The 55,998-nt window shown below is 60.5% G+C and carries 58 protein-coding genes and 1 pseudogene (2 of these 59 cut by a window edge); 25 read left to right on the top strand and 34 right to left on the bottom strand.

Going from position 1 to position 55,998, the window contains the following annotated elements; genetic code table 11:
- Both FHS92_RS11890 and FHS92_RS11885 read right to left on the bottom strand, forming a co-directional pair.
- On the bottom strand, positions 1-324 hold the 5' portion of the coding sequence (locus FHS92_RS11890; RefSeq protein ID WP_184080862.1) for a DUF2924 domain-containing protein. It extends 120 nt beyond the left edge of the window; only the first 324 of its 444 coding nucleotides appear in the window; the start codon lies at positions 322-324; the stop codon falls past the left edge of the window.
- Positions 321-629, bottom strand: a complete 309-nt coding sequence (locus FHS92_RS11885) for a DUF3489 domain-containing protein (protein ID WP_246351952.1) — start codon at positions 627-629, stop codon at positions 321-323. Before FHS92_RS11885 ends, FHS92_RS11890 begins: the two co-directional genes overlap by 4 nt.
- Positions 630-1,041: 412 nt before the next feature.
- On the opposite strand from FHS92_RS11885, the gene FHS92_RS11880 reads away from it, so the two are divergent.
- The 13 genes from FHS92_RS11880 to FHS92_RS11820 all read left to right on the top strand — a co-directional run bounded on the left by FHS92_RS11880 (position 1,042) and on the right by FHS92_RS11820 (position 14,330).
- Positions 1,042-1,953, top strand: coding sequence for a hypothetical protein (locus FHS92_RS11880; RefSeq protein ID WP_184080858.1), 912 nt, complete (start codon positions 1,042-1,044; stop codon positions 1,951-1,953).
- A gap of 5 nt (positions 1,954-1,958) precedes the next feature.
- A complete protein-coding gene (locus FHS92_RS11875; RefSeq protein WP_184080976.1) occupies positions 1,959-2,462 on the top strand; it encodes a DUF2141 domain-containing protein in 504 nt (167 codons plus the stop codon).
- 3 nt (positions 2,463-2,465) lie between these two features.
- Positions 2,466-3,647, top strand: coding sequence for a glycosyltransferase (locus FHS92_RS11870; protein WP_246351951.1), 1,182 nt, complete (start codon positions 2,466-2,468; stop codon positions 3,645-3,647).
- Between the two features lie 183 nt (positions 3,648-3,830).
- Entirely contained in the window at positions 3,831-4,607 is a 777-nt protein-coding gene (locus tag FHS92_RS11865) for a DUF2334 domain-containing protein (protein ID WP_184080856.1), read from the top strand.
- The gene (locus FHS92_RS11860; protein ID WP_184080854.1) at positions 4,604-5,713 is read left to right on the top strand and encodes a glycosyltransferase; all 1,110 of its coding nucleotides are present in this window, start codon (positions 4,604-4,606) and stop codon (positions 5,711-5,713) included. Before FHS92_RS11865 ends, FHS92_RS11860 begins: the two co-directional genes overlap by 4 nt.
- 97 nt (positions 5,714-5,810) lie before the next feature.
- Positions 5,811-6,362, top strand: coding sequence for a thermostable hemolysin (locus FHS92_RS11855; protein WP_184080852.1), 552 nt, complete (start codon positions 5,811-5,813; stop codon positions 6,360-6,362).
- On the top strand, positions 6,363-8,414 hold the full coding sequence (locus FHS92_RS11850; protein ID WP_184080850.1) for an AMP-binding protein: 2,052 nt from the start codon (positions 6,363-6,365) through the stop codon (positions 8,412-8,414). It begins immediately after the preceding gene.
- Positions 8,401-9,156, top strand: a complete 756-nt coding sequence (locus tag FHS92_RS11845; RefSeq protein ID WP_184080848.1) for an SDR family NAD(P)-dependent oxidoreductase — start codon at positions 8,401-8,403, stop codon at positions 9,154-9,156. The genes FHS92_RS11850 and FHS92_RS11845 overlap by 14 nt, the downstream gene beginning before the upstream one ends.
- 16 nt (positions 9,157-9,172) lie before the next feature.
- The gene (locus FHS92_RS11840) at positions 9,173-9,820 is read left to right on the top strand and encodes a tetratricopeptide repeat protein (RefSeq protein ID WP_184080846.1); all 648 of its coding nucleotides are present in this window, start codon (positions 9,173-9,175) and stop codon (positions 9,818-9,820) included.
- 11 nt (positions 9,821-9,831) lie between these two features.
- Positions 9,832-10,461, top strand: a complete 630-nt coding sequence (locus FHS92_RS11835; protein ID WP_184080844.1) for a methyltransferase domain-containing protein — start codon at positions 9,832-9,834, stop codon at positions 10,459-10,461.
- Between the two features lie 9 nt (positions 10,462-10,470).
- Positions 10,471-11,118 carry an RNA polymerase sigma factor gene (locus FHS92_RS11830; RefSeq protein WP_184080842.1) on the top strand — a complete coding sequence of 216 codons (648 nt, stop codon included), beginning with the start codon at positions 10,471-10,473 and terminating at the stop codon, positions 11,116-11,118.
- Positions 11,108-12,040 (top strand): FecR family protein, encoded by a 933-nt coding sequence (locus tag FHS92_RS11825; protein ID WP_246351950.1) that lies wholly within the window; start codon positions 11,108-11,110, stop codon positions 12,038-12,040. The genes FHS92_RS11830 and FHS92_RS11825 overlap by 11 nt, the downstream gene beginning before the upstream one ends.
- On the top strand, positions 12,000-14,330 hold the full coding sequence (locus FHS92_RS11820) for a TonB-dependent receptor domain-containing protein (protein WP_184080840.1): 2,331 nt from the start codon (positions 12,000-12,002) through the stop codon (positions 14,328-14,330). The genes FHS92_RS11825 and FHS92_RS11820 overlap by 41 nt, the downstream gene beginning before the upstream one ends.
- Positions 14,331-14,529: 199 nt before the next feature.
- Here the strand turns inward: FHS92_RS11820 and FHS92_RS11815 are convergent, their stop codons facing one another.
- From FHS92_RS11815 to FHS92_RS11795, 5 genes are all read right to left on the bottom strand, one after another.
- On the bottom strand, positions 14,530-15,276 hold the full coding sequence (locus tag FHS92_RS11815) for an HvfC/BufC N-terminal domain-containing protein (RefSeq protein WP_184080838.1): 747 nt from the start codon (positions 15,274-15,276) through the stop codon (positions 14,530-14,532).
- Positions 15,273-16,085 (bottom strand): MNIO family bufferin maturase, encoded by an 813-nt coding sequence (gene bufB, locus FHS92_RS11810; protein WP_184080836.1) that lies wholly within the window; start codon positions 16,083-16,085, stop codon positions 15,273-15,275. Before bufB ends, FHS92_RS11815 begins: the two co-directional genes overlap by 4 nt.
- Positions 16,086-16,143: 58 nt before the next feature.
- Positions 16,144-16,410, bottom strand: coding sequence for a BufA2 family periplasmic bufferin-type metallophore (bufA2, locus tag FHS92_RS11805; protein ID WP_184080834.1), 267 nt, complete (start codon positions 16,408-16,410; stop codon positions 16,144-16,146).
- An 85-nt stretch (positions 16,411-16,495) separates the two neighbouring features.
- On the bottom strand, positions 16,496-17,137 hold the full coding sequence (locus tag FHS92_RS11800; RefSeq protein ID WP_184080832.1) for a DUF1109 domain-containing protein: 642 nt from the start codon (positions 17,135-17,137) through the stop codon (positions 16,496-16,498).
- Complete coding sequence (locus tag FHS92_RS11795; RefSeq protein WP_184080830.1) at positions 17,138-17,674, bottom strand: sigma-70 family RNA polymerase sigma factor; 537 nt, start codon at positions 17,672-17,674, stop codon at positions 17,138-17,140.
- 174 nt (positions 17,675-17,848) lie between these two features.
- Here FHS92_RS11795 and FHS92_RS11790 point away from each other — a divergent pair, with 174 nt between their 5' ends.
- Complete coding sequence (locus FHS92_RS11790) at positions 17,849-18,112, top strand: BufA1 family periplasmic bufferin-type metallophore (protein WP_184080828.1); 264 nt, start codon at positions 17,849-17,851, stop codon at positions 18,110-18,112.
- Between the two features lie 91 nt (positions 18,113-18,203).
- Positions 18,204-18,668, top strand: coding sequence for a DoxX family protein (locus FHS92_RS11785; RefSeq protein WP_184080826.1), 465 nt, complete (start codon positions 18,204-18,206; stop codon positions 18,666-18,668).
- A gap of 354 nt (positions 18,669-19,022) precedes the next feature.
- On the opposite strand, the gene FHS92_RS11780 is transcribed toward FHS92_RS11785, so the two are convergent.
- The 4 genes from FHS92_RS11780 to FHS92_RS11765 form a co-directional block, all read right to left on the bottom strand.
- The gene (locus FHS92_RS11780; protein WP_221231022.1) at positions 19,023-20,858 is read right to left on the bottom strand and encodes an ATP-dependent nuclease; all 1,836 of its coding nucleotides are present in this window, start codon (positions 20,856-20,858) and stop codon (positions 19,023-19,025) included.
- Positions 20,859-21,254: 396 nt separating this feature from the next.
- A complete protein-coding gene (locus tag FHS92_RS11775) occupies positions 21,255-22,022 on the bottom strand; it encodes a sulfite exporter TauE/SafE family protein (RefSeq protein WP_184080822.1) in 768 nt (255 codons plus the stop codon).
- Between the two features lies 1 nt (position 22,023).
- Positions 22,024-22,554 carry a rhodanese family protein gene (locus FHS92_RS11770; protein ID WP_184080820.1) on the bottom strand — a complete coding sequence of 177 codons (531 nt, stop codon included), beginning with the start codon at positions 22,552-22,554 and terminating at the stop codon, positions 22,024-22,026.
- Entirely contained in the window at positions 22,551-22,883 is a 333-nt protein-coding gene (locus FHS92_RS11765) for an ArsR/SmtB family transcription factor (RefSeq protein ID WP_184080818.1), read from the bottom strand. Before FHS92_RS11765 ends, FHS92_RS11770 begins: the two co-directional genes overlap by 4 nt.
- A 64-nt stretch (positions 22,884-22,947) precedes the next feature.
- On the opposite strand from FHS92_RS11765, the gene FHS92_RS11760 reads away from it, so the two are divergent.
- Entirely contained in the window at positions 22,948-23,814 is an 867-nt protein-coding gene (locus tag FHS92_RS11760; RefSeq protein ID WP_184080816.1) for an MBL fold metallo-hydrolase, read from the top strand.
- A gap of 198 nt (positions 23,815-24,012) precedes the next feature.
- Positions 24,013-24,828, top strand: coding sequence for an HNH endonuclease (locus FHS92_RS11755; protein ID WP_221231021.1), 816 nt, complete (start codon positions 24,013-24,015; stop codon positions 24,826-24,828).
- Positions 24,829-25,011: 183 nt separating this feature from the next.
- On the opposite strand, the gene FHS92_RS18165 is transcribed toward FHS92_RS11755, so the two are convergent.
- Both FHS92_RS18165 and FHS92_RS11745 read right to left on the bottom strand, forming a co-directional pair.
- The gene (locus tag FHS92_RS18165; protein ID WP_221231020.1) at positions 25,012-25,761 is read right to left on the bottom strand and encodes a hypothetical protein; all 750 of its coding nucleotides are present in this window, start codon (positions 25,759-25,761) and stop codon (positions 25,012-25,014) included.
- Between the two features lie 141 nt (positions 25,762-25,902).
- Complete coding sequence (locus FHS92_RS11745; RefSeq protein WP_246351949.1) at positions 25,903-27,384, bottom strand: S8 family serine peptidase; 1,482 nt, start codon at positions 27,382-27,384, stop codon at positions 25,903-25,905.
- 141 nt (positions 27,385-27,525) lie between these two features.
- Between FHS92_RS11745 and FHS92_RS11740 the strand changes: the two genes are divergently transcribed.
- Positions 27,526-28,053 carry an RNA polymerase sigma factor gene (locus FHS92_RS11740; RefSeq protein ID WP_184080812.1) on the top strand — a complete coding sequence of 176 codons (528 nt, stop codon included), beginning with the start codon at positions 27,526-27,528 and terminating at the stop codon, positions 28,051-28,053.
- A gap of 4 nt (positions 28,054-28,057) precedes the next feature.
- Complete coding sequence (locus tag FHS92_RS11735) at positions 28,058-28,795, top strand: hypothetical protein (RefSeq protein WP_184080810.1); 738 nt, start codon at positions 28,058-28,060, stop codon at positions 28,793-28,795.
- 106 nt (positions 28,796-28,901) lie between these two features.
- Here the strand turns inward: FHS92_RS11735 and FHS92_RS11730 are convergent, their stop codons facing one another.
- Positions 28,902-29,189 carry a hypothetical protein gene (locus FHS92_RS11730; RefSeq protein WP_184080808.1) on the bottom strand — a complete coding sequence of 96 codons (288 nt, stop codon included), beginning with the start codon at positions 29,187-29,189 and terminating at the stop codon, positions 28,902-28,904.
- 125 nt (positions 29,190-29,314) lie between these two features.
- Between FHS92_RS11730 and FHS92_RS11725 the strand changes: the two genes are divergently transcribed.
- Positions 29,315-30,181 (top strand): transporter, encoded by an 867-nt coding sequence (locus FHS92_RS11725; protein ID WP_184080806.1) that lies wholly within the window; start codon positions 29,315-29,317, stop codon positions 30,179-30,181.
- 52 nt (positions 30,182-30,233) lie between these two features.
- Here the strand turns inward: FHS92_RS11725 and FHS92_RS11720 are convergent, their stop codons facing one another.
- Entirely contained in the window at positions 30,234-30,623 is a 390-nt protein-coding gene (locus tag FHS92_RS11720) for a type II toxin-antitoxin system death-on-curing family toxin (RefSeq protein ID WP_184080804.1), read from the bottom strand.
- A gap of 1 nt (position 30,624) precedes the next feature.
- Positions 30,625-30,852, bottom strand: a complete 228-nt coding sequence (locus tag FHS92_RS11715; protein WP_184080802.1) for an AbrB/MazE/SpoVT family DNA-binding domain-containing protein — start codon at positions 30,850-30,852, stop codon at positions 30,625-30,627.
- Positions 30,853-30,932: 80 nt separating this feature from the next.
- On the opposite strand from FHS92_RS11715, the pseudogene FHS92_RS11710 reads away from it, so the two are divergent.
- Positions 30,933-31,565 (top strand): annotated as a pseudogene (locus FHS92_RS11710) (tyrosine-type recombinase/integrase).
- Positions 31,566-31,769: 204 nt separating this feature from the next.
- Here the strand turns inward: FHS92_RS11710 and FHS92_RS11705 are convergent.
- The gene (locus tag FHS92_RS11705; protein ID WP_184080800.1) at positions 31,770-32,024 is read right to left on the bottom strand and encodes a helix-turn-helix domain-containing protein; all 255 of its coding nucleotides are present in this window, start codon (positions 32,022-32,024) and stop codon (positions 31,770-31,772) included.
- Positions 32,025-32,184: 160 nt separating this feature from the next.
- Here FHS92_RS11705 and FHS92_RS11700 point away from each other — a divergent pair, with 160 nt between their 5' ends.
- Positions 32,185-33,051, top strand: coding sequence for a hypothetical protein (locus tag FHS92_RS11700; RefSeq protein ID WP_184080798.1), 867 nt, complete (start codon positions 32,185-32,187; stop codon positions 33,049-33,051).
- Positions 33,052-33,163: 112 nt separating this feature from the next.
- Here FHS92_RS11700 and terL read toward each other — a convergent pair whose 3' ends face one another.
- The 10 genes from terL to FHS92_RS11650 all read right to left on the bottom strand — a co-directional run bounded on the left by terL (position 33,164) and on the right by FHS92_RS11650 (position 47,025).
- Positions 33,164-34,672, bottom strand: a complete 1,509-nt coding sequence (terL, locus tag FHS92_RS11695) for a phage terminase large subunit (protein ID WP_184080795.1) — start codon at positions 34,670-34,672, stop codon at positions 33,164-33,166.
- Positions 34,662-35,243, bottom strand: a complete 582-nt coding sequence (locus FHS92_RS11690; protein WP_184080793.1) for a hypothetical protein — start codon at positions 35,241-35,243, stop codon at positions 34,662-34,664. The genes terL and FHS92_RS11690 overlap by 11 nt, the downstream gene beginning before the upstream one ends.
- Positions 35,240-36,640, bottom strand: coding sequence for a site-specific DNA-methyltransferase (locus tag FHS92_RS11685; RefSeq protein WP_184080791.1), 1,401 nt, complete (start codon positions 36,638-36,640; stop codon positions 35,240-35,242). The genes FHS92_RS11690 and FHS92_RS11685 overlap by 4 nt, the downstream gene beginning before the upstream one ends.
- A 571-nt stretch (positions 36,641-37,211) precedes the next feature.
- Complete coding sequence (locus FHS92_RS11680; RefSeq protein WP_184080789.1) at positions 37,212-39,815, bottom strand: molybdopterin-dependent oxidoreductase; 2,604 nt, start codon at positions 39,813-39,815, stop codon at positions 37,212-37,214.
- Positions 39,812-40,153 carry a nitrite reductase small subunit NirD gene (gene nirD, locus FHS92_RS11675; RefSeq protein WP_184080787.1) on the bottom strand — a complete coding sequence of 114 codons (342 nt, stop codon included), beginning with the start codon at positions 40,151-40,153 and terminating at the stop codon, positions 39,812-39,814. The genes FHS92_RS11680 and nirD overlap by 4 nt, the downstream gene beginning before the upstream one ends.
- 1 nt (position 40,154) lies before the next feature.
- Positions 40,155-42,617, bottom strand: coding sequence for a nitrite reductase large subunit NirB (nirB, locus tag FHS92_RS11670; RefSeq protein WP_184080785.1), 2,463 nt, complete (start codon positions 42,615-42,617; stop codon positions 40,155-40,157).
- A gap of 11 nt (positions 42,618-42,628) precedes the next feature.
- Complete coding sequence (locus FHS92_RS11665) at positions 42,629-43,879, bottom strand: alginate export family protein (RefSeq protein ID WP_184080783.1); 1,251 nt, start codon at positions 43,877-43,879, stop codon at positions 42,629-42,631.
- A 66-nt stretch (positions 43,880-43,945) separates the two neighbouring features.
- Complete coding sequence (locus tag FHS92_RS11660; RefSeq protein ID WP_184080781.1) at positions 43,946-44,749, bottom strand: ABC transporter ATP-binding protein; 804 nt, start codon at positions 44,747-44,749, stop codon at positions 43,946-43,948.
- Between the two features lie 11 nt (positions 44,750-44,760).
- On the bottom strand, positions 44,761-45,723 hold the full coding sequence (gene ntrB / locus FHS92_RS11655; protein WP_221231019.1) for a nitrate ABC transporter permease: 963 nt from the start codon (positions 45,721-45,723) through the stop codon (positions 44,761-44,763).
- 9 nt (positions 45,724-45,732) lie between these two features.
- Positions 45,733-47,025 carry an ABC transporter substrate-binding protein gene (locus FHS92_RS11650; protein WP_184080779.1) on the bottom strand — a complete coding sequence of 431 codons (1,293 nt, stop codon included), beginning with the start codon at positions 47,023-47,025 and terminating at the stop codon, positions 45,733-45,735.
- A gap of 58 nt (positions 47,026-47,083) precedes the next feature.
- Between FHS92_RS11650 and FHS92_RS11645 the strand changes: the two genes are divergently transcribed.
- Positions 47,084-47,254, top strand: a complete 171-nt coding sequence (locus tag FHS92_RS11645; RefSeq protein WP_184080777.1) for a hypothetical protein — start codon at positions 47,084-47,086, stop codon at positions 47,252-47,254.
- A gap of 101 nt (positions 47,255-47,355) precedes the next feature.
- Here the strand turns inward: FHS92_RS11645 and FHS92_RS11640 are convergent, their stop codons facing one another.
- The 6 genes from FHS92_RS11640 to FHS92_RS11615 form a co-directional block, all read right to left on the bottom strand.
- On the bottom strand, positions 47,356-48,561 hold the full coding sequence (locus FHS92_RS11640) for an ABC transporter substrate-binding protein (RefSeq protein WP_184080775.1): 1,206 nt from the start codon (positions 48,559-48,561) through the stop codon (positions 47,356-47,358).
- A 2-nt stretch (positions 48,562-48,563) separates the two neighbouring features.
- On the bottom strand, positions 48,564-49,142 hold the full coding sequence (locus FHS92_RS11635) for an ANTAR domain-containing protein (RefSeq protein ID WP_184080773.1): 579 nt from the start codon (positions 49,140-49,142) through the stop codon (positions 48,564-48,566).
- Positions 49,143-49,473: 331 nt separating this feature from the next.
- The gene (locus FHS92_RS11630; RefSeq protein WP_184080770.1) at positions 49,474-49,683 is read right to left on the bottom strand and encodes a hypothetical protein; all 210 of its coding nucleotides are present in this window, start codon (positions 49,681-49,683) and stop codon (positions 49,474-49,476) included.
- Entirely contained in the window at positions 49,673-50,401 is a 729-nt protein-coding gene (locus FHS92_RS11625) for a spermidine synthase (protein ID WP_184080768.1), read from the bottom strand. Before FHS92_RS11625 ends, FHS92_RS11630 begins: the two co-directional genes overlap by 11 nt.
- A gap of 24 nt (positions 50,402-50,425) precedes the next feature.
- Positions 50,426-50,761: a DUF6481 family protein gene (locus FHS92_RS11620; protein WP_184080766.1), complete on the bottom strand. Its 336-nt coding sequence runs from the start codon at positions 50,759-50,761 to the stop codon at positions 50,426-50,428.
- Between the two features lie 14 nt (positions 50,762-50,775).
- A complete protein-coding gene (locus FHS92_RS11615) occupies positions 50,776-50,982 on the bottom strand; it encodes a cold-shock protein (RefSeq protein ID WP_184080764.1) in 207 nt (68 codons plus the stop codon).
- A 394-nt stretch (positions 50,983-51,376) separates the two neighbouring features.
- On the opposite strand from FHS92_RS11615, the gene FHS92_RS11610 reads away from it, so the two are divergent.
- The gene (locus tag FHS92_RS11610) at positions 51,377-51,637 is read left to right on the top strand and encodes a type II toxin-antitoxin system ParD family antitoxin (protein WP_184080762.1); all 261 of its coding nucleotides are present in this window, start codon (positions 51,377-51,379) and stop codon (positions 51,635-51,637) included.
- A complete protein-coding gene (locus FHS92_RS11605; protein WP_184080760.1) occupies positions 51,634-54,846 on the top strand; it encodes a PAS domain S-box protein in 3,213 nt (1,070 codons plus the stop codon). The genes FHS92_RS11610 and FHS92_RS11605 overlap by 4 nt, the downstream gene beginning before the upstream one ends.
- A 44-nt stretch (positions 54,847-54,890) precedes the next feature.
- Here the strand turns inward: FHS92_RS11605 and acs are convergent, their stop codons facing one another.
- Positions 54,891-55,998: the 3' portion of an acetate--CoA ligase gene (acs, locus tag FHS92_RS11600; protein ID WP_184080758.1), read on the bottom strand. Its footprint extends 836 nt past the window's final position; the window shows 1,108 of its 1,944 coding nt (coding positions 837-1,944); the start codon falls outside the window, past its right edge — the gene reads right to left on this strand; it ends in the stop codon at positions 54,891-54,893.

Here is a 55,998-nt window from a genome sequence, read left to right as displayed (position 1 = left end):
AAAGCCATCGTCGAGAACCAGGACGTGATAGGTGCGCCCCTGCCATGATCGCACTAACCGGGTCCCGCTCTTGATCGTTAGATCGCGGGGGCTGGCAACCTCGCCGGTCTTCTCCAGCCGGGTAAGATACTTGTCGATCGCGCGCCGTGTCGCGACCGTCAGTCCACCTTGGACCCGCGTCTGCATGCGCCAGGCGATTCCGCGTCGGAGCAGGTCGGGGCCGATATCGGGAGCTGGCGATCGATATTGGACACGCCATGCCGCGCGCAGCTGCGAGGGTGTCATCTTCGCCAACGTGGCCATTTCATCGTCTAGATTGATCATGGAGCAATAACCTCCGGCACCGTCGGGGAGATACGATAGGCGCCGGAACCATCAGAACGCTGTTCCTTGGTCAGCTCCTTCCCCTTCTTGCGCAAGCCTGTCAGGAACGCTCGGCAGCTATGCGGCTGCCAGCCCGTGGCTCCACCGATCTCTGCCAGCGTTGCGCCCTTGGCCCGTGATAGCAGTTTCGTCACAGCCGCGGATTTTGTGGTGCGGTACTTGGTTGCGGTTTTTGTGCCGGAGAGGGGGGCAACATAGGCGGTGGCAGTGGTCGTAGATAGTTCTGTCGTTTCGATATTTTTCATGGGGTGATCTCCGTTCCGGAGCAGCATCGTGCTGCTCCCACCACCCACAGCCCCGCCGATCGATCGGTCAGGGCGGCGCCAGCCTCCTGGCCCGGCGCTAATCAGTCCGAACAGCAATGCTCCTATTACACAGGAAGTCGAGTGGAATGTCAGTTATGTCGGACGATCCGGAAAGTCCGCTATTCCATGATGCAGGCAGCTTAGCGGACTATCATTGTACTTATTTCCGATCACTAGGTCGGATGAGCAAGCGTCACATCCCTTTCATACCACGCTGGCAAAGGGCGCCCGGGTCGAGGGCGTACACAAGAAATACAGATCGCTACTGCGGAAGATCTGCGCTGGCGGCGTCTCATCCAAAATACTGGGTCGGCCGGGTGTTCGGCCATGCGCATCGAGGGTCACACTGTTTATGGACGAAAGCATTGCAGCGATTGCGCCCCTGATCGATCCTGCCCCCTTGCTGAGCGACGAACGCAGGTGGACCCGCATTGCCGGACCGCTAGTCTCGTTCCTCATCCTGCTCAGCGTCGTCTATCAATTGAAGTCGCTCAATGTCGCAGAACTAGAAGCGATTTTCCCGCGCCATCCGGGATTCTGGTTGCTCTTTTCTGCCTATTATCTGATGTCGCCCTTTTCGGAATGGATCATCTTTCGCCGCCTGTGGATATTGCCGGTCGGCGGTTTTGCGGCCCTATTGCGCAAGCTGATCAGCAACGAGATTCTGCTCGGCTATCTGGGCGAAGTCTATTTTTATGCCTGGGCGCGTCGGCATGCGTATGTCGTCGCAGCACCGTTCGGAGCGATCAAGGATGTGACGATCCTCTCGGCGCTGACAGGCAATATCGCGACGCTGATCCTGTTCCTGCTGGCCGCGCCCCTGCTGGGTTCGCTGCCCTTGGGTGTCAGCTCGCACACGTTCGTGCTCTCGGCAGGCTGCGTGCTGGCGACATCCTTTCTGCTAATGGTGCTTCGCAAGTCGCTGTTCACGCTGCCGCGCGACGCGCTCTGTTTCATCGGCGCGGTACACATGGCGCGGATTCTGGCCTGCGCGCTATTGGCAGCGCTAATGTGGCATATCCTGCTGCCCACGATGGCCCTGAGCTGGCTGCTGGTCCTGTCGGCCATGCGCCAGCTGCTGTCCCGCCTGCCACTGCTGCCGAACAAGGATCTGGTATTTGCGGGGCTGGCCACCTTTGTCGTCGGTCGTGACACAGAAATCGTAGCCGCCATGGCGCTGATGGCGAGCCTGATTCTGGCGGCCCATTTGGTCGTCGGCGCGTTGCTGGCGAGTAGCGAACTGCTACAGGAACGATCGGCGTGACGGGTATGCTCGCCGTTCTGACTGCGGGAGCGGCGCTCGCTTCCTCACCTGATCTGGGCAAGGCCGAAGGCCGTTGCGGTGCCGTGGAGAGGGGCCCTGCATTTCTGGTCGGCGTGAAAGGGCTGAAGGATCGGGCCGGGCAGCTCAAGCTGGAGCTTTACCCCGACAACGACACCGATTTTCTGGCGGATGACAATGTGCTGGTTGCCAGCGGCAAGACATTCCGCCGGGTCGAGGTCGCGGTTCCCTCAACCGGAGACGTTCAGCTGTGCATCCGGGCCCCCGCCCCCGGTGTCTATGCACTAAGCCTGCTGCATGATCGCAACGGCGACCGGCGCTTCAACCTGAACAGCGATGGTATCGGGTTCCCCGGCGATCCCAAGCTGGGCTGGTCGAAGCCACGGGCAGCGCTCGCACGGGCGGTAGTCGGTACGGTCCCCGCCCATATCGCGATCACGCTGCAGTACCGCACGGGACTTTTCCACTTCGGCCCGCTTAAGGAACGATGAAAGATGACGATGCGCATTGTGGATGTCTGCGCCTTCTACTCTCCGCATGGCGGCGGCGTAAAAACTTATGTGGAGCAGAAGCTGCGCGCGTCACGACCGGGAGAACAGCAGATCGTTCTGGTGGTACCAGGCGCACAGGACGCTGTTATTCCCCAGGAGTCGGGCGGGTTCATTCGCGTCGTAAAGGCACCGCTGTTTCCGCTCGACCGACGGTATCGCTATTTCCGGGACGAGACAGCGCTGCACGATGTTCTCGATGCGCTGGCGCCCGATTTGGTCGAAGTGTCCTCACCATGGAGCAGTCCCGCGATGGTCGCGCGTTGGCGAGGCCGGGTACCGCGCGCCCTTATTATGCATGCCGATCCGCTGTCTGCTTATGCGTATCGCTGGTTTTCCGGCGTAATGAAGCGCAACCAGATCGATCGCCAATTCGACTGGTTCTGGCGTCATCTGCGTCGTCTCGACGATCAGTTCGACATCGTCATTTGCGCCAACGGGCATCTGGGACGACGACTGGTCGAGGGTGGGCTGAAGAAAGTTCAAGTCGTCCCGATGGGAGTGCAGCCGAATCTGTTTTCGCCCTGTCTTCGCGACATCAGATTGCGTGCGAGGATGTTGGCGCGGTGCGGGCTGGACGAGCGCGCTACCTTACTGGTCGCCATGGGGCGGCATGGGAAAGAGAAACGATGGCCGATGGTTTTCCAAGGCGTAACGGCGGCAGGATTTGGCAATCCGGTCGGCCTCATCCTGTTCGGCGACGGACGATCGCGCGCCAGCGTGGTGCGGGCCGCAGCGCATAATCCTCATATTCACCTCGCCGCGCCTGTAAGTGACCGGCACATGCTGGCATCCATCCTCGCGAGCAGCGATGCGCTGGTCCACGGGTGCGAAGCCGAGACATTCTGCATGGCGGCAGCAGAAGCGCGCGCCAGTGGCTTGCCGATCGTCGTGCCAAACTACGGCGGCGCGGCCGACCAGTTCGTTCCGGGGCAGGGAGCCCTATTCACTGCCGGGAGCGCTGCATCGCTGGCCGACGCCCTGCGACACTTTCTTGCGGGTAATGTCTTCGGCGCGCGAGAGGCCGCAGTGGCGCAAGCGGACAGCATCCCATCCATGGACATGCATTTCCAGCGGCTTTTCTCCCTGTACCTCCAGCAACGCGATCGGATCAGCAATGCGGCATAATTCTATTCTTCACACGGGGCAGGTTCCCTTCGTACCGCGCGCTGCCAATGACGAGGCGGTGATCAATCGCCCTGCGCGAAGCATACACCGTCTGTCACATTGTGGTCTGAAAGCGCATGGGCACTGTAAAAGCTGGTCCATGTTCGCGCGAATTTTGTGGTTCCTGCTGAGAGCCCGAGACTGATGCCCCTGCAGAACCTTAAGACGACGCCCCGACCACATCTGCTGGTTTCGATCCACGACGTTAGCCCACGCACGCAGCCTGCGGTCGAACTGCTGCTCGACCGGCTGGCAGCACGAGTGCCCGTCACGAAGGTCGCCATGCTGGTAGTGCCCAACCACTGGGGTGAGGCACCGATCCTCCCCGGTTCGCCATTCGCAACGCAGCTGCGTGACTGGGCCGCCGATGGACGGGATATATTCGTGCATGGCTGGTATCACAGGGACGACAGCACGCACCGCTCGGCGCTTCACCGGGTAAAGGCGGGCTTTATGACGGCACGTGAGGGAGAGTTTCTCGGGCTGGACGCGTGCACCAGCCTGTCGCGTATGATAGATGGCAAGGCGCTGGTCGAACGCATCATCGAACGACCCGCGGCGGGTTTTATCGCTCCGGCCTGGCTCTATGGTGAAGAAGCGCGGACGGCGCTGATCCGGGCGGGCTTCGCTCTGGCCGAAGATCATTGGCGGGTCTGGCAGCCCCAATGCGGAACCGTCCTTTTCAGGGGCCCGGTGATTACTTGGGCGAGCCGCAGCCGCGCCCGTATCGCGTCCTCCCTGCTGGCGGCCCGCGCATTGCCTCAACTGTTGCGATCCGCTCCCGTCATCCGGGTGGCCGTCCACCCCGGCGACACTCATGTGCCCTCACTGATGAACAGCATCGACCGCACGCTCGAATATCTGGCCCGATACCGGATCATCAGCCGCTACATCGATCTCGCAAGCGAGGCCAAAGCTTGAAAATCCTGACCTTTCTACACAGTTTCGAACCGGGCGGCGTCGAGCGGATCGCGTTGCGTCTGGTACGACACTGGCGCAGCTCGGGGATCGAAGCATCCCTGTTCATGGGACGCGCCGATGGCGCTATGGCCGAGGATGTAGGAAAAGACCTTGATTTTTTAGCACCTCGCCAGCCCTTTTTCGATACGGCGGCTTGGGAAACACTATGGATGATGGTCACCTTGCCGGGCCATATTCGGCAGGAAAGGCCCGACATTCTGTTCTGCGCAGGGAATAGCTACACCGTGGTCGCAGTGGCACTGAAACTGATCCTCGGTGCCCGCTGTCCGCCGATCATCGCCAAGATCAGCAATGACCTTGATCGCCGCGACATGCCATTACCCTTGCGACTCCTGTATCATCTGTGGCTGCGAATTCAGGCGCCGTTTCTGGATCATGTCGTCGCGTTGGCCGATCCGATGACGCTCGAAATCAGCGGGCGCATGGGCAAATCCGACGCGCATGTGAGCGTTATTGCCGATCCGGCGCTTTCGCTGGCCATGATCGATACCGTGCGGGGAAAGGCGGCGCGATGCGGCGCCTCCGCCGGGCGCCATTTCGTGACCATCGGTCGGCTCGCGCCGCAGAAGAAATTGTCGGTGATGCTGGAGGCATTTGCACTGGGGCGGAAAAAAACGGACCGGCTGACTATCATCGGCGACGGTCCAGAGCGCACCAAGCTCGGCGCGCTAGCCGCGCGACTGGGCATCGCCGACATCGTAGAATTTAGGGGACACTGCGCCGAACCTGCCCTGTCACTGCGCGATTATGACATATTCCTGCTGTCGTCCGATTATGAGGGGGTACCCGCCGTTATAATCGAAGCCCTCGCTGCCAATCTGGTCATCATCGCGACCGACTGCAGCCGCAGCATGAAAGCGCTGTTAGGCCATGGCACCTTGGGTATGCTGGTTGCCCCTCGCGATGTCGCTGCCATGGCACAGGCGATCAACACAGCCAATCCAGCCAGCCAGAACGCGGAAGCGAGCCTGCTTCAGGCACGGTACTATACAATTGAAAAAGCGTCAGAAAACTACCTCCGACTCTTCCGCGCCTGCCTGCGGTAACGATGGATCTGCGAGGCCCTCCCGAAATTTTCTTTTCTATCGGACTGCGGAAAGCGGCGCGGCGCGGCGTCTTGCCTGTGTAACCTGGGAGCACCGCATGTTAGAAGCCGTGAGCAGACCATTGATCCAGCGTCGCTATCAAGAGGTGTTCGGTGCCGCCCCCGCGCCGGGCTTCAGTACATATATGACGGCGGGCAAAGACCGGCGGTGCAGTGCCGCACTGGGGTATCGCCGCGCCGACACTGCGCCGCTATTCCTCGAACGCTATCTCGACACAAGCATCGAAACACGGGTCAGCGCCGCTCTGGGTCGGGATGTCGCGCGCGGACAGATTGTCGAGATCGGCAATCTCGCTGCTGAAAATGCCATGGCGATGATTGCTCTATGGGGTGCAGCCGCCAATGATCTGGGCGGGTCCAGCGAAATCGCGGTGGCGACCCTGACGACGCCCCTGCGCGGCATGTTTGTGCGGATCGGCGTGCCCATCATGGAGCTCGCTCTTGCGCTGCCGGAGCGTCTGGGGGAGGACACGGCCGAGTGGGGAGCCTATTACTCCCGTGACCCGCGCGTGTGCATGGGCGTAATCACGCAAGGGCAACAAGCGCTTGCCACGTTCCTAGGCCGCCGTTCGCTGCGCAAGGTTGCCTGAATGTTGCTCGGGACACTCAGGGACCATGCTACCACAGCGCCGGACCGCATTGCCGTTGATCCGGTTTCGACCCCGCCCCTGACCTATGGTGCGCTGGCAGTAGCGGTCGAGGGTTTGGCTGAGCGCCTGATCACCCGCCATGACGCGGGGCGCCCGGTTGCGATGCAGACTGACCATGGCATCACAGAGCTTCTGCTGGAGCTGGCCTTGCTTGAAGCCTCAACCCCCGTGCTTTCGCTGCCGTCCTTCTTCACCACTGATCAGCTTCGCCACGCGATTGAAACATGCGGGGCGCAGGCGCTGTATCGCTCCGCCGATCCCGACAGTTTTGCGCCATGCGACGCGGTGCCGATCGCGCTGCCGACTGGCACCGCGCGGATCACTTTTACGTCCGGGTCCAGCGGGACGCCCAAGGGCGTGTGCCTGTCGGCAGCGCATATGATGGAAGTCGCCGCGGCGGTTGTCGATGTGGTCGGGCAGGACCATGCCGGGCGGCATCTCGCGCTATTGCCACCGGGCATATTGCTGGAGACAGTGGCGGGAATGTTCGCTACCCTGCTTGCAGGTGGCACCTATCTGTGCCCGCCCCAAGCGATGGTCGGTATGGCTGATCCGTTCCGTCCCGATGTTCCCGCGATGGTACGGGCCATCACGGAATGGAATGTCACATCGCTCATCATCGTGCCCGAATATTTGGCCGGGCTGGTCAGTCATATGGAGGCTCAGGGGACACGGCTGCCCACACTCACCATCGTTGCGGTGGGCGGTGCCCGCACGCCGCGCTCACTGCTCGATCGCGCCCGCGCGGTCGGATTGCCGGTGCGGCAGGGGTATGGGCTGACGGAGTGCGCCTCGGTCGTCTCGCTTGAGGACGCAGATGATGCTGCCCCAGGCAGTGTCGGTCGCCCCCTCTCCCACATGCACGCATCCATAGCAGTTGATGGGGAAGTGATGCTCGATGGACCGGTATGCCTCGGTACGGTGGGTGCGCTGCGTGACGCAGGGCCGTTCGCGACCGGTGATATCGGCCGTATCGATTCGCAGGGCCGCTTGTGGATCGAAGGACGCAAGTCGACCATGATCGTCACGAGCTTTGGCCGTAACATCTCCCCCGAATGGGTCGAGGAGGCGCTGCTGGCGCAACCCGGGATCGAACAGGCAATGGTGCATGGCGACGGCAGACCAATGCCCGAAGCCTTGTTGACACCCGCCTTCCCTGACGCCGATTTGGCCGCCGCCGTAACGGCCGCGAATGCGCTGTTGCCGCCCTATGCCTCCATTGGCGCATGGCGTGAGGTGGCACATTTCACGCCTGCCAATGGAATGCTGACCGGCAATGGTCGTTTGCGCCGAGGAGCGATTGCGCAGGCGTGGCTCTCGGGCGAGCCTACCTTTTTTCTGGAACTGGAAGCGGCAACGACACGCGAGCGGTTGCGCTTTCTGCAGATCCGACAGATTCAAGCGGGCCTCAAAGGCACGATCGACCGGAATGGCTATCTCGCCTACCTCGCCCAGGCCTATCATCATGTTCGCCATACCGTGCCGCTGCTGCAAGCCGCACGTGCTGGCCTTGCTCACCGGTCCGATCTTGCGGCCGCGCTTGACGAATATGTCGCGGAGGAAACCGGGCATGAGGAGTGGATCTTGTCCGACATTGCCATGGCGGGCGGGGATGCGGAGGCCGTGCGCCACAGTGCCCCCGCCGAACCGACCCGGGCAATGGTCGATCATGCCTATGCGCAGATTACTGCGGGCAACGCGATCGCATTCTTCGGCATGGTCTATGTGTTGGAAAGTGTGAGTGTGGCGCTGGCTTCACGCGGAGCGTCAGCGGTGGCGCAGCATCTTAGTCTGCCGCCGGAAGCCTTTACCTATCTCACATCGCACGGCACGCTCGATCAGGACCATATGCGCTTCTTCGCCCAGTTGGTGAATGGCCTCTCCGACCCTGCCGATCGCGCCGCAATCGTCCAGATGGCGAAGGATATTTTCTCCCTTTATGGCGCGGTGTTTGCGTCAGTTTCTCTGGAGGCTGCCCATGTCCCGGCTTGATGGCAAACATGTCGTGCTCACCGGCGCAGCGGGTGGATTGGGCACGCCGGTCGCGCGGATGCTGCGGGAACACGGCGCCCATGTCACCGGTATCGATCGTATCTCAAGTCCAGCCTGCCATGACAGCTTGATCGCCGATCTGTCGGATGAAAGCGCGCTGACTTTGCTGATGGACCGTCTGGCCAATGATGTGCCGGATATCGTTATCAACATGGCCGGAGTGATGAGCTTTGGCCTGCACGAAGCCCAGGATGTGTCCGCGTTGGCGCTGTGCTATCGGGTCAACCTGTTGGCTCCGTCGGTCATTGCCCGCGCCGTTGTCGGCCCCATGCGTGCGCGGGGCAGCGGGCAAATCGTCAACATCGGTTCCGCTCTGGGCGCGATCCCCTACCCGTGGTTCGCCGCTTATTCAAGCAGCAAGGCGGGGTTGGCAGGCCTGAGCCATGCGCTGCGCCGCGAACTGGCCGGGACCGGGATTGCCGTCACCCATATCAGTCCACGCGCCGCGCGAACACCGTTCAACAGCGCGCGCGTCAACCGCTTTCTGGACATCACCGGGATGAAAGCGGATGAGCCCGAACAGGTCGCTCGCTGCATTGTTCGCGCAATCCTCGCGCGCCGCAGCACCGTTACCATTGGCTGGATGGAAAGAATCTATACCGGGCTAAACACGCTGGCGCCAGGCGTCATCGACCGGGGCATTGCCCCGCAGATCCGGCGCGTGAACGCCGAATTTTCCTGACTATCGGAGAGATGAAATGAAAGAGCAGCTTCGCCCGCTAACCGCAGCCGTCTTGGCCGGCTTGTGTGTGGCACTTCCCGCCCCGGCCTTCGCGGGATTAGCAGAGGACGTGAAGGCGGTGAATGACAGTTGGGCACTCATTTCCTATCAGATGAACGGTTCCAGCCATCAAGCCGCCGCGCTCGCCCGGCTCGACAAGGTCGCTGCGGTGGTCGTCGCCCGCTATCCCAATCAGGCCGAGCCCTTGTTGTGGCAGGGTATCGTCCTCAGTGAGGAGGCGAACCGGGCCAATTTTTTTCATAAACTGGGGCTGGCGACACGCGCGCGGGATGTTCTGGCGCATGCCTATCAGATCGATCCGCGCGTGGCGAATGGCGGCGCAGCAATGAGCCTTGCGGTGCTCTACTACAAGGTTCCGGGATCGCCCATTGGCTTTGGCGACAAGAACCGTGCGCGCCAACTGCTGCAACAGGCGCTGGCACTCGACCCCGATGGTCTCGACACCAATTATTTTTGGGGCGACTTTCTGTCCGATCAAGGCGATGTCACCGGCGCGCGCGCGGCGCTGCAAAAGGCATTGCAGGCGCCGCATGATCCCGACCGCCCAGTATGGGACGCCGGTCGACGCCACGAAATACAGGCGCTGCTCGCCAAGCTGCGCTGAGCAAACCACCCGTGGATTGGGCGCGTAACATAGGCGAGCAGCTTGCCCATCCGGACGGCCTGTTCGGCAGCCTCGTCGGGTCGGTCATGGATGCGGCGAACCGCAAGCCAAGCCGGCTGGCCGTTGGCATTCTCAATGCTCGTGACGGCGAGCGGGTCCTTGACGCCGGTTGCGGAACTGGGGCCACGATGGCGCAGATGTTACGGAAAGGACGTTGCCATGTGACGGGTGTAGATCGCTCGGCCACCATGATACGCCGAGCCCGAGCACGCATGAAGGCGCTGGGCAAAACAAGTCTCTGTGAACTGGCGGTCGGCGAGATCGGGCACTTGCCTTTCGTGTCGAACAGCTACGACGCTGCGCTTGCGCTCAATGTCTTCTATTTCTGTGGCGACGATGGCGCGATGGTGACGGACCTGCGGCGCGTGTTGCGGCCCGGTGGACGGTTGGTCGCCTATGTTACTCATCGCCGATCGATGGCTGGCTGGTCCTTCACGAGCAAGGGCACTCACCGCCTGTTCGATCAGCGGGAGCTGACAGCCCTACTGGTGCAAGGCGGCTTTGATCCCACCCACATTCATGTAGAAGTCCACGAGATCGCACATAAAGTCGCTGGCCTGTTCGCGCTGGCGAGGGCATAATCACGGACGATGAACGGCACGCCCAACCGACCAGCGGAAGATACGGACGCGCCCGGGAAGGGGGGTGGCCTCGCCGCACTCTTCGAGCTGCATCGCGCAGAAATCATCCGCTTTTTGAGGGCGCGTTGCGGCGATTCCACCCAGGCCGACGATCTGATCCAGGAATTATGGATCAAGCTGGACCGGCACGCCAGCGGCCCCATCGCCAATGGCCGCGCCTATCTGTTCCGTATGGCCAACAATCTGGTGTTGGATAGCGCAAGGGCGCGGCAAAGGGCAATGGCGCGCGACCGGCAATGGCTGAGCGCCGACGACGGCGAGGACATCCATCCCGCAAACCGTGCGGATCCCTCCCTTCGGCAGGATGAGGCACTGGCCCGGGAGCAGGAGGAGGCATTGGTCCGTGACGCCGTCTCAGCGCTACCGACCGGCGCACAGCGCGCGTTGAGATTGCACCGGTTTGAAGGACTGGGCCATGCCGAGGTCGCTAACATCATGGGCATCAGCAGAAGCGGGGTGGAAAAGCATCTCGCCGTCGCCATGAAAAATTTGCGCGCATCGCTGGCGGACTGCGGATGGTTCGTGTCGGTGGCGTCTCAGGTACGTACCGATGAAGCAGGGGGAACACCGGAAACGGAAAACGGTCATGAACGGTGAGGACAGCATCATAGATCAGGCCGCCACCTGGCACGTCGCCAGCACGGATGACGCCATGGACTGGGACGGCTTTACCGCATGGCTCGAAGCGGACCCCCGTCACCGTGCCGCCTATGACGAGCTAGCGCTGGCCGGCAGCCTGTTCGACGAACATCGCAAAGTGTTGGGTACTGTAACCGAGCCTGCCGCGCCGGTTGCCGCACCTACAACCCGCTGGCGCGGCTGGGCCGCGGGTGCGCTGGCGGCCTCGCTCGTCGCCGGCCTCACCTTGCCATCGCTTTTGCGGGATGACGACCAGATTTATTCTACCGGTACAACCGGGCGGACGGTCACACTGGCCGATGGATCCAGCGTGGCGATGGCACCCCACAGCCGATTGACCGTTTCCGGCAAGGACGGTGAACGTATCGCCCTCTCCGGCGGCGCGTATTTCTCCATTCGCCATGATCCGGGCCGTTCACTGTCAATCAGCGCCGGTCCAGCGGAGATCAGCGATATCGGTACAGTCTTCGACGTCCAGAGTAGCGGTCAGGCGGTCCGCATCGGCGTTGCCGACGGGCAGGTGAGCGTGAAATTTGCCAATGTGTTCGGCGAGCCATCGGTCGTGGGCAAGGGCGGCACACTGTCATACGAAGGGGCAGGAGGGCGCGTGCTCATCCGCACCGCCGATACATCCGACATTGGCGGCTGGCAGAAAGGCCGGTTAAGCTATCAGGATACGTCGTTGCGGCTGGTCGCGGCGGATTTGGAGCGCTATGCGGGGGTCAATCTTGTTGTGCCGGACACCTTGCAGGGGCGGCGTTTTTCGGGGACCCTGGTAATCGGGAATGGGCAGGCGGCGCTTCGAGATCTTTCCCAGCTTATGGGGCTGGAGCTGGCGCGTGACGCTGGGCATTATCGCCTCGTCGATCGCGCTCACTGACGGTTTCGCCCAAACACCCCGTCCACCGCGTATCGACATTGACGTTCCCGCCCAGCCATTGCTGGCCGCCCTTGCGGAACTCTCGCGCGAAACCGGCATATCCATTGGGACTGAGGGCAGCTTGCCACTGACGCGGGCAAACACCGTCCATGGGCATATCACAGTGGGTGATGCTCTGAGCCGCATGCTGGCCGGATCCGGCCTTGCCGCCCGCCATGTCGGCCCCACGGCCTGGCGGATCGAGCGGATGATCGCCAAACCTCTGTCAGACAAATGGATGGCGCCAGCCCTCCAGTCTGCGGTGTCAGAAATTATCGACCCTGCCCCGATTATCGTAACCGCGACCAAACGCGACATCGCCCTACTCCGCCTGCCCCGAGCCCTTTCCATCGTTCAGATCGGTACTCTGCAAGGGCGCGATCCCGGCACCGGAACCGCTGGTGTGGCGGAAGCAACCGAGGGGCTTGCAATGACGGCGTTGGGGCCCGGGCGCAACCGCATGTTTCTGCGCGGCGTCGCCGACAGCCCGTTCAATGGCGACAGTCAGTCGACCGTAGCGATCATGCTCGACGACACTCGCCTCACCTATTCCGCACCGGACCCTGACCTGCGGCTGGTCGATATCGAGCGGGTGGAACTGCTTAAAGGGCCACAAGGTTCGCTCTACGGTTCCGGCGCGTTGGGTGGGGTCTATCATATCGTCACGCACCGTGCGGTGATCGACGAGACCAGCGCCACGGCATCAGCCGGGGTGAGCACGGTTTCGGGCGGCGGCACTGGCTATTCCGGGACAGCGGTCGCCAACATCCCGTTGCTCGCGTCCCGCGCGGCGCTGAGGACGGTGGTCTACTTCGCGCAGGAACCAGGGTGGATCGATACCGGCCCGCGCCGGAATACGAACAGGCTGGGGCTGCTTGGTGGCCGCATGGCGCTGGGCGTGGAGACATCCGGAGGCTGGCGCGCCGACCTGACCGGACAGTTCCAGTTGCTCGAAGCCAAGGATAGCCAATATGTCTATGCTTCAGGCGCACGAACCCGTCCCGCGCAACAGCAAGAACCACACGACAATGATCTGAGCCATTTTTCCTCGCGCATAGCGGGACGCGTGGGGGCTGCCGATCTGGTACTTGCAAGTGGTGTGACCTGGCACGAGGTGCGCGACAGCCTTGACGCGACGATCGGCGCGGACAGTTTTGGTCTGCTCGATCCTGCGCTGTTGATCGACACGCGCCGGTATAGGCTGTGGGATAGTGAGGCGCATCTGGCCGGCCATTGGGGCCTTGCCAGCTGGCTGATCGGCGTGTCGCATATTCAAGCACGACAGCATGTGGAACGCACCCTTGTTGGCATCTCGACCACTCAACTAGCAATTGAAAACAGCCGCAGGGTTGCATCGGACAGCGCGGTGTTCGCGGACATCACCGTCCCGGTTGGTTCCTCGCTGGACATCGAAGCGGGCGCGCGCCTGTTTCGTGGGGTTATCAGCGATAGCCGGGCAACCGGTGGGGCAACCGACGCGGGCGAGTTGCGCAAGACGGGCCTGACTCCGAGCATCGCACTTTCGTGGCATCCCGGATCGGACAACCTGCTGTTTGTGCGCTATGGGTCAGCATCGCGCCAAGGCGGACTGGAAAACAACAGCGGGAGGCAGCCAAAGCACTTCGCGGGAGACGAGCTGGCGACGCTGGAAGCGGGATGGCGTCAGCTGAGCAGTGGCGGTCGGGTGGTCGACATCAGCAGCTATTTTACGTGGTGGGACGACATGCAATCCGACGAATTGCTGCCCAACGGGATTACGCGAACCCGCAACGCCGGGCGTGCGCAGATCATCGGGCTGGAGGGGGCCGTCGATCAGCCGCTTGGCAATGGTTGGAAATTCACCGCGGGCGCAACCGTTCAGGACGCTCGGCTGGTTCGCAATAATCTGGGAACGGAACTGCGAGACCGGAGATTGCCCGTCATTCCCCAATATACCATCCGGGGATCCATGGAAAAAACGTTCCGTGTGACGAACACAACAGGCGCGGTTAAATTCGGACTGCGCTATCTCGGCCCTGCCCGCCTCAGTTTTGATCCCGCGCTTGACCGCCCGATGGGTCGCGTGCTGGATAGCCGTATCGAAGTCCATTTTGACCTTCACGGGTGGACGTGGGGGATCGTTGCAGAGAACATCCAGAACGGCCATGACGACAGCTTCGCCTTCGGCAATACTCTGCGCGCCGCCACGATGAGCCAGTATATTCCGCAGCAACCCCGCGAGCTGTCCCTCACCCTCGCCTGCCATTTCTGATGACGGACGAAGGGATCGATGCACAAATCATAACGCACCGACTTTGAAGCAACACCGATACTTCCCGAATGGAGCAGCTTCTTCCTGCTATTAACGGCAGCTATTAACTAGATTAATAGAGACGTGGTATGGCCGCTATGTTGGCGTTGTTCGCGAAGAAATTGCAGTGCTGTCTTGCTGTATCTCGTTAATTCATGACCTAAGCGATGTTAATCAGCAGTCCATCTGTTGTCCAACGGCCGAGCCAATTGCCCGCAGTCATTATCCCCTCTGCGTGGCCTAACGCCGAGATCAGTCGGCGGCAGACGTCAACAAACGCTATGCCATTGTCCATGTCGCCCATCAGTTCGTCCTCGATCCGATCCAGCGCGCGAAAGCAAGATGTGTATTCCGCACGCCAGATGAGCAACTGCGCGGGTGTTGTCAGGGCAGCGGCGGCTGGAGGATTTTGATCCGATGCAAGTGCCGACCAGATTGCCGCTGCATTGGTGGTGACGGTCAGCATTCGCGCGGTGGGAACGAGGCGCAGCACGGCGGTGTCCCAGTTGATGTGAGAAAGATCATCGGCGGTGAGCGCGACGGCATCCGGTCCAACAAACGCTTCGGTAAGCGCCTGCTCTAGCGTCGCCAGCTCCGCCACTTCGGGATCGTCCGGCAGCGCTTTCGCCAGAGCCACAGGAAAATGCGCGGCATAATGATCGAGCGACCAGCTGTCCGGCGGTCGGGCATCGATGAGCGTGGCGGCGACGGACCGAAACGCTCGACCGCCTATCCACGCCAAGGTCCGGGGGAAGCTTTCCTCCAGACAGGCCATGAGCGATGCGCGATAATTGTTTTGGTAGACCAGAAGCCCGGGCTGCGCCTCTGGCGCGAAGGCGGAAGAGGCTTGTGCCGAGCCGGTTTCCAGCCACGCACGAAAATCGCTCTGGAGCACGAGAAGGCTCATGCCGCCACCTTACGGGGTAACAGCGCCCGCGCCATGACCAATTCGGCCAGCAGGTCAGTGAGCGGTGGGATATTGTCATCCCTCTCAATCATCACGGCTACAGGTCCGGCCCGCTCGATGACATGGGCGAACAGCGACCAGACAGGAGCAGGCACCGGCTTGTCATGGGTGTCGATCAAGAGATTTTCGCCCTGACTGTGCCCGGCGAGATGGACCTGTCGCACGCGATCCAAAGGCAGCCCCGCGACATATGCGACGGGATCGAACCCGTGATTGACTGCGCTGACGTAGATATTGTTGACGTCGAGCAGAAGGTCGCAGCCGGTGCGGTCGCTGACAGCGCGAAGGAACTCCCATTCGGTCATCTCGGATTGTGCGAAGCTGACGTAGCTGGATGGGTTTTCGATCAGCATATTGCGGCTCAGAGCGTCCTGCGCCTGGCCAATGTTGGCGCACACTATCGACAGTGCCTCAGCAGTATAGGGTAGCGGCAACAAGTCATGAGAATTGAAACCCGGCGTGCTTGACCAGCTTAAATGGTCGGATACGAACAGCGGTTCGATCTCGCCCACGAGCGCCCGCAACCGCGCGAGATAACCGCGATCCAGACCCTGTGCGGAACCGATCGACATCGAAACGCCATGCAGAGCCACCGGGTAGCGTTCCCGCACCTGACGCAAAATATCCCGCGGGCGTCCGCCATCAATCATGAAGTTTTCTGAAATGACCTCGACGAAATCGACCGGAACCTCTGTTCCCAGAAATTCAGTGTAGTGCGGTTTGCGCAGGCCAAGACCGAAAGAGTGCATGAAAGGGCTCCGGGCAGAGCGTGCCGCTGCCCATACGGACAACGGCACGAGACAAGACTTATTTCGGTTCGGTCAGGCTGCCTCCAGCGGCTTTGCATTGCTTCACTGTCATGGCCTTGAACCCATGCCCCTTACACTCGTTCATGCCCTTGCAGTCATTGTGCGCGGTCTTGCAGTCCGACGTGCCCTTGCAGGTGTTGACGCCATAGCAATGGATCTGCTTGGCTCCATCTTCAGCAACAGCCGGGGTCACCGCTGCGGCGGCGGCAACGGCAATGATCGCGGCGGTGGCGGCAAAGCTGATACCGGAATTGAGCGTTGTCATAATGGGTCTCCTGAAAAATGCATATGCCGGGTGCGGCATCTGTTATTCGGGAGCATCGGGAAGATAGTTACAGCGCCCGGAAAAATTACCAGCGCATCAGGCGTGGACCAATTATGGCGCCCAGCAGCGCGGCAAGGCCGATCCCCAGCGTATACCATGTCAGGACGAAGATGGCGGACACTTCCGGGCAGTGAAGGCAATAGAGCGTTGCCGCCCATGCACCCGCCGTCAGCCCTGCGGTCGCTCCGGCAGCGCGAAGGCGCGTGGGTGCAAGACGACGGAAGGACCAAAGCAGACCGCCGAAGATCGGCAGCGACAGCAGGAAAACGATGGATGAGCAGACGCTCCAGCTCGTCCCCAGCCACATGGCGAGCCATTGCCCGGGCGGCACCCGGCTCATCTCGACAATGCCGATGGCCGCGAGAGAACCCACGGGGAGCGCCATGACCCATAGCCAGCCCAGCTTTCCGCCATCGGGTCGCGCCAACCGCATTGTCGCCACCACCGCACAGACGCCGAGCGACAGGGTATACCCCCACTTCATCCAGAACGAATAGTGGCGCATCGCGACATCGAGTTGCGGATTGAAGCCAAGCCACAGACAAATTAAAAGCAAAGTGCCGAGTACGCCGACGGCCAATCCGGCAACAAGGCGTTGTCCAACCGCATGGCGGTGCACGGGCGCCACATCCTTGGCCAAGGCCTCGATCAGTTGGTCTGTATCCATTTACACTTCGCCTCTTATGCGGGCCGCCAGCGCTTTCAGGCCGCGATGCACCGATATTTTTACGTCCGATTCCCCGATTTTTGCCCGTGTGGCGGCTTCGGATGTGCTCAGACCATCAAGCCGAGTAGCGCGGATGGCCTCCGCCTGCTTTTCCGGCAGTTGGCCCAGCAGCCGGTCGACATCCATGCGGGCGCCGCTCGCATCCTCAAAACCTTCGGAGACAAGGATGTCTTCCAGCCCCTCCATCGTACAGGTGCGGCCCTCTTTGCGGAAATGGTCGATCATCTTGTACCGGGCAATGGCGAACAGCCAGCCGCTGAACAGCCGCTCCCGGTCATAGGTGGCGCGGCGGGTGTGCACAGCGATCAGCGTCTCCTGGATGAGGTCGTCAATGTCGCCCTGTCGCTCCTGCATGCGCCGCCGGTAAAAGGCTCCCAATAGGGGGACGAGCGCGCGCAGCAGGCGCGCCTGATCGGTCGCGTCGCCGTTCAGCCCGCCGATCATCCATGCCTTTAGCTGTGTTTCGCTGGCCCGCATTCGTGCTCCCACTTACGGTTCGTTTGCGATTGCCAAATGGTTACACTTCGTCCGGCGAGATGAGAAAAATAAATTCTGTAACCACAGATCAGCCATCACCGAATTGCTCCTCGTCAACCGGGCCGGATCATGACCCGTGACACGAGACCCATTCCCGATGACAGGAGCATTACCATGAACTTCACACACCCTGCGGCCGCTGCTGCGCTCGCCTTCACCCTCACGTCCGCCGCCAGCGCCGCCGACGCGCCCAAGACCGAAAAATGCTACGGCGTGTCGCTGGCCGGCAAGAATGACTGCAAGGCGGGTGCGGGTACAAGCTGCGCGGGCACCTCAGTCAAGGATTATCAGGGTAACGCCTGGAAAGCCGTGAAGATTGGCACCTGCACGAAGATCAAGACCCCCAAGGGTATGGGATCGCTCACGCCGCGCGCCTGACGGGCAGACGCGACCCATTGCCTCGGCCCGGACGACAATGCCCCCACGTCCGGGCCATTTCTTCCCAACACAACACATGGAGCGTGGGTGGATGAAGACACTGACATCGCTGTATTCCGGCGCGGCGGACCTTGCGGGTCGCTTGCTACCGGATTCACTGTTGCTGCTGGTCGCGCGTTTCGGCGCAGCAGCGGTATTCTTTCTCTCCGGCCGCGCCAAGGTGGAGGGGTGGTTCAGCATCACCGACGGCACGTTTGATCTGTTCGCGACCGAATACGCATTGCCATTGATACCGCCCCATATCGCTGCCTATGCCGCCGCCATCTCAGAACATCTCTTCTCTATCCTGCTGGTGCTCGGCCTGTGTACGCGTGGGGCGGCCCTCGGCCTGCTCGGCATGACACTGGTGATACAGATCTTTGTCTATCCCGATGCATGGCCAACGCATCTGAGCTGGGCGGGTCTAATGCTGCCCCTGCTCGCAAAGGGTGGAGGCATTTTTTGCCTCGATTATTTACTCGGCCGCAGCCGCGATCGTGGAGCTGAATTGGCCTAGATTTAGCGGCTCAGCGCTTGGGATTATGGCGCGTCTTCCATGAACCATCTCCCTATGAGGGTCCGCGACCGGCTGGTTCTCTGTGCCCCTGGATCTGAAACTATATTGCCTTTGAATGTGGTCGAATAGATGTTGGCGACGCATTAACAAAGGGCAGGTTTCAACAAATGCTTTCAACACCGGGAACGACCGCTATGTCAGCGGCACCTGGCTGCTTCTGCGCGACTAGGAGGCTGATTAGCCGTAGAAATGCGTAATCTGAAAGCCGATACAGAACCACGTCGAGACTTCGGGGTACGCGTCCAGATCGAGAACATAAGGCTCCATGCTGGCACCGTATCGCTCAGGACCCTGTCAGTTTTCAACAACACCCATCCGCGTCAAAGCGCCTAGCATGGCGGTTGCCAGCGGCTCAGTGCCCTCTCGAAATTCATCCTCGCCGAGTTGTGAGACCCATGTTGCCCAATCAGTTTTATTGGCCTCATTCACGCAATGAGTGACTACAACTTTCCAGTCGGCATCCCCAAACAAATCGTCCAAGCTCACGTCTCGCCGGGCCAGCCGGTTGAGGTTTTCATTTGTAAGGTATTGTGTTGGCTCACGCTCACATAACCACCCCCGGCCAAGTGCCTCGGCCCACCATGCTACGGGATACTGCTCTTCGAGACAAATTGGCACCTTAAAGCCGGCTTGTATTGCAGGATTCAGATGTTCAGGAGCAGTAAGAACGGTAACATCTACGTGCTTCGCCTTCAGCTTTTTCAGCTTATCATGCTCCCTCATGCCGGCGTCATCACAGTCGAGGAATCCATGGGCACGCCGTCGATCTGCGATCGTGCAGGTACGTGTTTTGAACTCCCATGATTGGAGCATATTGGAGACATACCCCGCTCCAGCCCGAACGGGAGGCGGCAGCATGCAGATCCGATCTCGAACTTTTGGGAAATAGAGATCAATCACTCGCTGTAAAACGATGTGGTCCGTGACGCCTTCTACGAAAATCGACGGCAGAAGCTGGATGTTATGTTGATCCAGCTGTTCCTGAAGATGAACCGATTGATCCCGCAGCATCATGATTTCTGCGGCCGCATTGCGAATATGCGGAGCGATGATAGTCATTACGCCCATACGTTCATCGAGCGCCTCCAATGTGGATAGATCACTTTGTGCGACCGTTCCGCTCTCTTCATCAAGCCGAGTGACAAATGCCGTGGTGCATAGGTCGGGATGATCATTCTTTAGATTAAAGAATATTGGAGAGTGCGTAGTAACAAGCACTTGGGTCAGCTGATCCGAGGCAATCTCGTAGAAGAAATTGGCGAGTTCCTGGGCTCTACGGAATTCAAGATTATTTTCAGGCTCCTCATATGCCCAAATGAACGTATATGGTTGAGCGCCGCGACCATAAAGTTGCTGCTTCTTTTCTGCAATAAATTTGAGAATATGGGGAACATATCGCCCCTTAATGCCATCGCCGCGACTGTTCAGAGAGATGGCCTTCTCCCCGCTCAGAAAATCCAATTGCTCGAAAACTTCGCTCAAATCGTTCGGCAGCTTCAGACTAGCACTTTCAGACATGTCTTGGAGAAGGCTTGCCATTAGGGGTTCGACCTGCTCGCCAATCGCTTGCTCGAAATCCCCACTGCGCAATCGAAAGCCTTCCTCAGCGACGTCAGCAATTACGCGATAAATGCGACCTCTCATTCGTCGAATAAAGTCTGCTCCGCGAATGGCCGGTACATACTCAAACTCAATCCGAGATAGGAGTGCCGGTAGGCGCGAGCGAGGTTCGATGAAAACTTCCGCGAAGCGTTCGCGCCCACGCCGTATCCCTTCAGATCGAAGTCCGATCCAGTCGCGCTCTTTGACCAGCCCTTCGCGCCGCCACGATTTCCGCCAGCGAACTCGATGTCCGTTCATTTCGTGATAGCCTTCGGGTAACTCCAACGTTATTTCGACATCTATCTGTGGAGCCTGCTTATTGAGGGCAACATACTTGTTAAAATCGTTGTCGAAATCCAGCTGTATGCCTGGATCAGTCTCCCGATTAAAAAAGAGATTTAGGGCACGGAGGATGTTTGACTTGCCGCTATCGTTGTCGCCAACGATCGTGGTTAAATCGGTCGCATTAAACTCCAAACTGCGGATTGATCGGAAATTTCTTATTAGTATTGATCTGATTTTTGGCATTCGACGCTTCCCCGCCCAGCTTCCGCCAAAATCACACCGACGGTGCCATTAAATTCCAGTTCTAGGAGATGGCGCCGATTAGCGATCACCTCGAACAAACCCTATCGCACTGGTAGCCTAAAGAACAACTGAGGCAACAGTATCTAATTCGCTTTGAGGTCGAGGATTGTTGGATGCGGCGCAATCCGATCTAAACTACCTAGGTCGATCAACAGGAACCTTGCCATCCCGTCCCTCCACTTTGACGTCGCTGTTTTGCGATTTGATTTCGGAAGCGGTTTGGCTGCAGTCGGCAATTCATCGCCGTCGGCAGCGTGTGAACGTAAGGCAGGTTCCGACGGTTCGATTTGGGCCTGGGAATGACCGGTGTGTTGGCGCTTCATTCCGTCCCAGCGTTTACCGACCGGACAACAGGATGTACGCTGCGACACAGATCACTAACAGGGCGAATAGCGAACGCGCCACGCGAGGCTGCCCTGCGAGCCCTCGGGATACCGGCATCGCGCCAAAAGTACCGGCAATTCCGCCCAGCACCAGCGCGCCGAACAGTGTCCACGACACCAGCCCGGAGGCTGCGTAAGAGGCGCTCGTTGCAGAGCCGAACAATGCCACCGATACAAGCGAAGAGGCGCCTGCATTCGCCAGCGTCATGCCGGTCGAGGCCATAAGGCCCGGCGCGATGAGGAACCCGCCACCAATCCCGAAGAACCCGGCGGCGAGACCTGTGAAGAGCCCTACCGGCGCAAGCTTGAGCACGAGTGCGGGGGTCAGATGTACCCCGGGATCGCCTTCGCTGCGACGGGGAACCAGCATCGAGAGGGCCACCACGATCATCGCAAAGGCGAACCAGGACAGCAGCGCGTGCCCGTCAATCTGCTTCGCGATATGGGCTCCGATGAGTGCGCCTGACAGACCGCCTAGAGCGAACACCGTGGCGCAGGGCCATTTGACCTTGCCGGCCCGCCCCTGTGCCACGAGACCGGCGGCGGCGTTCACTGCAACCGCTGCCGCCGAAGTGCCTATCGCGACATGCGTGTCAGCGAGGCCCACCACATAAATCAACCACGGCGTCGCCAGAACGGATCCACCGCCACCAAACAGCGTCAGCAGAAATCCGACCAAGGCGCCGCCTGCTGCCGCCAACAAGAGGACCTCCAAGTCCATATCAGGCACGGGCGCGGTTCCACGGTGCGAGCATAAGAAGCCGCGCCATGCCGCATGTCCCTGTCACGCCCGCGAAGGTGAGGCCCGCGCCGACGAATGCCGATAGGCCGAACCACGCGGGCGCAACCGCAAAGCCAAGGGCGACACCTGTGAGGATCAGCAAGCCTGCGGTCATCTGCACCTGCCGGTTGATCTCCAGCGGTGCTCTGCGGTTTTGCTCGATCGGTAGACCAGCCTTTGCCCAGGCCTCCAGTCCGCCGTCGAGCACATAAGCTTCGCCTTCGACCCGCGCGGCGAGCCGGTCGCACGCCCCCGCCGTCCGCATGCCGGTGCGGCAGGTGAAAATCACATCGGTGCCGGGATCAACCGTGAGGTGCGCCCGCTCCAGCACGGAAAGCGGTTGGGACAGCGCCGAAGGGATATGGGCCCGGGCGAATTCGTCCGGCTCGCGGATATCGACCAGCACTGCGCGGCCCGTTGCAAGGCGGCCCTGCACGTCCTGCGGCGAGAGTTTGTGAAGTATGGCAGTCATGATTGGTTCCTCAGTTCCGGCGGGCAGAAAAGCTCCGCCAATGTCTCGATCACCCGCAACGCCGCTGCGTCAGCTATGCGATAATAGACGGTCTGGCTTTCCCGCCGTGTGGCGACGAGGCCTTGCTCTCGCAGCAGGGCGAGATGCTGTGATAGCGCCGATTGCGACAGGCCGATACGCGCCTGCAACGCCCCCACCGACAGCTCACCATCGACGAGCTGACATAGGATCATGAGGCGCTTTTCATTGCCTAACAGGCGCAACAATGCGGCGGCGCGCCCGGCACTGTCTTCAAACAGGCGGAGGTCAAAGCGGGTTAGATCGAACATGAGGATAATATATCTATTGATTCTAAATTAGCAATACCTAATATAAAGTCAAAGGAGATCACCTATGCCCGCCCAGCCCCATGTCGAAGCTTACTTCGATCCCGCCACCTTTACCGTGAGCTATGTCGTCCACGACCCCGCTACCCTCCAAGCCGCAATCATCGATCCGGTGCTGGATTTCAGCTCGCGCAATGCGCGGACCTCGACCAAGTCAGCTGACAAGCTGCTGGGCTACGTCCACACCAAGGGGCTGAAGCTGAAATGGCTGCTTGAAACACATGCGCATGCCGATCATCTTTCGGCATCGCATTATCTGCGTGATAGAACGGGCGCGCCGGTAGTGATCGGGGCGCACATCACCGACGTCCAAAAGGTGTTTACCTCGCTGTTCGAGGCCGAAGACGTCGCGGCAGACGGCAGCCAGTTCGATCGGCTTGTTAATGACGGCGACACACTGCCGCTGGGTGAATTCGAAATCCGCGTCCTACATACGCCGGGTCATACGCCTGCGTGTGTCACCTACCTTATCGGCGACGCTGCGTTCGTAGGGGATACGCTGTTCATGCCCGACTATGGCACCGCACGCAGCGATTTTCCGGGAGGCAGCGCGGAAGTCCTCTATCGCTCGATCCGCAAGATACTTGCCCTTCCGGGCGATACGCGGATGTTCGTCGGCCATGATTATCTTCCCGAGGGACGCCATGATTTCCGCTGGGAAACGAGCGTTGCCGAGCAGAATGCAGGCAACGTCCATATTAACAAGGGCGTCAGTAAAGGCGAGTTCGTTGCGATGCGCCGGGCCCGCGACGCGCAGCTCGAAGCGCCGCTGCTCATTCTCCCGTCATTGCAGGTCAACATCCGCGCCGGAGCGCTCCCGCCGCCGACCGCGAATGGACATGTGTATCTGCGCCTGCCAGTCAACTCCATCTGAACACAGTGCATTTAGCTCCGGCCCGTTGCTCATTCGACTCCTTGCGGGGGCGTCGAATTCGTTTGATGAACGAGCGGCCGGTTTCGATGCGCCCATGTGAGGCCGCGGATGACGGCTTTTGGGCGGAGTTCCCGGCCCGAGGCGAACTACAACATAGCGGCTCTTGCGTGCTCAGCCCGCCTCGCCCACAAGGTTTTTATGGGTGATGCAGGCGGCATGCGGAGACGGTGGAGCGAGGAGGAAACAATCCTCGCTCTTTACCTCTATTTCCAACTCCCGTTCGGTAAGCTGCATTCTGGAAATCCGGAAATCCAACAGCTTGCTGCGGCGCTTGGCCGATCGAGTAGCTCGGTCGCGATGAAGTTATGCAACTTTGCCAGCTTGGACCCGAAGATAACTGAGAGCGGGCGCAAGGGCTTGGCCGGAGCATCGCTACTGGACCGCGCGACCTTTGCTGAGTTCGGTCGGAATTGGAGCGGCCTCGTCGCCCGCGCAGAGAGAATGTGGACCGTGCAGGTCGACCAGGATGAATTCGCGCCGCCTCATAACTGGCTCGAGGACAAAGCCTCTGAGTTCCGGTTTGAGCCCTACCAAGGCGCATCGACAGCCCAGGCTCTGGTCAATCAACGGGTCGGCCAGGACTTCTTCCGCCGAGCGGTATTGGCCAACTATGAAGAAACCTGCTGCATCACTGGCATCGCCGAGCCGCGCCTACTGACGGCCAGTCACATCAAGCCTTGGGGCAAAGACGAAGCGAACCGGCATAATCCGGCCAACGGCCTTCTTCTGTCCGCTACGCTCGACCGTGCCTTCGATCGCGGGTTAATTACCGTTGATCGGAGTGGCCGTATCCACGTCTCGCGACATCTGCGGGAAAGCCAAAGCCGCGAGACAAGGGACTATTTTCAGCAGTTTGAGCAAGTATCATTACGGCCCGCGATCCGGTTCGATCCTGATCCGGCTTTTCTCGATTGGCACAACAACCACTGCTTCATCGATCAACGCCTGGCCTGAGTGCGCACTGCGACTGAGTTACCGTCATTGGTTCGGCGTGAACGTAGGGCAGATATCGACGGAATGATTGGGGCTCGCGAACGGCCAATTTGTTGGCGACGGCGGTCCACCGATTTTACGAAGAGCGCAGCGGATGGTTGCCGCAATCATGAATCACCGGCCTGATACGGAGCAACGAGCGCGTTACAAAGGCTCTTTCCTGCACTGACCTTGAATAGGATCGAAATTGAGCCATTGAAGCTCGTTCAACGGAATTTGGAGATGTTGAAGTATCTTCTTCGTCGCCAGCTTCTTGTTGCTCGGCGCGATGGTGAAGATTTGCCGCGCTAAGCTGCGGAGGTTTAGTTTGCCAAGCCGCTTGAGCGTCGCCTTTACACACTGCCGCGCTTCGCCATGGGGCAACCTCTCAAGCATCATGGCCCCCGAGAGCGCCTGCAATTCCAATCCAAAGGCGTCGTTGAATGTCATCCCAGAAAAGAACTTGGCGTCAGCAAGATCGTCATCGTTTCGTGAGCCACCATAATTTGCCTGCCGAGGAACAATCACTGAATGTTCAACAATATTCTCGATGTGGTTTGAGATGGCGACTTTGTTTTCGGCGCGATCAATCGCGTCTAACTGTGGCACTCCCTCAATCCAATAGCGTTGGATATGGAGCAACTCGTGGCATACCTCGGATGCTGTTGGGGCCGCTAAGTTGGGCAGATAAAGACAAGCCGCTAGCTCGCTTTGACTACAACTCGCCGCCCTCGCTGGCGATGGAAAGGCGAAGATCGTACGGTGAGCCTTACTCTCAATCCCCGTCCACAGATTTCGAACCGGCGTATTGATGACGGCTAAAACCTCGTCCCTGTATCTCCGCAAGATGCGTGGATCGGCCTTGGAAGCTTCAGCGAGGGCACCACGATTGGGTTGGGGTAGATCTTGCGACATCAGTTCAATCTAGATGACGCTGACGCAATTTGAAGAGCAAGGCGTTGACCAAGATAGGGATACTTCCATTCTCCTGAATGAGCGACTGGTATTAGGCAGCCTAAAAGCGACGCTCAATGTCCGCAATGTCAGCGAGAGGCGCTACGGCACATAACCAAAGCCGTAGACAGTGTCATAGCCAGGATCACCCAGATCGTGGGCATTGCGCCTCAACTTTGCGGAGCAATCGTCGGCGCCGGATTTCATGCAGCGCGCCATCCATGCAGCAATATGGGGCGTGGCGAAGCTGGTGCCAGAAAACTGCCCGATGCCGCCCTTGGCCTGCGCCGCTGGCTCGCCCACACCGCGCGCTGCGACGGTAATGTAGCGGCCCTGATTGGCATAGCGATAGATATGCATATTCCGATCGACAGCCGTCACCGCAACGACGGGACGCAGCGCTGCGGGATAAGCGGGCGGAGCCGTTGGACCGCCATTTCCTGCAGCAGCGACAATAGCCATTCCCGTTCCCGATGCGCGTTGGATAAGCGCGTCCAGTACGGCGTTCCGCGGTCCGGCTAAGCTGATATTGACGACTGGCACGTGGCTGGCCACCATCCATTCCAGCGCCTTCACGACGGCTTCGGCGGAAGTATAGGGGGCGCCCGTCTCTCCGCCGCGAAATATATTGGCCACGTAAAGACTGCTTGATCCCTCGCTAACCAGGATCGAAGCGATGGCGGTACCGTGATCGACGGGAGGAGTGCCCTGTCCGGATGCAAAGTCCCTGGTCTTGATCGACGCGCCTTTTAGCGACGGATGGCCCACTACACCGGTGTCGATCATACCGATGGTGAGCTTCTCGCTTTTTCGCGGAAGCACCACAGTCCCGGCAACACCGCTAGACCCTCCGGAAGGCTGATACTGCAAGCCGTAAAAATGCACATAATCATAGACGCCGTCAGGATCGATCTGACGCACCCGGCGCAACGCGTCCTGCGCCTCTACGCCATCCGGCGCGGCAAGGCGCACCAGTTGGGTACCCAACGCAGGCAAATGCTCCTCGGCGATGAGGCGAAAACCCTGCCGCTGCGCTTCTGAAAGCTTTTCGGGCTTCATGTTTAGGCCGACCACCTCACCATGACGAACCGGAAAGCCCCTGCGATCGAATTGCGGACTTTCATTTTCGGCAAGGTTATGCATTTCGGCGCTGCTGCCATAATTCTCACCGCGATCATCAGCGCCTTCTGACGCGCGCTGGGCATCACGGGCCGCATCTTCTGCTGCCTTTCGCTGCTCCTCCTCGAAATCGGCCGCTACCTTGTCAGCGTCCTCGGCGGCTTTTGCTTCGTCTTTAGCCCGGTCCGCCTCCAGCCTTGTCAACTCCTCTGCCGCCTTGACCGGGTCTTTATCGGCGCGTTCGGTTATCCTCGCTCGGTCCTGTGCATAGCGGGCTGCATCCTTGTCGGCCCGCTCCTGCGCGCGCCCTGCCTCACGCGCGGCACGCTCGATTGCGCGCTGGGCCTTGTCATCCCCGCCGCTGCCGGGATCGTCTTTCGCCCACGTCAACGCACCGCCGCCCGCGACGACCGCGGTAATAGCAAGCGCCAGCGCATTGCCGATATGATAAGAGACTGCTTTCATCGCCATCCAGAATCGTCATCAATACTACGCCTTGTAACGACAACGGGCAATCGTGGCTGATATTCCGGGTGATGAGGAAATTTGCAAAGCTGCTGCCCAGCGGGAATAAAGTGCCGCGTCATGCGTAGTCCGGGGTGAGGGATGAACAAGGGGCAAGACAAACAGTCGGCCGACCTGAACAATGGGATTGTTGCTTTGCTTCCCCGGTTGAGGCGCTTTTGCATGGCGCTGGCCAAGGGGCAAGCCGATGGCGACGATCTGTGTCAGGCCGCTATCGAACGGGCTTTGTCGCGTGCCGATCAGTTCATTGCAGGCACTAGACTGGATAGCTGGATGTACAGAATCGCGCAGAATATTTTTATCGATCAGACGCGGAGAATGAAAACGCGGGGAACCGAGATCGAGGTTGATAGCCCCGGACTATCCATAACCGGCGACGATGGTGTTCACATTACCGAGCAGCGTTCCGATCTGGCGCGTGCGCGCGCCGCTCTTTATGCTCTGCCCGATGATCAGCGGTTGCTGATGGCGCTCGTGGTTCTTGACGGCAAAAGCTACAAGGAAGCCTCTGACATTCTGGAAATCCCCATGGGCACGGTAATGAGCCGGATCGCTCGGGCGCGGCGCGCTATTGATGCATATGTGAATGGGACTGCGGCCAATGACTGAGCAGATGAACCAACATGAAAAGATCGCCGCCTTTCTCGATGGTCAGATGGACGATGCTGCAATGGCTGTGTTCGAGGCCGAGATGGAGCGCGACCAGGCTCTTGCCGACGCAGTGGCGCGTTTTGCCGGCAATGACGCGCTGCTGCGCGATGCGTTCAAGGAACCGTTGGGCCAAGGTACTGACGACGCCTTGAAGGCGCGCATGGGTCTTACGCCGCTCGAACAGAATAATGTCGATCCATTTCCTGGCGCACGCAAAGCGGCCAACGAGAATGAACTGATGCTCAGGCGGTGGCGCTGGCCCATTGGAGGCGCGATCGCAGCGGCTTTGACTTTGGCGGTCCTGACCCAGTTTGATGGAAGCCCGCAAGAGGATCGGCAATTTGCCGATGCGATGGAGACACTTCCTTCGCGCTCGGTGGCCCAATTATCCGGCGGCCGGAAAATCATGCCGGTGCTCAGCTTTCAGGCAGGCGATGGCCGCTATTGTCGGGAATATGTTCGTTCGGGCGGTGCGGACGCGGGCAGTGGCATCGCCTGCCGTACCGAGGGCGGCTGGAATGTCGAGGCGCAAGTGAAAGGCCCGGTAAAAATCGCTGACGGGGGACGCATTGAAACCGCCGCCGGTGCCGACCCGACGGTGCTCGAAAGCGCCTACAGCCGCTTGCAAGCTTCCGATCCATTGAACAGCGCAATAGAAAAGCGCCTCATTACAAATGGCTGGAAGAAAACGGCACATTAATTTGAGCCATCGGGAATAAGTCGTTGCCCCTCCCGTTATCGCACTGTCCGCAGGATGGACGGATAATTTCGGGAGAAAGACGATGCAGAATTTTCTCAAGCTTTCGCTATTTGCAACAGCGGCAATCGCCACTGTCGCCAGCTCTGGTTCCGCAGTCGCCCGGCGCGGCGCTGACGATCCGGCTGGCCATGTTCGCCAGTGCCGTGGGTGCGACGACCCCGTCGGCCATGTCCGTCAGGGACGTGGTGCCGACGATCCGGTTGGTCATATCCGTCAGGCACGTGGCGCTGACGATGCTCCGGGCGATGTCCGTCGCGGTCGCGGTGCGGATGACGCCCCCGGCGACGATCGCGGTCGTGGTCGCGGACGCGGCGCGGACGATCTGCCGGGTCACCAATAAGTCCTGACGGGTCGCAGGGCAGCGTCAGCCTGGATCGCAACCCGGCTGGCGCTGTCTTGGCATTTTGCCTTTGCGGGTGTTGCCGCAAATTGCTTATCATCATCCACGGGGGTGGAATCATGGAACAGAAACTACATGTGGTTGCATTGGCCTCGGTCGCCGTCATGGCGTGCCTTCCCGCCATCGCAAATGCCAAGGATGGCAGCTTAACCCTCTCGACAGGCGTCAGCTATTCCGAGGGTGAATATGGCGACATCGAAGCGACCAAAGTCTTCGCAGTACCGGTAAGCCTCACTTATAAGAATGGGCCTTGGAAGATGCGCGTTTCTGCGCCTTGGGTAAAGATTGACGGTCCAGCCTCGTTGATCGCCACGCCAGATGGCCGTGGCGGCAGTGGCAGCGGCAGCGGGAGTAGCAACAGCGGATCAGGGTCAGGTGGGAGCAATGTCGAGCTGGAAGACGGCGATCGCGTCATCGATGACGATGTGCTCACCCTAACAGACAATAAGCGCAGCGGCATTGGCGATGCCAGCGTCAGCCTGACCTACAGCCTCGATCTCGGTGGAGATTTCTATCTTGAACCCAGCGCCAAGGTCAAACTGCCAACCGCTTCCCGCAAGAAGCGGCTGGGCACCGGCAAGGTCGATGTCACGCTGTCGGGTGATTTGGTCAAGGACATCGGCGACTTCAGCCTCTACGTTCATGGCCGCCGTAAATTTGCGGGCAAACCGGAAGGATCAACGATCCGATCAACCTGGGGCACGGGCGGTGGCGCGAGTCTGAATGCCTCCGAGGGCGTTTATGTTGGAGCGGACTATGACTGGCAGCAATCCGCGTTCGCCGGCAACAAGGCAAGCAGCGAAATTACAGGCTGGGGCAGTATAGGTCTTACCAAGAACATGCGACTGACGCTCTATGCCATAACTGGCCTTAACAGTCAGAGTGCGGATTTCGCTGGCGGTGCAAGCATCAGCTATCGTTTCTGACGGAAAGCCTATCTATCCCATCCGAAAGCGGGGCGGGTTGATGCGCCTGCGCTCAGACCCGCCGTTGCCTGAACCAGTCCGCCCCGTTGCTCTCTTCCAGCGCGCCGTCGGCTGACAATACAACCATCTGAATCGCCTCCTGTGGCTCGAACGCAATGGGGATATTGTTCAAGTTCAGGAACAGGCGGGCAAGCACCCATGCGGTTCGCTTGTTGCCGTCCGTGAACGGGTGGTTGCGTGAAATGCCATAGGCATAGGCGGCGGCAAGGGCGCAGAGATCGGATTCGCCATAGACCCACTGATTGCGCGGACGTGCGAGCGCCGATTTCAGCGCCGGCGCATCCCGTACGCCGATGGGGCCGCCATGTTCCGCGAGCTGACGGTCGTGGATGGCAAGCGCCAACTTGGTCTCGATCCAGACCGGTTCGTCAGATTGGGTCATCCTATTTGGCCAGAACGCGCAATATATCCCTGTCCTCGCGCATGATCTGCTCGGCCAAGGCCATCTTGGCCTCAAACGCAGGATCGGCGGCCGTAATCCTTATCCCCTCCGGCGTTTCCGAGACGTACAAAGTATCGCCCACACCTGCGCGCAATTTGGCTAGTAATTCCTTAGGCAGCACGACCCCGGCAGAATTGCCAATCTTGGTGATTTTCAGGCTTGCGTTCATACAGGCGTTATAACCTGGCGCGTACGAAACGCAAAAGCATTATTCTCCCGGTCGACCATTCCGGTCATTGGAGAAGTGTTATGGGACATTCAGATCTGGATCCCGCCATCCATGAAAGGCTTCCATGGAATGCAGGGAAAAACGTTGGTCCAAAACGGCCGCTGAAACCGCGAGATATATGGGCGATCCGCTTCTATCTCGATGAACATAAGCGCCTGCGGGATCGTGCCCTGTTCGATCTGGCCATCGACAGCAAATTGCGTGGCTGCGACCTGGTCAAAATCAGGATCGGCGATTTGATGAGCGCTGGATCATTTCGTGATCGTGCGACCGTCATCCAGCAAAAGACGGGCCGCCCCGTCCAGTTCGAGATTATGTCCGAGGCGCGCAAAAGCCTCAAAGCATGGCTTGATCGGCGCGGCGGAACGATCCGCGACTTCGTGTTTCCGAGTCGGATCGATTATCGCGGTCATTTGAGCACAAGGCAATATGCGCGCCTTGTCGACGAGTGGGTTTCCACGATCGGTCTCGACAAGCGCGAATATGGCACGCACTAGATGCGACGGACGAAGGCTGCGCTGATCTACAAGGCGACCGGTAATCTGCGGGCTGTGCAAATCCTGCTTGGTCACACCAATATCGAAAACACCGTCCGCTATCTCGGCGTAGATATCGACGATGCTCTGACTCTGTCCGAACGAACAGAAATCTAAGCTTGGTTCCGGTCTCCATACACCTCGGGGGCCGGAATCATCTGATGAACAAAGGGCAGGTATCGACGGGCCGAACTGAGCCAGTGAATGGCCGCTATGTTAGCGGCTCTCGTGGGTAGCTTTGCGCGACAAGCACGAACCCTCCCGCGCGAGCGGGTTCGTGCATGTTGGCGAAGGTATCGCGGCATCCAGGCTTACAGCTCTTCAATCCTTTATGAGGCTCTTTGCCGCTTCCACCTCATCAAGGAGCCCGGACGCAGGTAAGCCCAGAGCGCGGCACCAGGCGAGATACTCGACCACCTCCAGCTTGCGCTCGCCCGTCTCCACTTTCGTCACATAGGATTGAGATCGGCCCAGTCGTTTCGCCAGCTCATGTTGTGAAATGCCCGCCGACTGGCGACGGGCTCGAAGTATTTCCAGCAACGCGCCCAACTCAGGAGAGTACAGAGATTTTACCATTTCAGCCGCTCAATTTAAATTGAGCGCTTCAAATATAACCTATTATGGACTAGTCTGTTTTGGACTAATCGAAGGGCTAAAATGCTCTTTGTTTGGCAGGCTGTCGTTCGGGGGAGTTCCCCGGCGAGCTGTTTGAGGTCCAAAGAATGGGGTGTGATCCATGATATTACTGGTTTTCGTTGCAGCTATCGTTTGGTTCGTATTCCTGGGACGGTTTGTCTTGAGAGCGAAATCCGGCAGCAGTAGTTCCCAGCCGCAAATATATCGAGGGGCCTCAAGGCAAAAGCGTTCAAAAGATCGACTGGCGTTGATTGAAGAACTGGCTGCCCAGTATGAACTGGATGAGCTTTTTGTTTCTCGCCAGGACGGCTCCGCCGTCGGTATGAACTTCGACACGCGGCAGGTCCTGCTGGGCAAAATCGACGCCATGCGGGTGTTACCGTTCTCAAAGATCATGGCGGTCGAGGTACTATCGAACGGCGTTTCGATATCTAAGACTAACCGGGGTTCGCAATTGGCGGGCGCAGCTGTTGGCGGATTGGTCTTGGGGGGGCTGGGTGCTCTGGCGGGCGGCTTGACTGGGTCCAGGCGAAGCCGGGAGCGGCTAGGCGCGATCTCACTCAAGGTGGCGGTGAACGATCGGGAGGACCCTTATTCTCAGATCAGCCTCTTCAGCGCAGGTGCGAAGGGTCTTGATGCGCAGTCGCCGCACGGCCAGTCGACAATGGCACTGGCAGAGCGCTGGCGTGCCCATCTGATCAATGCGATGGAAGAACAGGATGAAAGCGGCTCGCCAGCGGACACTTCGACAAATGCAAGCTATGCAGTCGACATCGTAGAAGCTTCCCACGACTTCGTTGCTGCCTCCGAGGTGCTCAGAACAATGATGGGTGGCATGGAAGCGGCCAAGGTGATCAGAAGCGAATTGCCAAAAAGGATTGCAACGACCCTCGACCGGAAAGAGGCCTGCTGCTTGAAAGCTAAAATATCCTACGGCGGTTTCCGCTGCCGCATCGTGGAACTCTAGCGGATATCAGCAACGAACATCGTCCTAATGACGTCCCAGTGTCAGACTTATTGATGGGGTGGGCACAGTCTGATCCAGGCTCGTTTTTGGATATGATCAATGAGCCCTGAACCTAAAACCGCCACAAGGCTGTATCGAGCGTCCCGAATGGAGAATTGGTAGTACGCTTGTAAGGATCAGGCCAAACCCGCTTTGCTGGAGGGGTGACGATGTTCTTTGCCTCGCGGGTCGAGGTCCATTCCAAAAACTGACTGAGGGCGTCGATCTGATCCATATAGCGGCCTTTGGGGAATGCCGTGCATTCATGGGTAAATGCGGCAAGCCATTTTGCCTCATCAGGAATGAGAATAAGGCCTTGCTCGAGAAGCGGTGAGTAGCTGATCATGCGGTCCTCTGTCGCGATGCCAGGATTGATGGCGTTGATCGTGCGACGCCCCGTGAAACGAGGATCGTTGCGTAACATCTGGATGAGGCCGATGCCGCTACTCTTGTTTTCAATAAGTAGCTTGTTCGGCACCCACTTTTTATAAAGTCGCTCGGCTGCCCGCACGAGATCGGGCATGCTGACCCGCTCTCGCCAGATATCGAGTATCTCCCAGTGTCTCTCTAATAGCCCCAAGGTCATGCACACTGAGAAGGCGCTGCCGGGCTCAATACTTGAAGCCGTATCCCAGGATTGCACGACATATTCATACTCTTCGCGGTCATAAAGGCCTTCGACTCTTTCAAACCAGTCGATCTTGATGACATCTCCCCCGTCCGGAATCGGATTTTGCTGATACTGCGCACTGAATATGCGCGACGTCATGCCGCGCTCGATTTCTGCAAGGGTTTCGCGGCTTTCGAACAACGGTGCCAGGACATCGCCTTGCGCACGGTTAAACGAGCGTCCGTTCATGAGCGGAAAACTCTGAGGTTCAGTTGCGATCGCCGGCAATGAGAAGAGGTGCCAGCTTCCCTTTTCATAGAGATGCTGGATCACGTCGTCTTCATGAAGGCGCTGCTGGACGACAATGAATACCGCATTCTCCTTATTGTCGAGGCGTGAGTAAAGCGTCTCGTCGACATAGCGCTTTTGCTCGGCGCGGCGGGCTTCCGAATGGATATCCTGCGTCCCGATGAGGTCGTCGACAATGAGCAGGTCGGCGCCGACTCCGGTAATGCCGCTGCCGAGCGAGGTATTTCTGCGGCCGCCGCCGCGTGTGGTGACCATATTTTCAACGGTATCCACTGCCCAGCGTACCTTGGGAAAGAGACGACGGTAAAAGGGCGAGCGTACGACGCGTCGGAACAGGCGGCTATGGTCTTCACTCAAGGTTGCGCCATAGGTGGCAACAATGATCTTGAACGAAGGATCGCGCCCAATGAGCCAGGCGCAGAACAATACCGACACGGTAATCGACTTGAGGTATCGCGGCGGCATATTCACGAGCAGCGAGCGCGGCCCGCCAGTAAACGCGGCTTCGAGCTGGACACACAGAGCCTCAACATGGTTGTTCGCGATATAAGGTCTGTCACTCAGGACGACCGGCATCATCATAAGCGCGAATGGATAGAGATGCTGCCGCGCCGCTCCATCCATTATGTCGCGCTGCACGCCAGGCGTGGGCTCAGTTACCATTGTCTGCCTCGGGTCCGCGGGCGATCTCTATCATCGTTTTCCAGACATTTAGCTCGTGCTCAGTGAGTGGCCGACCTTTTTCAATCTCATCGAGCTCGTCCGGCGTCGGCATGGTGCTGCGAATGATCTCCGCCATTGCTCGCAAATCGCCCTCCAATGCCTTCTGGAAACGCGCACGTGCCATCAACTGATGGCCATTTAGAGTAATGGGCTTGCCCTTTTCGACAGACGGATAAGAGGCATTCATCAGCGCCAGTTCGGCTTCACGTGTGGATTTCGGCTTAGGCTTGCGTCCCCTGCGCTGCGGCTGGTTCTCGCTCGTAAAGCGCGTGGCAAGCGGAGGCTTCCCATAGCCGACCTTGTATTCGCCCGCTGTTGTGCCATCGGCGCGTGTGGTGCTGCTGCCAGTCTCCAGCGACCAGAGATGCCCGTCTAACGTTTCCCCATTTCCAGCGCCCGCTCGCGCCTCACTTTCCACCTTAATCGGCGCAACAGGCAGGCCCGCCTGTTGTGTCCGCGGATCCCGGCGCTGCCTGATGGTAACCGGCTTTTGAAGCTGCGATGCGCTCATGACAAATCCTCCCGTTCACAAGCAGCGACTGCTGCGGTGCGGTCTGCGAAGCTTTGCCCCGATGCGACATGGATCGCCGTGCCACCGGTGGCGCGCTGCCAGCGCTCGATAGCTACATCGACATATTTGGGATCAAGTTCGATGCAGCGCGCTTTGCGCCCGGTACGCTCGGCCGCCAGCAAGGTTGTGCCGGAACCACAGAAGGGGTCGAGCACGATGTCGCCGCGGCGCGACACGTCGAGGATCAGATCCGCAAACAGTCGGGTGGGCTTGACTGTGCTGTGGGCGGCGAGATCCTCCTTGCGCGTACGCGAGAAGCTACTGGCGCCGGGTATGGTTATCACGTTGGTGCGCGTGCGCCGGCCTTTGCCGCCTAAACCAAAATTGTTGATATGCGGCGCTTTGCCATTCTTCCAGACGAAGATGAGTTCATGCTGGCTTCGGTAGAAGCTGCCCATTGCCCCCGATCCCTTATTCCAGACAATGACGTTTTTCTGTTCGGAATAGGTGGACTCGCCCGCAACGGTCATTTCATAGATATGGCGCCAGTCCATACATGCAAAATGGATGGAGCCATCGATGCTGAACTCGGCCATATGCGTGAAACTGGTCTTGAGGAAGTCGATAAACTTGTCCCGCCCGAGCTCCCCTGACGCCATAACAAACTCGCCATGTTTTACCTTGCCGAGGCCACTGACGTTTCCGCGAATTTTCACATCATACGGGCTATCGGTCACAATCATGGTCGCACGCTCGTCTCCCATCAATTGCGCGTAGCACTCCCGCTCTAGGGCATTTCCGCACAGGAGCTTATGGTTGCCTAGTTGCCACACGTCGCCCAGCGTCGAGACCGGCACGGCAGGGGCATCGGGGATATCTTCGATTTCTGCTGATTCTTCCCGCGCCGCCTCGGCAAAAACATTGTCGATTTCAAAGGGTTCAAACCCCGTAAGGGTGAGATCGAAATCGAGTGTCTCAAGCTCCCGGAAAATATCGGCCACGACCGCAGGATCGAACGTGCTCAATTCCGCGAGCTTGTTGTCGGCAATGGCATAAGCGTTGAGCATTTCACAGCTCAGATGTTCCGCGCGTACCACCTGTGCCTTGGCCCAGCCCAGCGCGTTCAATGCCTGATAGACCGCAACGCCCGCGACGATGGCACCATGCGCATCGACGACGATCGGCTTGATCTGACCGAAGGTCTGCAGATTCTCTGCAAGCAACGCAATTTGCTGTTTCGAATGACGACGCGTTTGGCGAGCCGGCAGCTTGATATCTGACAGCAACACATAGGCCTGGGGCAACTCCACACCCTCGATCGGCAGATTACGCATTACGGGTGCCTCGCCTTGAGCATAATGCGGACGTTTTCTGATGGTCGGCTTGGCTGCGTTCATGATGCTCAGTTCCCTACAGTTACGGCAGGACCTTCTACCCGTAATGGTTCGCGAGCTCAATCAGAAAAATATCTTAAGTATATGAAAACAAACACTTTTATATACCAACATGTTAAAGTGTTTGCCGCGGAAAAAGGGGCGCACCGTGGCTCCTAGCGAGCGGTATTATTCCCTTCGGGTAGGCGCTGCAGGGCTTCGCGTTTGGTTCCGTTTAAGGTCCGATTAATTCCCGTTTTCAGCATCACGGGAAATTTGCCGTAAAGCAGGCGGGTTTGCGTGGCATCCCGCTGGACCGAAAAGCCCTCAAACCCAAAATTTTATGAAAGTTCTCGTTTTCCGACATGCGAACGGGAATTTGCAGACCTGAGACCCATCCGCTCCAGACTGCGTCGCGCACCACTTTCTTTATGGTACTTCCACAAGGAAAACGGCGGGTGTCCCGCGGAAGATAGCGTTGGATTGCCCCGATATCACACGGGTCAATCGTCGTTTGGGACCGGCGCTTTTACCCGTGTTCCAGGACGCCGTTGAACGCGGCAAGGAACCGACGAGGCGGAAATCTCCGGAGTGATCACCCGTAGATTGCCTTGGGGGAGGTGCTTTCCAAAGGCCCGGGCAACAGCGCGGCGAGGGCGGGGCGACAGGATCCGCAATTGGTCCCGGCGGATAGGGCGGCGCCGATCGCCTCGACACTGGTCAGCGCCTCGCGGGCTATCGTCTCCACGATGGTATGCAATCCGACGTCAAAGCAAATGCAAACGATGGGACCGCGATCGGGGACCGGATCGGAGGCGCGACCCGCGAGGAGTTCGACGGGGCGAGCCGCGGCCTGATCAAGCTGCGCGATGAGCCAGTCCCGCTGTGGCAGGCTGCCATCGCGGGTGAGAAATAATGCGGCGGCCATGTGGCCGTTCTCCAGGACCGCAGCGCGGATGCTGCCCCGTGCGGCATCAACGGCCTCGATCCGTTCGCCCGGCGGCAACAGGTTGAGCAGAGCCGATGTTTCTCCGGTTCCGGCCAGTTCGACCAGCCATCCGCCGCGTGTGCGCACCTGTGTGTGGTACAGCAGCCATGGTGCGATTGCGTCGTTCGGTCGGAACGGATCCCGCGTAATCAGAAAGCCTGTCCATTCAGGTCGCAGCGCAGCGATCCGTGCGGGCGTGTTCTTGAAACCGGGCTGCCCGCTGAGAGGGTCGCGGTCCTTCCCCATCAGGCGGCCCGTGCGTCCGCCCGAACTTTGCTGATCGGTCCAGTGCATCGGCACGAAGATCTCGCCCGGGCGCTGTGCATCCGTGACTCGAACGCGGTAGACGCTGACGCCCGCGGCAGCTTCGACACGCGCCAATGCGCCATCGCCTACCGATGCATCGGCCGCGTCCTCCGGGTGGAGTTCCAGCAGCGGTTCGCGCCGATGTTGCGAAAGGCGCGGCGACAGACCGGTGCGCGTCATCGTGTGCCAGTGATCGCGATAGCGCCCGGTGTTGAGACGCAACGGAAAGTCGGACGTTTTGCGCTCCGCCGCTGGATGGACGGGGACCAACCGCGCCTTGCCGTCGCTCGTGGGATAGCGCCCGTAGGAAAAGGGCGACGCGCCGCCCCACTGGAAGGGTTCCAGCTGGTCATACGCCCCGTCTGTGATCGTCGCTCGATCCGAAATGTCGAGGATGCGGCTGCCCTCATTCTCAAAGCCGGTCTGCGCGGCATATTCCCGAAAGATGCTGGCAGCATTCGGATAATCGAAAGCGTCGACCCAGCCCATGCGGGCGGCGATCTGCGCGATGATCCACCAGTCGGGTTTCGCGTCACCGGGGACAGGCAGGAAACCACGCTGGCGCGATATCGTGCGCTCGCTGTTGGTGACGGTGCCGTCCTTCTCTCCCCATGCCAGCGCAGGCAGCTTAACATGGGCAAGGCGGGTCGTGTCGGTGTCCGCAATGCAATCCGACACGACGACCAGCGGACAGGCGGCGAGCGCGGCGCGGACATCGCCCGCATCGGGCATCGACACGGCGGGGTTGGTCGCCATGATCCAGATCGCCTTGATCCGGCCGTCGGCAACGGCGTCGAACATTTCGACGGCCTTGAGGCCCGGTTCCGTGCAGAGCGTCGGCGATTTCCAGAATCTTTGGACCCGGTCGCGCTCCGTGTCGGTGAAGCCCATATGCGCGGCGAGCATCGACGCCAGGCCGCCAACCTCGCGCCCGCCCATCGCATTGGGTTGCCCGGTTATGCTGAATGGCCCCGCACCGGGTTTGCCGATCCGCCCGGTGGCAAGATGCAGGTTGATGATGGCGTTTGCCTTGTCCGTGCCGGATGTCGACTGGTTCACGCCCTGGCTGAACAGCGTTACGGTGCGCGGATGGGCCGCGAACAGGGCGATAAAGGCGCGGCGCAGATCCTCGTCCACGCCGTCCGCGCAGGGTGACAGGCCGTCCCAGAAGCCTGAGGGCGCCGAAACACTTTCCTGGAGGAAACCGTGGTCGAGCAGGTCCTGATCACGCATATGGGCCAGCAGGTTGCGGAACAGCGCGACATCGCCATCGGGCGTGATGGGTATGTGCAGATCGGCGCGCTCGGCTGTCTCCGTGCGGCGCGGGTCGATGACGACCAGCTTCGTGCCCCGCGTGGCCCGTGCTGCCTCGATCCGTTGCCAGACGACCGGATGGCACCACGCCGTGTTCGACCCGACAAGAATGATGAGGTTCGCTTCGTCCAGGTCACTGTAAGAGCAGGGGACGACATCTTCGCCAAAGGCGCGGACATGGGCCGATACCGCGCTCGCCATGCACAGGCGCGAATTGGTGTCGATGTTCGCCGTGCCGATGAAGCCCTTCATCATCTTGTTGGCGACATAATAATCTTCGGTCAGCAACTGGCCGGAGACATAAAAGGCAACGCTTTCCGGACCATGTTCGGCGATGGTTGCGGCGAACCGATCGGCGACATGCCCGATGGCTTGGTCCCATGACACGCGCTGGCCATCGATCTCGGGATGGAGAAGCCGTCCTTCCAGTCCGATCGTCTCGCCCAGATGGGTGCCCTTGGAACAGAGCTTGCCCGCGTTGGCCGGATGATCGGGATCGCCGGTGATGGCCGCTTCGCGCTCACCCGTCAGCCGCGCCTTGATACCACAACCCACTCCGCAATAGGGGCATGTGGTGCGGGTGATTGTCACGCCACGCCTGCCAATACGTGCCCCCGGTGGATGAGGATGCGGCCGCCGTCGACCTTGACCGGGATAGTCGGCACGCAGCCCTTGTCGCCGCCCAGCGCTTCGCCCGTCACCAGCGATATGCGCCAGTTGTGGAGCGGGCAGGTCACGCTGGTGTCGTGCACGATGCCCTGTGACAGCGGGCCTTTCTTGTGCGGGCATGCATTGCGCAGGGCGTAGATGTCGCCATTGGCGGTCCGGAAGATCGCGATTTCCTCGCCCCCCTGAACGGCGAGCGTACGGGCGCCAAGGGCGGGCAACTGATCCACCGGGCCGATGTCGAGCCAGTCTGCGGTAACCATGTTATCCTCCCACACGGGCGAAGGGGCGCACTTCGGCGATGTGCTGGTGCAGATGCGATTCCGCCCCTGCCGCGCGCTCGGCCCACGGGTCTTTCTGCGAGAACTTCTGCGCGTGGAGGAAACGTTGGCGAAGCGCCTTGCGGCCCTCGGTGTCTTCGACGATGCGCTGCTTCACATAATCGAGGCCGACCCGCTCGATCCACGGCGCGGTGCGGTCCAGATAACGTGCTTCCTCGCGGTAGAGCTGGATAAACGCCGCGCAATATTCCAGCGCTTCGGCTTCGGTCGCCACCTTGCAGAGCAGGTCCGTGCCGCGCAGATGGATGCCGCCATTGCCGCCGACCATCAGTTCATAGCCACTGTCGACGCAGATCACCCCGAAGTCCTTGATCGTCGCCTCCGCGCAGTTGCGGGGACAGCCGCTGACCGCGATCTTGAACTTGTGGGGCATCCAGCTTCCCCATGTCATCTGCTCGGTCTTTATTCCAAGGCCGGTCGAGTCCTGCGTGCCGAAGCGGCACCATTCCGACCCCACGCAGGTTTTGACGGTGCGCAGCGCCTTGCCATAAGCATGGCCGCTCACCATCCCTGCGGCGTTGAGGTCCGCCCAGATCGCGGGGAGATCTTCCTTTTTGATGCCGAATATGTCGAGCCGCTGCCCTCCGGTCACCTTGACCAGCCGGGCGTTATACTTGTCCGCCGCATCGGCGATGGCCCGCAACTCGTTGGGCGTCGTAACCCCGCCCCACATCCTCGGCACCACGGAATAGGTGCCGTCTTTCTGGATGTTGGCGTGCATCCGTTCGTTGACGAAGCGGCTCTGCGGATCTTCCTCGTGCGTCTCTGGCCAGGCGCACAGCAGATAATAATTGAGCGCTGGGCGGCAGGAGGAACAGCCATCGGGTGTGGACCAGCTCAAAGCCTGCATCACTTGCGGGATGACTTTGAGTTGCTGTTCGAGGATGAGGCGGCGGACCTCTTCATGTGTAAAGCTGGTGCATTTGCACATCGGCTTGTTGTCGCGCTCGCCCGCATAGTCGTCGCCCATCGCGAAGGCGAGCAGGTTTTCCACCAGACCGGTGCAGCTGCCGCAGCTAGCCGACGCCTTGCACCCCGCGCGCACGGCATCGAGGGTGCCTGCGCCGCCCGCGATACAGGCCATGACCTGACCCTTGGACACGCCGTTGCAGCCGCAGATTTCTGCGTCGTCGCTCAAGGCTGCAACGGCATCAATAGGGTTTGCCGAGGCACCTCCTCCTGAGGCGAAAGCCTGCCCGAAGATCAGCGCATCGCGAATGGGCGCGATGTTCTCGCCCTTTTTCAACAGATCGAAATACCAGTTCCCGTCCCCGGTATCGCCATAGAGCACCGCGCCAATCAGCCGGTCGTCCTTGACGATGACACGCTTGTAGACGCCACGGGTGGCGTCGCGCAGGATGATGTCCTCGCACCCTTCGCCACCCGAAAAATCTCCGGCGGAAAACACATCGATACCCGACACCTTGAGCTTGGTCGACGTGACCGACCCGAAATATCCCTTCGGTTGCGCGACCAGACCGTCGGCAAGGCTGCGGCACATCTCCCAGAGGGGAGCAACGAGGCCGTACACCTGTCCGTCATGCTCGACACATTCGCCGACGGACAGGATGCTCGGATCGGATGTCACCATGTGATCGTCGACGTGAATGCCGCGGCCAACCGCGAGACCCGCTTCTTTCGCCAAGCGGGTGTTGGGGCGGATGCCGACCGCCATCACAACAATGCTGGCGGGAATTTCGCGCCCATCCTTCAGGCGGACGCCCTCGACCTTGCCATTGCCGACAATCTCCGCCGTGTCCGCGCCGGTCAGAATTGTCTGGCCGCGCTTTTCCAGCGCATCCTTCAGCAGCCAGCCCGCGGCCTCGTCGAGCTGCCGCTCCATCAGCGTCGGCATCAGGTGGATAACGGTTACCTTCATGCCGCGTAAGGACAGGCCGTGCGCGGCCTCCAGCCCCAACAGACCGCCGCCGATGACCACGGCGTCACCGCCGCGATTGGCCGCCTCGAGCATCTTGGACACATCGTCCATGTCGCGAAAGGAGATCACGCCCGGAAGATCGTGACCCGGCACCGGAATGATGAACGGATCAGACCCGGTGGCAATCAGCAGCGTGTCGTAGCTTTCCATGCGACCCGATTGCGTCCTGACCGTCCGGCTTTCCCGGTCGATCTGCGTTACCGGGTCGCCGGACACCAGGGTGATATCATTGTCCGCGTACCATTCGACGCCGTTGATGATGATATCCTCGAAACTTTTCTCCCCCGCGAGCAGGGGAGAGAGCATGATGCGGTTGTAATTGACGCGCGGTTCCGCACCGAAAATAGTGATGCGAAACCGGCCCGGATCCCGCGCGAGGATTTCCTCCACCGCGCGGCATCCCGCCATGCCGTTGCCGATAACGATGAGATGGGGCTTGGTCGGCATGGCGCGTTCCCTCAGAGTATATAGTCGAGTTGCAGGATGAACTTCTTGGTATCGGCGTCGCCGGCAAAATCGCTGATCCCGTAGCGCTGATAATCGGCAAATTTGGCGAGGATGGTGGTGCGCTTGCTCGTCTTGAGCGAAAGCTGCGCGTCCCATTCATAGCCGAAATGGCGATTGCCCACGTCGCTGCCAAACTGGTGGTAGGTGACGACAGCGGCGAGCGGCCCCATCTTCCCGACCTTGGGCACGGTGTAGCCGATGCCGATATATTTGTCCTCCAGCCCAGCTGCGGGCGTGGTGAGGAACTTGTCGGCCCAGCCATTGAACTTGTGCAGCGTGGCATAGGGGGTCTGGAACGCAAAGACGCTGCCCGCAATTCCCGGCGCGCTGCTGTCCGCGCCCAGCAGCTCATATCCGCCGGTCAGTTTGAAGCCTTTCGCCTCCAGCCCCAGTTCCGCGGCGTAATAGTCGGCGGAATAATCCACGGGGTTGGTGTGATAATCGCTCTGCCGCGCATAGCTCGCCGCATAGCTCAATTTTACCGTTTTCGAGAAGGCGTGGGCACCGGCGAAGCGCGCGCCATAGGTCTGGCTGGAATTGCGGCGCAGGGCGACGACGGTCTCGTCCTCATCGACCAGATAGGCAAAGCCGGTCAGCGTGCCGATCTTGGTGGTATAGGCGAGAGTGGCGAATATATTGTCGCCCGACATGGCCTGTGGCCGGTTGGTTGCGCCGAACTTGCCGCCGTCGATGCCCCAGATGGAGCGGACGCTCCAGCTATAGGTGACATCGGCTTTCAGGTTCTTGATGCCGCTCCACTCGACGCGGACCGCGTCGAACGTCTGCTCGTTCTGGCGCCAGCCGACCGCGCCAACGAAACGCTGGTCATCCAGATTGATCCGCTGGCGACCGACGGTGACGGTCAGCGGTTTGGTCTTGTACTGAAGCTGGATGCGGTTCAGTTCGATGTTCTGCGGATCGGCGACGATAGGGAAGGTCGCCTTGCCATTGACGCCGCTGTTATAATGTTGGTCGATTGCCAGCGTCGCTTCAGCCTCGGCGAGGAACGCGAACGGCCCCTTGGAGAGTTCTGCGCCGCTGCGCACACGCATGGTCACGGAATCCGCGTCCTTGGCGATGCCCTGCTGATCGACCGTCTCGTAGCGCAGGCGCGTGTCGAGCAGCGGTTTGAACTTGACCTCGCCCGCTTGGGCCGATGTGGTTATGGCGAGCAGGCTCACCCCGAAAATCAAACGGTGCATATTTCCCCCTTGAATGTGAGTGGGACACCGCGCGGGACCATTGCCCTACGCGCGGCATCGGCGCTTTCAGGCAGCCTGGTCCACTGGATTTCGGTAACGTTCGTGCAGGAAATGGACGACCGCGTGGCGCGATGCCGCATATTCGGCCGTATCCATGGCCGCAAGGCGCGCACGCGGCCTTGCGATGTCGACCGCCAGATCCTCCCCGATCCGGGCAGCCGGTCCATTCGTCATCATCACCACGCGGTCGGCCAGCAATATGGCTTCATCGACATCGTGGGTAATCATCAGGACGGTGTTGTTGAGCTGTGCCTGAATGGCCATCACCGCGTCCTGCAGCGAAGCGCGGGTCAGGGCATCGAGGGCGCCGAACGGCTCATCCATCAACAACACGCGCGGGTTCATGGCGATCGCCCGGGCGATGCCGACGCGCTGCTTCATCCCGCCAGACAGTTCGCCGGGGCGCTTGGTCGCGGCATGGGTCATCTGCACCAGTTCGAGATTGTGCATCACCCAATCGCGGCGTTCGGCCTTGCTCTTGCCCGGCGTCGTCTTGTCGACCGCAAGGCGGACATTTTCTTCGACTGTCAGCCAGGGAAGCAGGCTGTGATCCTGAAACACCACCGCCCGATCCGGCCCGGGAGCGTCGACGACCTGATCGTCGAGGAAGACCACGCCCCGCGTCGGCTTCACCAGACCGGCAACGACGTTGAGCAGGGTCGACTTGCCACAGCCGGAATGGCCGATCAGCGCGACGAACTCTCCCTTCTCAATATTGAGGCTGATGTTGTCGAGTGCGCAGAAAAGGCCGTTGCGGGTCGGAAATTCAACCGTGATGTTTTCGAGGGCGAGCGTGCTGCGTTGCTTCATGGGAGCCTCCTTCAGTCAGCGCGGGCAATGCGGCGGCCGACGAAGGCCACGATGCGGTCAAGGGCGAAACCGACCAGCCCGATCCATATCAGCGCGACAATCGTGTCGGTGAGGAGCGAACTGTTGTAGCTGTCCCAGATGAAAAAGCCGATGCCGGTGCCGCCCTGGACCATTTCGGCGGCGACGATGGCGAGCCAGCTCATACCGACGCCGATGCGAAGGCCAGTAAACATGTGCGGCACTGTCGCCGGAAGCATGATCTTGGTGAAGAACTCGATGGGGTTGAGCGCCAGCACCTTTCCGACATTGCGATAGGCGGCGGGGATGTTTTGTACCCCGGCGGCGGTGTTCAGGATCACCGGCCAGATCGCGGTGATGAAGATCAGGAAGATTGTGGACGGCTGGGCCTGCTGGAACACGGCGAGGCTGATCGGCAGCCAGGCGAGCGGCGGCACGGTGCGCAGCACCTGAAACAGCGGATCGAGCGCGCGGTAGGCGAAGACGCTTTGCCCCACCAATATGCCAAGCGCGATGCCGATAACCGCCGCGAAGCTGTATCCCATCAACACCCGCTCCAGGCTGGTGATGATATGTCCGGCTATGCCGACGTCTCCGCCGTCGACGATATGCAGTCCCCCACCATCGACCGTCACACCCTTGAAAGGATGGACAATGACGTCATGGCTGACTTCCCAGACTTTGAGCGGGCTGGGAAAGGTTGAGTCTTCCGCTCCGCAGGCGATTTGCCAGAGCGTCAGCAAAGCGGCCACCATCAGCAATGTGGGCAAGACTGACGCCGCAACGGACCGCAGCCGTTCTTCCCATGGGCCGATGATGCGCGGCGGAGGCGTGGGCTGGCGCCGGGCGATCGCTTCCTTGGGATAGGGAACGATGGTCGCGGACGTCGGCGCTGCCACGGTGGTGGGCAGCATGCCCGCCGGGGTTTCTATCGATGACATATGGGGGCTGGCCATGCGCACTCCTCAAACCTTCTTGATGGCCAGGCTGGCAAGATAAGCGGCCGGATTGGCGGGGTTGAAAATCTTGCCGTCGAAAAATTTCTCGACGCCCCGGCTGTCGCTGGCGGGTCCCTTGCCACCGAGCTTTGCGGCGGCTTTGCGCCAGATGTCGGACCGGTTCACCTTGGCAATAATGGCGTTCTTGTTGAGCGAGGGAGGCAGTTTGCCCCAGCGCTGGTTCTCAGTCAGGAACCAGAGATCATGGCTCTTGTACGGGAAGGACGCGTAGCCCGCGAAAAACTTCATCTTGAACGCCGCATTCGGGAATTTCCGTCCGTCGCCCATGGTGAAATTGCCCTGCAGGCGGTCGGCAATGTCGGATACCGGGACTTTCAGATAGTCACGGCCGGCGATCATCATGGCAAGGCGCGATATATTGGCGGGATTGTCGGCCCAGCGCTGCGCCTCCAGGATTGCCGCAGTGATCGCAACAGCGGCATTGGGATTTTGCGCAATCCAGTCAGACCGCATCGCAAAGCATTTTTCCGGATGGTTCGCCCACATCTGTCCCGTGGAAACGGCGGTGTAACCGAGCTGTTGCGCGACCAGTTGGTCATTCCACGGCTCGCCCACGCAGAAGGCGTCCATGGTGTCCGCCTTCATATTGGCGACCATTTGCGGCGGCGGAATGGTGATCAGTTCGATGTCGGCATCCGGATTGATACCGCCTGCGGCCAGCCAGTAGCGCAACCACAGGTCGTGCGTGCCGCCGGGGAATGTCATGGCCATGGTGATCTTCTTGCCCGCGGCCTTGCGCTGAGCGATCACGCCCTTCATCGAGGCTGCGTTCAGGCCCGCTTTCGCGGCAAGATATTCCTTGGAAACGGAAATGCCCTGGCCGTTGACGTTGAGCCGGGCAAGGACGCTCATTGCCGTCTGCTTGGAGTTCACACCGAGCGACATGAGGTAGGGCATGGGGGACAGGATGTGTGCGCCGTCAATGCCGCCGCCGCCGCTGCCGAGCACCAGATTGTCGCGGGTCGCGCCCCAGCTTGCCTGCTTGGCGACGGACACATCGGGCATACCGTGTTTGGCGAAGAGCCCCAGTTCCTTGGCGACGATAAGAGGTGCTGCGTCGGTCAGCGCGATGAACCCCAGCTTGGCGCCGCTCACTTCCGGCCCGCCGCCTGCGGCAAACGCACCCGACGGAAACGCCTGATGCACCGCAGCAAAAATGGCTGCTGTGCCCGTCGTTTTCAGCAGTCCGCGACGGCTGACTGTGTGTCCGCGCGTGTCTTGATCGTCCCCGTTGCTCACTCTGTTACACTCCCTGTTGATCGGGGGCTGGTCCGGTTTTCGCGGTCCCGGGCACTGGATGAGTGCCGCTCAGACGATTGAAACCGTGTCCCAACTCCTCTTCGGCCCTGAAAAGGGCATTAAAAAAGCCGCCTCGAAAGCCAATCTTGCGATTGTTCCGGGCGGCGTCGTTGCCTGTGACCTGTGGGTCGCTATAACCTTTGCCATCATTGGCAGAAGTCAGTTTTGAAGACCAAAGCAACGTTGCTTCGATGATGAACAGTCTGTCACCGATTCGCGTTTTGCGCAAGAAGGAATTTTGCGTCGCACCATTTTTCCCCTTCTGGCACGCTATATTTGAGCCAGTTCCGCCAAATATTGGTCAAGCCGTTCGGGGTCGAAAGGGCGTCCGTCGAAAAAGCGGTCCGGGCCGAGGACCAGCCGCCCTTGCGTCGTTCCCACCCCGGTGGGAAGCTCAAGACCGCCCTCCAGCTTGGCACTTGCGCCCGGCAGGGGGACGCCAAGCGGGGCGAGCGCGGCCCGATAGATATCGGGCCGGAACACGCGCTGCGCCGTTTCATAGTCGGTAGCATCGGACGTAACATGGCCTGCCGCGCACATTTGCGCATACAGCCAGGCTGCCTGACTTTGCCACGGGAAATTGGCTGCCTCGCGGTGCTGAAACATGAAGTCGGGTACATGGATCCGTTCATGGTCGCGTGCGAACAGGATCTGGTCCGCCACAGCGCCCCTGATCAGTTCCTGTGATCCGTCGAGATATTCCGGTTGGGCCAGGATAGCCGCCACTTCGTCCAGCCGGGCCGGATCGGCAAAGGCTTGCCCCGCGCGCCATAGCGCCCGCAACAGCCGCGCTGTGGCTTCGGGCCGTTGGGTCATCGTCTCCGACTTGATCGCCAGCACCTTCTCGACACCGCGCCGCCAGATTTGCGACGTCACCACGATGATTACGCCAACACCCCGGTCCACCGCCACGCTGTTCCACGGTTCGCCCACGCATATGCCATCAACTTCGCCGCTGGAGAGCGCATCCGTCGCAAACGGCGGGGCGACCGTGACAATTTCCACATCCTGATTGGGGTCAATGCCGCTGGCGCGGAGCCAGTAGCGCAGCATGTAATTATGGCTCGAATAGCGATGCACCACCCCGAAGCGAAGCTTGCGGCCTGCCTTTCGCACCACGGTGGCCAGACGGCGACCGATCTCCCTTATGTCGCCTGGCGTGCCTGTCGTGGTAAGCTGCTCTGCCAGATCGGGCCGAACTGTGATGGCGTTGCCGTTCAGTCCCAATACAAAGGGAACCGACAGCGGAACGGCCGGGCGCCCCAGGCCCAGCGTCGTTGCGATGGCGAGCGGCGCGACCAGATGGGCAGCGTCGCTATGCCCGTAAAGCAACCGGTCGCACACCGTTGCCCAGCTCATGTCACGCACCAGATCGAAGGTCAGGCCCTCGTCCTCGGCAAACCCCATTTCCCGGGCGAGAATGGGTAGGCCCGCATCCACAAGGGGAAGGAAGCCGATCCGCATCGTTTCCGTCACCGTCACAGCCCTCCCATCAGTTTTTCTGCCGTGAGCAGCGCGTCCGCAACGTCGGCAATCTTGCGACCATTATCCATCGCCGTCTTGCGGAGCAGGGTGTAGGCCGCAGGCTCGTCGATGTTCCGCTTTTTCATGAGCAACCGCTTGGCCCGGTCGATAACATCGCGTTCGGCAAGGGCTGTCTTGGCCTCGTCCAGCTCCAGTCGCAATCGGGCGAAGGCATGAAAACGCTTGATCGCGAGTTCCAGGATAGGCCGGATGCGGGCGGCCTTCAGCCCATCCACCACATAGGCCGACACGCCCGCTTCAACGGCGGCTTCCATCGCCGTGTCGTCGCTGCTGTCAACGAACATCGCGACCGGCTTGGCCAACGCCTTCGACACGGCAAACAGCTCTTCCAGCTCGTCACGCCGGGGATTGGCGAGATCCATAAGGATCACATCGGGACCAAATGTCTCGATTCGCGCGACGAGATCCTTCCGCTCCGACAGGACGAGGATGTCGGTCAGGCCGGACGACTGCAAGCCTTCCTGAATCACCGCGGCGCGCGCCGGGGACTCGTCAACAATCGCAATGCGCACGGGGGACTTTCATATTGCGGCGCAGCATAGCGAAAGTCAGGTTGTATGCAAGCTGGGCCGAAAACAGCTGATTACTGCGGCATCGAGAGGATGCGCGTCGACGTCGGTACAGAAACTGACGCGGTCGCCGCTTTGCCTTGTGGGCGCTCACGCACCTGCTTGGGGCGGCGCCCGACCTGATGTCGCTTTCAGGGAGGAGGGGGACCGTGATGCCGCCCGCAATTTCATGGATTTGATGGGACGCGCGCAGGATGAGTGATCGCCCGGGCGCTGCGACCCCAGGGTCGACGGGTCGGACATTGAGACGGCGCGGGGAGGGCTATCCTCGCTCCTACTTTGTTGCGAACTGACCCGGTTCGGCCTTGAAATGATCGCGGGCGTAGGTCCTCGCAGCGGTCGCCGTTTTGAACAGGTCGTCCCGCAGTGTGGCCGTTACGATCGGATAGCCCTGCGAGTTGTAGCGAACATCGCGCACCGTCAGTCGGAAATTTCCCTCTTCGTCTTTATTGATCAAAAAGGGCTGAATTTTTTCACGGGACATAAGCGGTCTCCTGATCAGGTGTGGGCCGGGGAAATGTGCGTCCGCCAAGAGACGCGGTAGCGAACCAGATCACATGTTTGGCGCCTTTGCCGTTGCCCCGCGCTCGAACGGCTATCTCATCGACGGCAAAGCCGGCGGTCTTCAACCGACGGGCAAATGCGTCGTCCTTGGCGGCGGACCAGATTGCGAGTACGCCACCGGGCCTTAGCGCGGCGTGAGCCGCCCTCAGGCCCTGTTGGGAATAGAGCTGGTTGTTGGCCTCGCGCACCAGACCATCGGGTCCATTGTCCACGTCCAGCAGGATGGCGTCGAACGACGCGGGCCGGGACCGGATCACATCGACGACATCCTCTTCGATGATGTGAACGCGCCGGTCTTCGAGGCATCCCGCCGCCACGTCCTGCATTGGTCCGCGCGCCCACTCGATGATCTCGGGCACGAGTTCTGCCACGGCGACATGCGCGTCTGGCGGGAGTACCGCCAGAGCCGCACGCAGGGTAAAGCCCATGCCATAACCACCGATCAACAGGCGGGGGTTCTTCCGGCCAGCAATCCGCGCGCAGCTCATGGTGGCCAGAGCTTCCTCCGAACCGCGCATCCGGGTGTTCATCAGCTCGTTGCGGCCGATCATGATGACAAAATCGTCGCCATGCCGGATCAGGCGCAAATGCTCTCCACCGGGAATTTCGGCGGTTCCGATGAGTTCGCGCGGGATCATCGATGCGCTTCCATGCAGGTGTGCTCAGCCCTTGCGGTGCTTGCGGGCGGCATAACGCGCGTCACGTGCCGCCTTCCGTTCGCTTTCGGTCAGCACCGGGTCGGTCGCTGCGGGTTCAACCAGACGAGCGGCCTCGCGACCGCGTTCTGCCTTGGCTTCAGCGGCGGCTTCACGCGCCAGCACGGCCGCCGCGCGCTTCGCCTGTGCGGCGGCGTCCTTGGCCGCCTGCGCGGCCACCCGCCGGTCGATTTCGTCCTGGCTCAACGGCGGACGGGCCTGCAGCTTCTCGAGCGCGCTGTTACGCGCTCGAGCTGCGGCGGCCGTGCGTTCCTGGAAACTCGGTTCCTTGTAACCATGCATGGGCAAACGCCTCCTTACGCCGCCTGCAGGTTGACGGCGGACGTCTTGCCACGATTGTCGGTTTCCAGGTCGTAGGAAACGCGCTGATCCTGGACCAGCGTCCGCATGCCCGCGCGTTCGACAGCCGAGATATGCACGAAGGCATCGCCACCGCCGCTTTCCGGCGCGATGAAGCCAAAGCCCTTGGCATCGTTAAAGAATTTTACAGTTCCGGTGATCATTTGGGAAACCCCTTAAACAATGAGTGATAGACACGCCCGAAGATCCGGGAATATCTGTGTTGTGAAGCTAAAAGGGGATAAAGAAGGCGGCACACGCCACCAATTCATCCGTCGAAAGCGACGTGAACATCGGACTGTTAGCACATGCCGACGCAAAATAGAAGGGCTTCGCTTGAACAGCCGCGCGAGTTCAGCGTCCCGCTTCCGGTGTGCCGGCCGATCGGAGCTCTTGCCATTGTCCTGAGCCTAGGTCTTCCGGAGCCGCGTCGCGGATCGCTCTGCACCAAAGTCCGGTGTGCGGATTTCTTCCCGGTTGCGGCAGGATGCGGAACCAATCGGGGGATCGCGGGTATTACAGGTTAACACCGTGTATTCCACAACGCGCCGGAGAGTTATGCCGTCCCGTCACATTCGCACCGTTTCGCTGAGCCCCGAGCTGGACCGCTTCATCACAGACCTTGTGCGTTCGGGGCGCTATGCCAGCGCCAGTGAGGTCGTTCGCGAGGGGCTTCGCGCCCTGATGCCCGAAATGCAAAATGGTCAGGCCCATTCCCGTCACCCCGCGCGGGCTAATGCTGCCGAGAGAGGGACGGGACGCTCCGAGCTGCCGTCGCGCAAAACCGCGACGGACAGACGGGAGATAAAGGCATCGTGACAGCCAAGGGGGGCACGGCTAGCCGGGACAGTCTTCCCGACGTTCGGCACACCAACGGCAAGATGCAGGATCTGGTCGCCGGTCATGACTGGGCGCGTACGCCCGTCGGTCCGATGGAGCAATGGTCGCCGACGATGCGGGCGACCGTATCCTTGATCCTGCAATCGCCCACGGCGATGGCGACGATGTGGGGCGACGAAGGGATCATGATCTTTAACGACGGCTACGCAGAGGTTGCGGCCGACCGGTATCTCCGGATCCTTGGGCAGCCGGTGAAAGACGCATGGCCGGAGGCTTCGGCCTTTAACGGCAAAGTGATGCGAGCGGTGCTGTCGGGTCAAACCCTGTCTTACAAGGAGCAGGAATTTACGCTGTTGCGCAGCGGTGAGGAGCGCGAGGCTTGGTTCGATCTCGATTATTCCCCGGTAATCGACGAAGCGGGAAAAATCCTGGGCGTGCTCGCCGTCGTCACGGAGGTGACGGCGCAGGTACGGGCCGAGCGGCAGCTTGCCGACGAACATGACCGGTTGCGCCACATGTTCGAGAAATCGCCGGGTTTCATGGCGATGCTGCGGGGCCCCACGCATATTCTGGAAATTGCCAATGCGGCCTATCGCCAGCTGGTCGGCAATCGCGATGTCATTGGCAAAACGGTGTCCGAGGCGTTGCCGGAGGTTGGCGCACAGGGGTTCATCGACCTGCTGGATTCTGTCTATTCGTCCGGCGAAGCCTATATCGGGGAAGATACGCCGGTGCTCCTGCAGCGGGACGCAGGGCGCGCGCCGATCGTGGCGTATCTCAATTTCATCTATCAGCCGATCCGGGATAGCTATGGACGGGTGTCGGGCATCTTCGTCAGTGGCCACGACGTCAGCGACCAGCATCGTACGCAGGATCGCCTTCGCCTGGCGCAGCGCGCGGGGGGCATCGGGGCGTTCGAGTTGCACCCCAAATCGGGCAAGTTGACCGTGACGGAGGAATTCTGTCGCTTATGGGGGCTGGACGTCCGTGCCGAAATCGACATCGCGGAGGCCGCCGCCCTGGTTCACCCGGCAGACCGAAGCACGCTGGGTACGTTGCAGCCGATCATTCACGAGGGCGCGCTGGGCTATGCCGAATATCGCGTGCGTCGCGCCGATACGGGCGAGGAACGCTGGTTCGCGCGCCGCGCCGAAGCGCTGGAGGACGACGAGCAGGGGGTCATCCGTTTCGCAGGTGTGGTCTACGACGTGACCGATCGCAAGCGCAATGAGGAGGCGCTGCAGCAGTTGAACGAGACGCTGGAACAGCGCGTTGCCGAACAGTCGGCCGAGCGGAACCGGATGTGGCGCCTGTCCAACGACATGATGGTCGTCACCCGGTTCGACGGCAGCATCCAGGCCGCCAATCCCGCCTGCACCGAGCTGCTTGGGTGGGACGAGCCGGATTTGCTGGGGCAGGATATTCTGGATTTTGTTCACCCGGACGATCATCCCGTGGCCCAGCGGGAAATGGCGGCGCAGAGGGATGGCCAGAAGACCCTGAACGTTGAGATCCGCATGCTGCAGAAGGACGGTGGCCATCGCTGGGTTTCCTGGACGGCTGTGTCCGGTGACGGTCTCATTCACGCGATTGTGCGTGACATCCAGACCGAGAAAGAGGGCCAGCGCGCGCTGGAGCAGACGCAGGAAGCCTTGCGTCAGTCGCAAAAGATGGAGGCGATCGGCCAGCTGACCGGCGGAATTGCGCATGATTTCAACAATTTGTTGACCGTTGTTACCGGCAATATCGATATGGCGGTGCGCGCTCTCGATACCGCTGGGGTCGCCGAGGCGCGATCACGCCGTGCCCTGGAAAACGCGATGAAGGGGGCAGAGCGCGCCGCATCGCTGACGCACCGGTTGCTTGCCTTCTCCCGCCGTCAGCCGCTCGCACCCAAGGCGATCGACGTAGACCGGCTGGTGCTGGGCATGTCGGACATGTTGAGCCGGTCGCTGGGGGAGACGATCCGGCTGGAAATCGTCACGTCGCCGGGGTTGTGGCGGGTGGAGGCTGACCCGAACCAGCTCGAAAGCGCGCTGCTTAACCTTGCCGTAAATGCGCGGGACGCGATGCCCGATGGGGGAGAACTGGTCGTCGAGACCGCGAACGCCCGCATTGATGAGGCCTATACCGCGGTCCATGCCGAAGTCGCGGCCGGGCAATATGTCGTGATCGCCGTGACCGACAGCGGCCATGGCATGTCGCGCGAAACGGTCGCGCATGTGTTCGAACCTTTCTTCACGACCAAGGAAGTGGGCCGGGGCACGGGGCTGGGGCTGTCGATGGTCTATGGATTCGTCAAACAGTCCGGCGGCCATGTGAAAGTCTATTCCGAGGAAGGGAAGGGCACGACGGTCAAGATTTATCTGCCGCGCATGATGAATTCCCAGGGCGCGGACGACGAAGCGTCGAACGGCGCGTCGCTCGAAAAGTCGCAGCGGCGGGAGACAATTCTGGCGGTGGAAGACGATGACGACGTCCGCGCCTACACCGTCGAGTGTCTGCGCGATCTGGGCTACCGCGTGCTGGAGGCGCATGATGGGCCGTCGGCGCTGCGGCTGCTCAAACGACAGGCCGAGCCGATTGACCTGCTGTTTACCGACGTCGTGATGCCCGGCATGTCCGGCAACGAATTGGCCGAGGAGGCGCGCAAGATCCAGCCGAAACTGCGCATCCTCTACACCTCCGGCTATACCCGGAACGCCATGGTCAACGGCGGACGGCTGGAGCCGGGCGTGGAGATGATCGCCAAGCCGTTTACCTACGCCGCGCTGGGCCAGAAAGTGCGGGATCTGCTCGATATTGGGCGAACCGGTCGGCTGTTGCTGGTCGAGGCCGAACCCACCGTGCGCACGCTGACGGCGGAGGGGCTGCGCGGCGAAGGCTTTGCGGTGGAGGAGGCGGCCAACGCCGCCGAGGCGCTGGGCAAGGTACGGTCCGCGCAGGGGCGCTATGACGGCATCATCATCGACCAGAACCTGCCCGATCGGCGCGGTGACGCGCTCGTCGCGGAACTGCGCGCCATGCATGTCGATCTCCCGCTGCTGCTGGCCAGCAACGAGGATGTGGAGGCCTTGGCTTCGCGCTACGCCAACGATCCGTGTGCGGACGTGATTGCCAAACCCTATACCGCCAGCAGCCTGGCCGATACGCTCAACCGACTGGAGTGGCGCTGCGAGGGGAGCTGATCATTCCCTTCCCGGTCGCTGCGGCCGGGAAGGGGTTTGGTCCGTTATCCCGCCCGGTTGGCCACCAGATGATCGACCACGCTGGGATCCGCCAGCGTCGACGTGTCGCCCAGCGCCTGTGCCGAGACATCGCCTTCCGCAATCTTGCGCAGGATGCGGCGCATGATCTTGCCGGACCGGGTCTTGGGCAGGCCGGGCGCGAACTGGATGACATCGGGCGTGGCGATCGGCCCGATTTCCGTGCGGACCCATTGGGTGAGCGTCTTGCGCAGCGCGTCGTCCGGTTCCACCCCGACGTTGAGCGTCACATAGGCATAGATGCCCTGTCCCTTGATATCGTGCGGGAAACCAACGACCGCCGCTTCGGCGACGTCGGCGTGGAGGACGAGCGCGCTCTCGACCTCAGCCGTGCCCATGCGGTGGCCCGACACGTTGATGACGTCGTCGACGCGGCCGGTGATCCAGTAATAGCCATCCTCGTCGCGGCGGCACCCGTCGCCGGTGAAATATTTGCCCTTGTAGGTGGTGAAATAGGTCTGGAAGAAGCGGTCGTGATCGCCCCAGACGGTCCGCATCTGACCTGGCCAGCTGCCCGTGATGCAGAGATTGCCCTCGGTCGCGCCGTCGAGCACGGCCCCTTCGGCATCGACGATCTGCGGAGCGACACCGGGCATGGGTAATGTCGCGCTGCCCGGTTTCAGGGCGGTCGCGCCGGGCATCGGGGCGATCATCGCGCCGCCGGTCTCGGTCTGCCACCAGGTGTCGATGATCGGGCAGCGGTCCTCGCCCACGACATGATGATACCAGCGCCACGCCTCCGGGTTGATCGGCTCGCCCACCGTTCCGAGCAGGCGCAGGGATTTGCGCGAGGTGGCCTTCACATAATCGTCGCCCTCCCGCATCAGTGCGCGCAGTGCCGTGGGAGCGGTGAACACGGTGTGCACCTGATGCCGGTCGATCACTTCCCAGATGCGCGAGGGCGTCGGCCAGTTCGGCACGCCTTCGTACATCAGCGTCGTTCCGCCGTTCGCGAGCGGGCCATAGACGATATAGGTGTGGCCGGTGACCCAGCCGATATCGGCGGCGCACCACCAGATGTCGCCGGGGCGGTAATCGAAGCACAATTCGTGAGTCAGGCTCGCCCACAGCAGA

The sequence above is a fragment of the Sphingobium subterraneum genome (genome assembly GCF_014199435.1).
Lineage (GTDB): Bacteria > Pseudomonadota > Alphaproteobacteria > Sphingomonadales > Sphingomonadaceae > Sphingobium > Sphingobium subterraneum.
Note: the sequence above shows the minus strand (reverse complement) of the source record. Positions and strands in the feature narration are given on the sequence as shown.

What these genes read in the sequence shown, in the direction of transcription:
- FHS92_RS11885 (WP_246351952.1), bottom strand. Translation starts at nt 629, where the DNA reads ATGAAAAATATCGAAACGACAGAACTATCTACGACCACTGCCACCGCC.
- FHS92_RS11880 (WP_184080858.1), top strand. Translation starts at nt 1,042, where the DNA reads ATGGACGAAAGCATTGCAGCGATTGCGCCCCTGATCGATCCTGCCCCC.
- FHS92_RS11875 (WP_184080976.1), top strand. Translation starts at nt 1,959, where the DNA reads ATGCTCGCCGTTCTGACTGCGGGAGCGGCGCTCGCTTCCTCACCTGAT.
- FHS92_RS11870 (WP_246351951.1), top strand. Translation starts at nt 2,466, where the DNA reads ATGACGATGCGCATTGTGGATGTCTGCGCCTTCTACTCTCCGCATGGC.
- FHS92_RS11865 (WP_184080856.1), top strand. Translation starts at nt 3,831, where the DNA reads ATGCCCCTGCAGAACCTTAAGACGACGCCCCGACCACATCTGCTGGTT.
- FHS92_RS11855 (WP_184080852.1), top strand. Translation starts at nt 5,811, where the DNA reads ATGTTAGAAGCCGTGAGCAGACCATTGATCCAGCGTCGCTATCAAGAG.
- FHS92_RS11850 (WP_184080850.1), top strand. Translation starts at nt 6,363, where the DNA reads ATGTTGCTCGGGACACTCAGGGACCATGCTACCACAGCGCCGGACCGC.
- FHS92_RS11845 (WP_184080848.1), top strand. Translation starts at nt 8,401, where the DNA reads ATGTCCCGGCTTGATGGCAAACATGTCGTGCTCACCGGCGCAGCGGGT.
- FHS92_RS11840 (WP_184080846.1), top strand. Translation starts at nt 9,173, where the DNA reads ATGAAAGAGCAGCTTCGCCCGCTAACCGCAGCCGTCTTGGCCGGCTTG.
- FHS92_RS11830 (WP_184080842.1), top strand. Translation starts at nt 10,471, where the DNA reads ATGAACGGCACGCCCAACCGACCAGCGGAAGATACGGACGCGCCCGGG.
- FHS92_RS11825 (WP_246351950.1), top strand. Translation starts at nt 11,108, where the DNA reads ATGAACGGTGAGGACAGCATCATAGATCAGGCCGCCACCTGGCACGTC.
- FHS92_RS11815 (WP_184080838.1), bottom strand. Translation starts at nt 15,276, where the DNA reads ATGAGCCTTCTCGTGCTCCAGAGCGATTTTCGTGCGTGGCTGGAAACC.
- bufB (WP_184080836.1), bottom strand. Translation starts at nt 16,085, where the DNA reads ATGCACTCTTTCGGTCTTGGCCTGCGCAAACCGCACTACACTGAATTT.
- bufA2 (WP_184080834.1), bottom strand. Translation starts at nt 16,410, where the DNA reads ATGACAACGCTCAATTCCGGTATCAGCTTTGCCGCCACCGCCGCGATC.
- FHS92_RS11800 (WP_184080832.1), bottom strand. Translation starts at nt 17,137, where the DNA reads ATGGATACAGACCAACTGATCGAGGCCTTGGCCAAGGATGTGGCGCCC.
- FHS92_RS11795 (WP_184080830.1), bottom strand. Translation starts at nt 17,674, where the DNA reads ATGCGGGCCAGCGAAACACAGCTAAAGGCATGGATGATCGGCGGGCTG.
- FHS92_RS11790 (WP_184080828.1), top strand. Translation starts at nt 17,849, where the DNA reads ATGAACTTCACACACCCTGCGGCCGCTGCTGCGCTCGCCTTCACCCTC.
- FHS92_RS11785 (WP_184080826.1), top strand. Translation starts at nt 18,204, where the DNA reads ATGAAGACACTGACATCGCTGTATTCCGGCGCGGCGGACCTTGCGGGT.
- FHS92_RS11780 (WP_221231022.1), bottom strand. Translation starts at nt 20,858, where the DNA reads ATGCCAAAAATCAGATCAATACTAATAAGAAATTTCCGATCAATCCGC.
- FHS92_RS11775 (WP_184080822.1), bottom strand. Translation starts at nt 22,022, where the DNA reads ATGGACTTGGAGGTCCTCTTGTTGGCGGCAGCAGGCGGCGCCTTGGTC.
- FHS92_RS11770 (WP_184080820.1), bottom strand. Translation starts at nt 22,554, where the DNA reads ATGACTGCCATACTTCACAAACTCTCGCCGCAGGACGTGCAGGGCCGC.
- FHS92_RS11765 (WP_184080818.1), bottom strand. Translation starts at nt 22,883, where the DNA reads ATGTTCGATCTAACCCGCTTTGACCTCCGCCTGTTTGAAGACAGTGCC.
- FHS92_RS11760 (WP_184080816.1), top strand. Translation starts at nt 22,948, where the DNA reads ATGCCCGCCCAGCCCCATGTCGAAGCTTACTTCGATCCCGCCACCTTT.
- FHS92_RS11755 (WP_221231021.1), top strand. Translation starts at nt 24,013, where the DNA reads ATGGGTGATGCAGGCGGCATGCGGAGACGGTGGAGCGAGGAGGAAACA.
- FHS92_RS18165 (WP_221231020.1), bottom strand. Translation starts at nt 25,761, where the DNA reads ATGTCGCAAGATCTACCCCAACCCAATCGTGGTGCCCTCGCTGAAGCT.
- FHS92_RS11745 (WP_246351949.1), bottom strand. Translation starts at nt 27,384, where the DNA reads ATGAAAGCAGTCTCTTATCATATCGGCAATGCGCTGGCGCTTGCTATT.
- FHS92_RS11740 (WP_184080812.1), top strand. Translation starts at nt 27,526, where the DNA reads ATGAACAAGGGGCAAGACAAACAGTCGGCCGACCTGAACAATGGGATT.
- FHS92_RS11735 (WP_184080810.1), top strand. Translation starts at nt 28,058, where the DNA reads ATGAACCAACATGAAAAGATCGCCGCCTTTCTCGATGGTCAGATGGAC.
- FHS92_RS11725 (WP_184080806.1), top strand. Translation starts at nt 29,315, where the DNA reads ATGGAACAGAAACTACATGTGGTTGCATTGGCCTCGGTCGCCGTCATG.
- FHS92_RS11720 (WP_184080804.1), bottom strand. Translation starts at nt 30,623, where the DNA reads ATGACCCAATCTGACGAACCGGTCTGGATCGAGACCAAGTTGGCGCTT.
- FHS92_RS11715 (WP_184080802.1), bottom strand. Translation starts at nt 30,852, where the DNA reads ATGAACGCAAGCCTGAAAATCACCAAGATTGGCAATTCTGCCGGGGTC.
- FHS92_RS11705 (WP_184080800.1), bottom strand. Translation starts at nt 32,024, where the DNA reads ATGGTAAAATCTCTGTACTCTCCTGAGTTGGGCGCGTTGCTGGAAATA.
- FHS92_RS11700 (WP_184080798.1), top strand. Translation starts at nt 32,185, where the DNA reads ATGATATTACTGGTTTTCGTTGCAGCTATCGTTTGGTTCGTATTCCTG.
- terL (WP_184080795.1), bottom strand. Translation starts at nt 34,672, where the DNA reads ATGGTAACTGAGCCCACGCCTGGCGTGCAGCGCGACATAATGGATGGA.
- FHS92_RS11690 (WP_184080793.1), bottom strand. Translation starts at nt 35,243, where the DNA reads ATGAGCGCATCGCAGCTTCAAAAGCCGGTTACCATCAGGCAGCGCCGG.
- FHS92_RS11685 (WP_184080791.1), bottom strand. Translation starts at nt 36,640, where the DNA reads ATGAACGCAGCCAAGCCGACCATCAGAAAACGTCCGCATTATGCTCAA.
- nirD (WP_184080787.1), bottom strand. Translation starts at nt 40,153, where the DNA reads ATGGTTACCGCAGACTGGCTCGACATCGGCCCGGTGGATCAGTTGCCC.
- nirB (WP_184080785.1), bottom strand. Translation starts at nt 42,617, where the DNA reads ATGCCGACCAAGCCCCATCTCATCGTTATCGGCAACGGCATGGCGGGA.
- FHS92_RS11665 (WP_184080783.1), bottom strand. Translation starts at nt 43,879, where the DNA reads ATGCACCGTTTGATTTTCGGGGTGAGCCTGCTCGCCATAACCACATCG.
- FHS92_RS11660 (WP_184080781.1), bottom strand. Translation starts at nt 44,749, where the DNA reads ATGAAGCAACGCAGCACGCTCGCCCTCGAAAACATCACGGTTGAATTT.
- ntrB (WP_221231019.1), bottom strand. Translation starts at nt 45,723, where the DNA reads ATGGCCAGCCCCCATATGTCATCGATAGAAACCCCGGCGGGCATGCTG.
- FHS92_RS11645 (WP_184080777.1), top strand. Translation starts at nt 47,084, where the DNA reads ATGAGTGCCGCTCAGACGATTGAAACCGTGTCCCAACTCCTCTTCGGC.
- FHS92_RS11630 (WP_184080770.1), bottom strand. Translation starts at nt 49,683, where the DNA reads ATGTCCCGTGAAAAAATTCAGCCCTTTTTGATCAATAAAGACGAAGAG.
- FHS92_RS11625 (WP_184080768.1), bottom strand. Translation starts at nt 50,401, where the DNA reads ATGATCCCGCGCGAACTCATCGGAACCGCCGAAATTCCCGGTGGAGAG.
- FHS92_RS11620 (WP_184080766.1), bottom strand. Translation starts at nt 50,761, where the DNA reads ATGCATGGTTACAAGGAACCGAGTTTCCAGGAACGCACGGCCGCCGCA.
- FHS92_RS11615 (WP_184080764.1), bottom strand. Translation starts at nt 50,982, where the DNA reads ATGATCACCGGAACTGTAAAATTCTTTAACGATGCCAAGGGCTTTGGC.
- FHS92_RS11610 (WP_184080762.1), top strand. Translation starts at nt 51,377, where the DNA reads ATGCCGTCCCGTCACATTCGCACCGTTTCGCTGAGCCCCGAGCTGGAC.